At 63.0% G+C, this 56850-nt stretch carries 57 protein-coding genes and 1 pseudogene (1 of these 58 only partly in view); 44 read left to right on the top strand and 14 right to left on the bottom strand.

The window, feature by feature from the left end; all coding sequences use genetic code 11:
* Window positions 1–62 precede the first annotated feature (62 nt).
* From KR541_RS35180 to KR541_RS35170, 3 genes are all read left to right on the top strand, one after another.
* Window positions 63–869 carry an aspartyl/asparaginyl beta-hydroxylase domain-containing protein gene (locus tag KR541_RS35180; protein ID WP_050016037.1) on the top strand — a complete coding sequence of 269 codons (807 nt, stop codon included), beginning with the start codon at window positions 63–65 and terminating at the stop codon, window positions 867–869.
* A gap of 405 nt (window positions 870–1274) precedes the next feature.
* On the top strand, window positions 1275–1994 hold the full coding sequence (locus KR541_RS35175) for a response regulator transcription factor (protein ID WP_050016036.1): 720 nt from the start codon (window positions 1275–1277) through the stop codon (window positions 1992–1994).
* Window positions 1994–3526, top strand: coding sequence for a sensor histidine kinase (locus tag KR541_RS35170; RefSeq protein WP_124631913.1), 1533 nt, complete (start codon window positions 1994–1996; stop codon window positions 3524–3526). Before KR541_RS35175 ends, KR541_RS35170 begins: the two co-directional genes overlap by 1 nt.
* Before the next feature lie 16 nt (window positions 3527–3542).
* Here the strand turns inward: KR541_RS35170 and KR541_RS35165 are convergent, their stop codons facing one another.
* On the bottom strand, window positions 3543–4643 hold the full coding sequence (locus KR541_RS35165; RefSeq protein ID WP_050016032.1) for an AraC family transcriptional regulator: 1101 nt from the start codon (window positions 4641–4643) through the stop codon (window positions 3543–3545).
* Between the two features lie 312 nt (window positions 4644–4955).
* Here KR541_RS35165 and KR541_RS35160 point away from each other — a divergent pair, with 312 nt between their 5' ends.
* The 6 genes and pseudogenes from KR541_RS35160 to KR541_RS35135 all read left to right on the top strand — a co-directional run bounded on the left by KR541_RS35160 (window position 4956) and on the right by KR541_RS35135 (window position 13814).
* Window positions 4956–6590, top strand: a complete 1635-nt coding sequence (locus KR541_RS35160) for an AMP-binding protein (protein ID WP_124557485.1) — start codon at window positions 4956–4958, stop codon at window positions 6588–6590.
* A gap of 46 nt (window positions 6591–6636) precedes the next feature.
* Window positions 6637–7757, top strand: a pseudogene (locus tag KR541_RS35155) (AraC family transcriptional regulator).
* A 422-nt stretch (window positions 7758–8179) separates the two neighbouring features.
* Window positions 8180–9970: an acyl-CoA dehydrogenase gene (locus KR541_RS35150; protein ID WP_050016025.1), complete on the top strand. Its 1791-nt coding sequence runs from the start codon at window positions 8180–8182 to the stop codon at window positions 9968–9970.
* Between the two features lie 80 nt (window positions 9971–10050).
* Window positions 10051–11679 carry an electron transfer flavoprotein-ubiquinone oxidoreductase gene (locus KR541_RS35145; protein ID WP_124681709.1) on the top strand — a complete coding sequence of 543 codons (1629 nt, stop codon included), beginning with the start codon at window positions 10051–10053 and terminating at the stop codon, window positions 11677–11679.
* A gap of 48 nt (window positions 11680–11727) precedes the next feature.
* Entirely contained in the window at window positions 11728–12921 is a 1194-nt protein-coding gene (gene bktB / locus KR541_RS35140; protein ID WP_050017773.1) for a beta-ketothiolase BktB, read from the top strand.
* 38 nt (window positions 12922–12959) lie between these two features.
* Window positions 12960–13814: a 3-hydroxybutyryl-CoA dehydrogenase gene (locus tag KR541_RS35135; protein WP_050017772.1), complete on the top strand. Its 855-nt coding sequence runs from the start codon at window positions 12960–12962 to the stop codon at window positions 13812–13814.
* 115 nt (window positions 13815–13929) lie between these two features.
* On the opposite strand, the gene KR541_RS35130 is transcribed toward KR541_RS35135, so the two are convergent.
* The 12 genes from KR541_RS35130 to KR541_RS35080 all read right to left on the bottom strand — a co-directional run bounded on the left by KR541_RS35130 (window position 13930) and on the right by KR541_RS35080 (window position 24228).
* Window positions 13930–14304, bottom strand: a complete 375-nt coding sequence (locus KR541_RS35130; protein WP_235356311.1) for a hypothetical protein — start codon at window positions 14302–14304, stop codon at window positions 13930–13932.
* A gap of 141 nt (window positions 14305–14445) precedes the next feature.
* Window positions 14446–15117: a hypothetical protein gene (locus KR541_RS35125; RefSeq protein ID WP_143328930.1), complete on the bottom strand. Its 672-nt coding sequence runs from the start codon at window positions 15115–15117 to the stop codon at window positions 14446–14448.
* A 783-nt stretch (window positions 15118–15900) separates the two neighbouring features.
* Window positions 15901–16482 carry a disulfide bond formation protein B gene (locus KR541_RS35120; RefSeq protein WP_050017771.1) on the bottom strand — a complete coding sequence of 194 codons (582 nt, stop codon included), beginning with the start codon at window positions 16480–16482 and terminating at the stop codon, window positions 15901–15903.
* Between the two features lie 20 nt (window positions 16483–16502).
* Window positions 16503–16658, bottom strand: coding sequence for a DUF5993 family protein (locus tag KR541_RS37095; RefSeq protein WP_226233305.1), 156 nt, complete (start codon window positions 16656–16658; stop codon window positions 16503–16505).
* 274 nt (window positions 16659–16932) lie between these two features.
* Window positions 16933–19023, bottom strand: coding sequence for a flagellar biosynthesis protein FlhA (locus KR541_RS35115; protein ID WP_216090193.1), 2091 nt, complete (start codon window positions 19021–19023; stop codon window positions 16933–16935).
* Window positions 19020–20159, bottom strand: coding sequence for a flagellar type III secretion system protein FlhB (flhB, locus tag KR541_RS35110; RefSeq protein WP_050017769.1), 1140 nt, complete (start codon window positions 20157–20159; stop codon window positions 19020–19022). Before flhB ends, KR541_RS35115 begins: the two co-directional genes overlap by 4 nt.
* Entirely contained in the window at window positions 20159–20953 is a 795-nt protein-coding gene (gene fliR / locus KR541_RS35105) for a flagellar biosynthetic protein FliR (protein ID WP_050017768.1), read from the bottom strand. Before fliR ends, flhB begins: the two co-directional genes overlap by 1 nt.
* 7 nt (window positions 20954–20960) lie before the next feature.
* Window positions 20961–21233 carry a flagellar biosynthetic protein FliQ gene (locus tag KR541_RS35100; protein ID WP_050017767.1) on the bottom strand — a complete coding sequence of 91 codons (273 nt, stop codon included), beginning with the start codon at window positions 21231–21233 and terminating at the stop codon, window positions 20961–20963.
* Window positions 21233–21979, bottom strand: a complete 747-nt coding sequence (gene fliP, locus KR541_RS35095; protein ID WP_050017766.1) for a flagellar type III secretion system pore protein FliP — start codon at window positions 21977–21979, stop codon at window positions 21233–21235. The genes KR541_RS35100 and fliP overlap by 1 nt, the downstream gene beginning before the upstream one ends.
* Window positions 21976–22317 carry a flagellar motor switch protein FliN gene (fliN, locus tag KR541_RS35090; protein WP_050017765.1) on the bottom strand — a complete coding sequence of 114 codons (342 nt, stop codon included), beginning with the start codon at window positions 22315–22317 and terminating at the stop codon, window positions 21976–21978. Before fliN ends, fliP begins: the two co-directional genes overlap by 4 nt.
* 8 nt (window positions 22318–22325) lie before the next feature.
* The gene (locus KR541_RS35085) at window positions 22326–23120 is read right to left on the bottom strand and encodes a FliM/FliN family flagellar motor switch protein (RefSeq protein WP_060733589.1); all 795 of its coding nucleotides are present in this window, start codon (window positions 23118–23120) and stop codon (window positions 22326–22328) included.
* Window positions 23121–23319: 199 nt separating this feature from the next.
* A complete protein-coding gene (locus tag KR541_RS35080; protein ID WP_050017763.1) occupies window positions 23320–24228 on the bottom strand; it encodes a flagellin N-terminal helical domain-containing protein in 909 nt (302 codons plus the stop codon).
* Window positions 24229–25069: 841 nt separating this feature from the next.
* Between KR541_RS35080 and KR541_RS35075 the strand changes: the two genes are divergently transcribed.
* The 18 genes from KR541_RS35075 to KR541_RS34990 all read left to right on the top strand — a co-directional run bounded on the left by KR541_RS35075 (window position 25070) and on the right by KR541_RS34990 (window position 41658).
* The gene (locus tag KR541_RS35075) at window positions 25070–25813 is read left to right on the top strand and encodes a response regulator transcription factor (protein WP_216090192.1); all 744 of its coding nucleotides are present in this window, start codon (window positions 25070–25072) and stop codon (window positions 25811–25813) included.
* A gap of 23 nt (window positions 25814–25836) precedes the next feature.
* Entirely contained in the window at window positions 25837–28236 is a 2400-nt protein-coding gene (locus KR541_RS35070; protein ID WP_216090191.1) for a sensor histidine kinase, read from the top strand.
* Between the two features lie 213 nt (window positions 28237–28449).
* Window positions 28450–28770: a flagellar hook-basal body complex protein FliE gene (gene fliE / locus KR541_RS35065; protein ID WP_050017761.1), complete on the top strand. Its 321-nt coding sequence runs from the start codon at window positions 28450–28452 to the stop codon at window positions 28768–28770.
* A complete protein-coding gene (gene fliF / locus KR541_RS35060) occupies window positions 28770–30416 on the top strand; it encodes a flagellar basal-body MS-ring/collar protein FliF (protein ID WP_080334393.1) in 1647 nt (548 codons plus the stop codon). Before fliE ends, fliF begins: the two co-directional genes overlap by 1 nt.
* Window positions 30400–31452, top strand: a complete 1053-nt coding sequence (locus KR541_RS35055) for a flagellar motor switch protein FliG (RefSeq protein ID WP_050017760.1) — start codon at window positions 30400–30402, stop codon at window positions 31450–31452. The genes fliF and KR541_RS35055 overlap by 17 nt, the downstream gene beginning before the upstream one ends.
* Window positions 31449–32126 (top strand): FliH/SctL family protein, encoded by a 678-nt coding sequence (locus tag KR541_RS35050; protein WP_050017759.1) that lies wholly within the window; start codon window positions 31449–31451, stop codon window positions 32124–32126. Before KR541_RS35055 ends, KR541_RS35050 begins: the two co-directional genes overlap by 4 nt.
* A complete protein-coding gene (locus KR541_RS35045) occupies window positions 32123–33430 on the top strand; it encodes a FliI/YscN family ATPase (protein ID WP_050017758.1) in 1308 nt (435 codons plus the stop codon). The genes KR541_RS35050 and KR541_RS35045 overlap by 4 nt, the downstream gene beginning before the upstream one ends.
* Complete coding sequence (locus KR541_RS35040) at window positions 33427–33891, top strand: flagellar export protein FliJ (RefSeq protein ID WP_050017757.1); 465 nt, start codon at window positions 33427–33429, stop codon at window positions 33889–33891. The genes KR541_RS35045 and KR541_RS35040 overlap by 4 nt, the downstream gene beginning before the upstream one ends.
* Window positions 33892–33930: 39 nt before the next feature.
* A complete protein-coding gene (gene fliD / locus KR541_RS35035; RefSeq protein WP_060733590.1) occupies window positions 33931–35268 on the top strand; it encodes a flagellar filament capping protein FliD in 1338 nt (445 codons plus the stop codon).
* Window positions 35265–35654: a flagellar export chaperone FliS gene (gene fliS / locus KR541_RS35030; RefSeq protein ID WP_050017755.1), complete on the top strand. Its 390-nt coding sequence runs from the start codon at window positions 35265–35267 to the stop codon at window positions 35652–35654. Before fliD ends, fliS begins: the two co-directional genes overlap by 4 nt.
* A 6-nt stretch (window positions 35655–35660) precedes the next feature.
* Window positions 35661–35960 carry a hypothetical protein gene (locus tag KR541_RS35025; protein ID WP_216090190.1) on the top strand — a complete coding sequence of 100 codons (300 nt, stop codon included), beginning with the start codon at window positions 35661–35663 and terminating at the stop codon, window positions 35958–35960.
* A complete protein-coding gene (locus tag KR541_RS35020; RefSeq protein WP_050017753.1) occupies window positions 35957–37168 on the top strand; it encodes a flagellar hook-length control protein FliK in 1212 nt (403 codons plus the stop codon). The genes KR541_RS35025 and KR541_RS35020 overlap by 4 nt, the downstream gene beginning before the upstream one ends.
* 274 nt (window positions 37169–37442) lie before the next feature.
* The gene (locus KR541_RS35015; protein ID WP_050017752.1) at window positions 37443–38171 is read left to right on the top strand and encodes a FliA/WhiG family RNA polymerase sigma factor; all 729 of its coding nucleotides are present in this window, start codon (window positions 37443–37445) and stop codon (window positions 38169–38171) included.
* 55 nt (window positions 38172–38226) lie between these two features.
* Window positions 38227–39099, top strand: coding sequence for a flagellar motor stator protein MotA (gene motA, locus KR541_RS35010; protein ID WP_050017751.1), 873 nt, complete (start codon window positions 38227–38229; stop codon window positions 39097–39099).
* Entirely contained in the window at window positions 39096–40121 is a 1026-nt protein-coding gene (locus tag KR541_RS35005) for a flagellar motor protein MotB (RefSeq protein ID WP_216090189.1), read from the top strand. Before motA ends, KR541_RS35005 begins: the two co-directional genes overlap by 4 nt.
* 79 nt (window positions 40122–40200) lie before the next feature.
* Window positions 40201–40488, top strand: a complete 288-nt coding sequence (locus KR541_RS35000) for a flagellar biosynthesis anti-sigma factor FlgM (protein WP_216090188.1) — start codon at window positions 40201–40203, stop codon at window positions 40486–40488.
* Window positions 40485–40910, top strand: coding sequence for a hypothetical protein (locus tag KR541_RS34995; RefSeq protein WP_216090187.1), 426 nt, complete (start codon window positions 40485–40487; stop codon window positions 40908–40910). The genes KR541_RS35000 and KR541_RS34995 overlap by 4 nt, the downstream gene beginning before the upstream one ends.
* Before the next feature lie 76 nt (window positions 40911–40986).
* On the top strand, window positions 40987–41658 hold the full coding sequence (locus KR541_RS34990) for a glucosaminidase domain-containing protein (RefSeq protein ID WP_050017747.1): 672 nt from the start codon (window positions 40987–40989) through the stop codon (window positions 41656–41658).
* Window positions 41659–41695: 37 nt separating this feature from the next.
* On the opposite strand, the gene flgA is transcribed toward KR541_RS34990, so the two are convergent.
* A complete protein-coding gene (flgA, locus tag KR541_RS34985) occupies window positions 41696–42454 on the bottom strand; it encodes a flagellar basal body P-ring formation chaperone FlgA (protein ID WP_216090186.1) in 759 nt (252 codons plus the stop codon).
* A gap of 196 nt (window positions 42455–42650) precedes the next feature.
* On the opposite strand from flgA, the gene flgB reads away from it, so the two are divergent.
* The 17 genes from flgB to KR541_RS34900 form a co-directional block, all read left to right on the top strand.
* The gene (gene flgB / locus KR541_RS34980; protein ID WP_050017745.1) at window positions 42651–43019 is read left to right on the top strand and encodes a flagellar basal body rod protein FlgB; all 369 of its coding nucleotides are present in this window, start codon (window positions 42651–42653) and stop codon (window positions 43017–43019) included.
* A complete protein-coding gene (flgC, locus tag KR541_RS34975; RefSeq protein WP_050017744.1) occupies window positions 43019–43417 on the top strand; it encodes a flagellar basal body rod protein FlgC in 399 nt (132 codons plus the stop codon). The genes flgB and flgC overlap by 1 nt, the downstream gene beginning before the upstream one ends.
* Window positions 43418–43422: 5 nt before the next feature.
* Complete coding sequence (locus KR541_RS34970; RefSeq protein WP_050017743.1) at window positions 43423–44148, top strand: flagellar hook capping FlgD N-terminal domain-containing protein; 726 nt, start codon at window positions 43423–43425, stop codon at window positions 44146–44148.
* On the top strand, window positions 44145–45314 hold the full coding sequence (locus KR541_RS34965; RefSeq protein ID WP_089490249.1) for a flagellar hook protein FlgE: 1170 nt from the start codon (window positions 44145–44147) through the stop codon (window positions 45312–45314). The genes KR541_RS34970 and KR541_RS34965 overlap by 4 nt, the downstream gene beginning before the upstream one ends.
* A gap of 4 nt (window positions 45315–45318) precedes the next feature.
* Entirely contained in the window at window positions 45319–46044 is a 726-nt protein-coding gene (locus KR541_RS34960; RefSeq protein ID WP_089490250.1) for a flagellar basal body rod protein FlgF, read from the top strand.
* Window positions 46045–46095: 51 nt separating this feature from the next.
* On the top strand, window positions 46096–46881 hold the full coding sequence (flgG, locus tag KR541_RS34955) for a flagellar basal-body rod protein FlgG (protein ID WP_200891644.1): 786 nt from the start codon (window positions 46096–46098) through the stop codon (window positions 46879–46881).
* The gene (gene flgH, locus KR541_RS34950) at window positions 46881–47546 is read left to right on the top strand and encodes a flagellar basal body L-ring protein FlgH (protein ID WP_050017739.1); all 666 of its coding nucleotides are present in this window, start codon (window positions 46881–46883) and stop codon (window positions 47544–47546) included. The genes flgG and flgH overlap by 1 nt, the downstream gene beginning before the upstream one ends.
* Before the next feature lie 56 nt (window positions 47547–47602).
* Entirely contained in the window at window positions 47603–48727 is a 1125-nt protein-coding gene (locus KR541_RS34945; RefSeq protein ID WP_050017738.1) for a flagellar basal body P-ring protein FlgI, read from the top strand.
* Between the two features lie 14 nt (window positions 48728–48741).
* Window positions 48742–49074, top strand: a complete 333-nt coding sequence (locus KR541_RS34940; RefSeq protein WP_143328931.1) for a hypothetical protein — start codon at window positions 48742–48744, stop codon at window positions 49072–49074.
* 46 nt (window positions 49075–49120) lie between these two features.
* A complete protein-coding gene (gene flgK, locus KR541_RS34935) occupies window positions 49121–50461 on the top strand; it encodes a flagellar hook-associated protein FlgK (RefSeq protein ID WP_063772919.1) in 1341 nt (446 codons plus the stop codon).
* 249 nt (window positions 50462–50710) lie between these two features.
* Window positions 50711–51625 (top strand): flagellar hook-associated protein FlgL, encoded by a 915-nt coding sequence (gene flgL, locus KR541_RS34930; RefSeq protein WP_050017735.1) that lies wholly within the window; start codon window positions 50711–50713, stop codon window positions 51623–51625.
* 10 nt (window positions 51626–51635) lie between these two features.
* On the top strand, window positions 51636–52715 hold the full coding sequence (locus tag KR541_RS34925; RefSeq protein ID WP_150123376.1) for a hypothetical protein: 1080 nt from the start codon (window positions 51636–51638) through the stop codon (window positions 52713–52715).
* A gap of 780 nt (window positions 52716–53495) precedes the next feature.
* Window positions 53496–54008 carry a CS1 type fimbrial major subunit gene (locus KR541_RS34920; RefSeq protein WP_050017733.1) on the top strand — a complete coding sequence of 171 codons (513 nt, stop codon included), beginning with the start codon at window positions 53496–53498 and terminating at the stop codon, window positions 54006–54008.
* A gap of 11 nt (window positions 54009–54019) precedes the next feature.
* Complete coding sequence (locus tag KR541_RS34915; RefSeq protein ID WP_216090185.1) at window positions 54020–54565, top strand: hypothetical protein; 546 nt, start codon at window positions 54020–54022, stop codon at window positions 54563–54565.
* A 363-nt stretch (window positions 54566–54928) separates the two neighbouring features.
* The gene (locus KR541_RS34910) at window positions 54929–55441 is read left to right on the top strand and encodes a CS1 type fimbrial major subunit (RefSeq protein WP_060733593.1); all 513 of its coding nucleotides are present in this window, start codon (window positions 54929–54931) and stop codon (window positions 55439–55441) included.
* A gap of 11 nt (window positions 55442–55452) precedes the next feature.
* On the top strand, window positions 55453–56010 hold the full coding sequence (locus KR541_RS34905; protein ID WP_216090184.1) for a hypothetical protein: 558 nt from the start codon (window positions 55453–55455) through the stop codon (window positions 56008–56010).
* A 512-nt stretch (window positions 56011–56522) separates the two neighbouring features.
* Window positions 56523–56850 carry the 5' portion of a CS1 type fimbrial major subunit gene (locus tag KR541_RS34900; protein ID WP_050014179.1) on the top strand. 185 nt of this gene lie beyond the right edge of the window, so the window shows 328 of its 513 coding nt (coding positions 1–328); its start codon is at window positions 56523–56525; the stop codon falls past the right edge of the window.

Raw genomic sequence — 56850 nt, 5'->3', positions numbered from 1 at the left:
AGCGGCAATCTTTTTCGTTTGTCACCCCACGATAGCCAAGGAGAGCGACTTTGAAACAGGAGATGAGCAATGCGATTCACGACACGCTGGATGCGCTCGTGTCGCAGTACGGGAGGGCGGCGCTCGAACGCGTGATCGCGTTCGTCGACATCAATACGGGGCGGGTTCCGTTGCCCGCGCTGCCGAAACATCAGCGGCCGCTGCTGTTCTATTTCCCGGGGCTCGACGGGAAGCCGTGGTACGACGCGTCCGATTATCCGGAGCTCGAGGCGTTCACGTCGACGCTCGAGGCGTCGGTCGACGTGCTGCGCGAGGAGTTCCTCGCGCAGGTCACCACGTCGATGCTGCTGCCGTACGAAGAACAGGTGGCGGGACGGTTCGAGTCGATCCGGCGCAACGACTGGGGGTCGTTCTATTTCAGGCGCAAGGGCGAGCCGGAGGTCGAGGAGAATTGCCGCCGTTGCCCGCGCACCGCGGCGCTGATGCGCGAGGTGCAGGATTTCCTCAGCCCGAGCGGCGCGTTCATCTTTTCGGTGATCCAGGGCGGCACGCGGATTCCGCCGCATTCGGACACGACCAATCTCAAGCTGACCTGCCAGCTTCCGCTGATCGTGCCGCATGGCTCGCGACTGCGCGTCGGCGACGAGACGCGCGAGTGGCCGGACCGGCGCGCGATCATTTTCGACGATACGTTCGAACATGAGAGCTGGAACGACAGCGACGAGCCGCGGGTTTGCCTGCTGGTCGATATCTGGCATCCGGGCATCACGCGGATCGAGCGGGACGCGGTCGAGCGGCTCGATGCGGCGATCAGCCAGCATCTCGGTCTGGATTTCCGGCCGCCCTGGGCCGAAGCGGCCGCGGCGTAACGCGGGGCAGGGCGGCCGGCTGACGGAGGTCGCCTTTTCGATCATCGACCGATAGCGGCTCGGTCAGGCTGGCATTCGGCGCCGCGCTCGTTCTTGCAGCGGCGGCCGCACGGATGCCGGCCGCGCGCCGCGCCGAGGGAAAGGGCGGCACGGGGCATCTCGCGCACTTTTTTCGTGTCTATTGCGGGGGGCGTGGAATCGAGTTTGAGGGGCCGGAGCGGGAAGCCTCGCGGATAGGGGCTCACATCACGCGCACGATCCAAACTTAAACGAAATGTGACCCCTCGCCGCCGCAAAATTTTGCACAATGACGGCAGCGCGGCCTCCCGCCGCGCTTCGATCCGGGCCGATCGCCCGCCGATCACCGTTATTGAGCCCCGCTCCTACGTGCCGCCGCCCACCGCCATGGACCAACCGAAACGCATCCTGATCGTCGAGGACGACGCCGACATTGCCGACGTGCTGAGCCTGCACCTGCGCGACGAGCGCTACGAGGTCGTGCACAGCGCGGACGGCGCCGAAGGGCTGCGCCTGCTCGAACAGGGCAACTGGGACGCGCTGATCCTCGACCTGATGCTGCCGGGCGTCGACGGCCTCGAGATCTGCCGGCGCGCGCGGGCGATGACGCGCTATACGCCGATCATCATCACGAGCGCGCGGTCGAGCGAGGTGCACCGGATCCTCGGCCTCGAACTCGGCGCCGACGACTACCTCGCGAAGCCGTTCTCGGTGCTCGAACTCGTCGCGCGCGTGAAGGCGCTGCTGCGGCGCGTCGATGCGCTCGCGCGCGATTCGCGGATCGACGCGGGCACGCTCGACGTCGCGGGGCTCGCGATCGACCCGATCGCGCGCGAGGCGAGCGTCGACGGCGCACGCATCGACCTCACGCCGCGCGAATTCGACCTGCTGTATTTCTTCGCGCGGCACCCGGGCAAGGTGTTCTCGCGGATGGATCTGCTGAACGCCGTGTGGGGCTACCAGCACGAAGGCTACGAACACACGGTCAACACCCACATCAACCGCCTGCGCGCGAAGATCGAGGCCGATCCGGCCGAGCCCGTGCGGATCCTCACCGTGTGGGGGCGCGGCTACAAGCTCGCCGCGCCGGGCCAGCGGGACGCATGATGAAGCTCACGCTCACCCGGCGGCTGTCGCTCGTGTTCTCGATCCTGCTGCTCGCGTGCTCGGGCGCGTCGGCGTGGCTGCAGATCCGCGCGAACGACATGCGCGAGAAGGAAGTCGTGCAGGCGCTGTCGCGCGACCTGGCCGCCAACATCGCCAATAGTGCGCCGCTGATGGACGCGAACGGGCTGCGCCCCGACGCCGTGCGCACGCTGTTCGGCCAGTTGATGGGCGTGAACCCGAGCGTCGAGGTGTACCTGCTCGACAACGCGGGGCGCATCAAGGGCGACGACGCGCCGCCCGGCCACGTGAAGCGCGACCGCGTCGATCTCGCGCCCGTGCAGCGCTTCATCGCGGGCGAGCCGCTGCCGATCCTCGGCGACGATCCGCGCAGCCCGGACGCGCGCAAGGTGTTCAGCGCCGCGCCGCTGCAGCGCGCGGGGCAGCCGCCGTCCGGCTACATCTACGTGGTGCTGCTCGGCGAGGCGCATGACCGGCTCGCCGCGCGCGTCGACGCCGGCAACGTGCTGCGCACGACGCTGTGGTCGATGGCGATCGTCGCGCTGCTCGGCCTGCTCGCGGGCCTCGTCGCATTCGGCTTCATCACGCGCCCGCTGCGCCGGCTGACGGCCGCGATGCGCGACTTCGACGCGAACGGTGCGCCCCGCGCGCCGGGTGGGGCCGACACGCTCAACACGCCCGACACGCCGCCGCCGGTGCTGCACTTGCCGCCGGGCCGCCGCGGCGACGACATCGCGGTGCTCGAATCCGCGTTCGCGCAAATGGCCGACCGGATCGGCGACCAGTGGCGCGCGCTGACGCGTCAGGACCAGCAGCGGCGCGAACTGATCACGAACATCTCGCACGACCTGCGCACGCCGCTGACGTCGCTGCACGGCTATCTGGAGACGCTGTCGCTGAAGGCCGACACGCTGCCCGAGCCCGAGCGGCGGCGCTACCTGTCGATCGCGCTCGCGCAGAGCGCGAAGGTCGGGCGGCTCGCGCAGGCGCTGTTCGAACTCGCGCGGCTCGAATCGGGCGGCGTGCAGGCCGAGCGCGAGCCGTTCTCGCTCGTCGATCTCGTGCAGGACGTGTTCCAGAAATTCGAGCTGGCCGCGCAATCGCGCGGCGTCGCGCTGCATGCGCGGATTCCGCCGCGCGTGCCGGTCGTATCGGCCGATCTCGGGATGATCGAGCGCGTGCTGACCAACCTGCTCGACAACGCGCTGCGGCACACGCCTTCGCACGGCGAGGTCGAGATCGCGCTGGAGACGCACGGCGATCGCGTGATCGTGACCGTGTCGGATACCGGGGAAGGGATTCCGGCCGCACGGCGCGAAGGGCTGTTCCAGCGGCCGCAGCGGCCGATGAGCGGCGGCACCGCGACGAGCGGCGGGCTGGGCCTGCTGATCGTGCACCGGATGCTGGCGCTCAACGGCAGCGGCATCCGGCTCGTCGACCGGGAAGGGCGCGGTGCGGTGTTCGAGTTCGCGCTGGCGGTCGCGTCGCCGGCGGCGGGCGACGGTACGCGCTGACCGCGCTCGGCAGGCGCTACTTGCCGCGCTTGCGCCGCACGTCGCTCGGCGTCGTGCCGGTCCAGCGCTTGAACGCGTGGCGGAATCCCACTGCATCGCTGAAGCCCAGCGTCAGCGCGATATCCTCGGTGCTGAGCGTGGTCGTGCCGAGATAGTCGATCGCGAGCGCCTTGCGCACGCTCGTCAGCAGTTCGCTGTACGACGTGCCTTCGGCTTCGAGCTTGCGGCGCAGCGTGCGCGACGTCATGCACAGGCGCTCGGCGATCGCGTCGATGTCCGGGAATTGTCCCGGCGTGCGGGTGAGCTCCTCGTACACGCGTCGCGTAATGCCCGACTGGCTGCGTAATGCGTCGAGCAGTTGTGCGCAGTGCGACGACACCTGCGCGGCCGTGATCGGATTCGCGAGCTGAGGCGCGCGCGCGAGCCATGCCGCCGGATAGCTGAGCACGTGATGCGGCTGGTCGAACGCGATCGGGCATTCGAGCGCGTCGGTCAGCAGCGCCCCGTGCGGCGGCCGCGGCTGCGCGAACTGCGCGCGCGCGGGCACGCACCACGCACCCATCACGTCCTTGATGATCGTCACGTGCAGCGCGAACTGCATGTCGATCAGGAAACGGTACAGCGGCTCATCGAGATCGGGCAGCGCGACTTCGTGGCGGTCCGGAAACAGCCACGATGCGGTATCGCCCTGTTCGACCCAGCGGATCGGCAGCATGCCGTTCGCGAGCCGGTGATATTTGACGGCCGAATCGAACGCACGCGCGAGCGATTCCGAGCACAGCATCGCGTAGCCGTACATGCCGTAGCTCGACGCGCGCAGCAGGCGGCCGACGCGTACGCCGAGGTCGGTGCCGTCGTACCGGCCGACCGCATTGCGCGCGGCCGTCAGGAACTGCAGCGGCGACGTGAGCGTGAACGGGTCCGCGACGTCGGCCGGCGCGAGGCCGGTGCCGGCGAGCACCGTCGCCGGGTCGAGGCCGGCTTGCGCGGCCACGTCGACGAGCACGGCCAGCTTGGCCGGCGTGAAGCGCTGCTCGCGCAACGCGTGGGCGGCGGCGGCGTCCGGCAGCCCGGTAGGCTGGGCATGGGGAGGTTTCGAGAGCGCACTGCGCGGCATGACGGGGATCCTGCGTCCGAATCGATATCGTTGACGGCACGCAATTCTGCTCGGGAACGGTCCCATTCGCCACCGGGTTCACCCTGAGGCGCCGACGGAGCTGCCCGGGCGGACAGGCGTTCGCCGTGCGATGTTGCGCAGGCACGCGCCTCGCCTGTCCGTTTCGATCATGTTTTCGGCCGCCCGGATCATTTGCAAAGCGCGTCGTGCGCGCGATAGTCGCCGATCAGGCGGCGGCCCGCGTCCTTCCGGCGTGCAGGCCGCCGTGCGAACGGCACGCAGGCTGGCGTGCCGTCCCCAGAGGAGTGAGACATGACGAACAGACACTGGACCGGGTCGTATGGCCCGATCCCCGCCGAGATCGACGCCGACCGCCATCCCTCCGTCAGCGCGCTGCTGGACGACGCGATGCGCCGCTTCGCCGACCGTCCGGCGTTCCATGCGTTCGGCCGCACGCTCACCTATGCCGATGTCGAGCGCCTGTCGAGCGCGCTGGCCGCGTATCTGCAGCAGGTCGTCGGCGTGCGCAAGGGCGATCGCGTGGCCGTGATGCTGCCCAACGTGCTCGCGTTTCCGGTCGTGTTCGTCGCCGTCGCGAAGATCGGCGCGGTCCAGGTCAACGTGAATCCGCACTACACCGCGCGCGAGCTCGAGCATCAGCTCAACGACGCGGGGGTCGAGGTGGCGATCGTCTGCGGCGGGTCGATGGGCACGTTCGCGGACGTGGTCGGCGGCACGCGCGTGCGCACCGTGCTGAGCGTGGGGCGCGACGATCTCGGCGTCGTCGATGCGCCGGCCGGCGCGTGCGACGCGCTGCCGCCCGGTTCGACCGCGCTCGCGCACGCCATCGCCGCCGGCGAATCGCTCGCGTGCGAGCCGGTTGCGCAAAGCGGCGCGGACCTGTTGCTGCTGCAATACACGGGCGGCACGACCGGCCTGTCGAAGGGCGCGGCGCTGTCGCATCGCAACCTCGTCGCGAACGTCGCGCAGTTCGCGGCGATCGTGCCGGATGCGCGCCAGCCGGGCGAAGAGGTCATCGTCACGGCGATCCCGCTCTATCACATCTTCGCGCTGACGGTGAACTTCCTGTCCTACTTCGCGATCGGCGCGCAGAACTGGCTCGTCGCGAACCCGCGCGACATGGACCGGTTCGTCGACGTGCTGAAGGCCGCGCGGCCGACCGTGTTCGTCGGCGTGAACACGCTGTACGCGGGGCTTGCCGGCCATCCGCGGCTGAAGGAGGTCGACTGGTCGCGGCTGAAGCTGTCGGCCGGCGGCGGCGCGGCGGTGATCGACGTGATCTCGTCGCGCTGGAAGGCGGTGACGGGTAATTTCATCCGCGAAGGCTACGGGCTGTCGGAAACGTCGCCGGTCGTGTCGTTCAACCCGCAGTCGATCGACCGGTTCACGGGCACCACGGGCCTGCCGCTGCCGTCAACCGACGTGAAGTTGCTCGACGACCAGGATCGCGAGGTGGCGATCGGCGAAGCGGGCGAGATCTGCGTGAAGGGGCCGCAGGTGATGAGCGGCTACTGGCAGAAGCCGGACGCGAATGCGGCCGCGTTCACCGCGGACGGCTATTTCCGCACCGGCGATGTCGGCGTGTTCGACGCGGCCGGCTTCCTGCGGATCGTCGACCGCAAGAAGGACATGATCATCGTGTCCGGCTTCAACGTGTATCCGAACGAGGTGGAGGCGGTCGCGACCGCGCTGCCGGGCGTCGCCGAATGCGCGTGCATCGGCGTGCCGGACCCGCGTACGGGCGAGGCCGTCAAGCTGTTCGTGGTGCTGGCGCCGGACGCCGACGTGACCGAAGCGCATCTCGTCGCGCATTGCCGCGCGAGCCTGGCCGCGTACAAGGTGCCGAAGCTCGTGCGCTTCGTCGACCGGCTGCCGAAGTCGACGGTCGGCAAGATCCTGCGCCGGGAACTCAGCCGCACCGACTGATGACGGCGCCGCGACCCGCCGCGCGGCCGCGGCTGCGCGGCGCGGTGTGCGTGGAAAGCCCCGAAGGTGGCGCGCGGGCCGCTCAAGTACAATGCGGTCGGTTCGATCGACGGGGACGCGATGACCGGCTCAGATTCACTTTCCGCCCAGCCCGGGCGTGCGCTGCCGTCGCCGAGCGCGACGGTGCCGATCTCGCTCGTCAACGGTTTTCTCGCGAGCGCGGGCGTGCAGCGCGACGTGGTCGAGCGCTACCTGCGCGGCGCCGGCATTCCGATCGAGCTGCTCGGCGAGCCGCACGCGCGGGTGACGGAGGAGCAGTTCTCGACGCTGTACCGCACGCTCGCGATCGACCTCGACGACGAGATGCCCGGCATCTTCTCGCGCCCGTTGCGCGGCGGCACGCTGAAGTACCTGTGCCTGAGCCTGCTCGATGCGCGCAACCTCGAAACGGCGCTGCATCGTTTCGGGCAATTCTTCCATATCCTGCTCGACGATTTCTTCGTCGAATCGAAGCGCGACGAGCTCGTCGCGCAGGTGCTGCTGCGTCCGAACGACGCCATCGGACCGATCGGCGCGCTCGGCCAGGAGCTGATGCTCAAGCTCGTGCACGGCGTGTGCTCCTGGCTGATCGGGCAGAAAATTCCGCTGCTGCAGATCGAGTTCGCGTGCCCGCGGCCGCGCCATGCGGTCGATCACCTGTACTTCTTCACCGGGGCCGTGCAGTTCGACTGCGCGCGCACGCTGATGCGCTTCAGCGCCGATTACCTCGACGCGCCGATCCGGCAGAGCAAGCGCAACCTGCGCAAGTTCCTCGCGCGCGCGCCCGGCGACTGGATCTTCGAATCGTTCAGCGAACAGCTCGTGTGCCATCGCGTGCGGCAATACCTGTCGGCGGCGCTGCCGGATCTGCCCGTGATCGATCAGGCGGCCGAGCACCTGCATTGCTCGGTGCGCACGCTGAGCCGCCATCTGGCCGCCGAAGGGACGACGTTCCAGGTGCTGAAGGACGAGCTGCGGCGCGATGTCGCGATCCAGCGGCTGACCGATACGCCCGACACGATCGCAGCGATCGGCGCCGATATCGGCTTCGACGATCCGAGCGCGTTTCATCGCGCGTTCCGGCACTGGACGGGCAGTACGCCGGGGACGTATCGGCGCCGCGCGTGACGCCGGAGTGGGGCCGGGTGTCGCTGATTCGCGGTTTCACGGGTTCACGGATCGCATCCCATAACCGGCTCCTTGGCGGTATTCATGGCCGGTTTTTCAGAGGACACTCCCATAACGGGCTCCCTTTGCCGCTTCGAGCCGGGGAGACGCGCGTGCACCCGGCCGTTTTTTGGCGCGCGTTGCCGCCATTGTCGAGACGGACGGATCGGGCGCCGACGCCCGCCCGGCGGGCTTCACCGCCGCGCGCAAGGATCGCGTGCGGCGTGCGCCGTGGCCGGTTTTGTCACCATGTGGGCCGGATATGACAATGGAGATTGGGATCCCCGGCGTTAGGATGGCCCATTGCGTCGCCCGGCACTGGCCGGTTCTGCCGTACCGGCCCCTGTGGCGCCCCTATTCACCGCCTGAATGGAACATCGACCATGAGCTATAACGCCCCCGTCAAGGACATGCTGTTCGTGCTGAAGGAACTCGCAGGCATCGACGCCGTTGCGCAGTTGCCGGGCTTCGAGGATGCGGGTGTCGACACGGCGCAGGCCGTGCTCGACGAATCCGCGAAATTCTGCGGCGAGGTGCTGGCGCCGCTGAACGTCGAAGGCGACCGCAACCCGAGCAGCTGGAAGGATGGCGTCGTGACCGCGACGCCGGGCTTCGGCGCAGCGTTCCGTCAGTTCGTCGAGGGCGGCTGGCAGGGGCTGCAGCATCCGGCCGAATACGACGGCCAGGGCCTGCCGAAGCTGATCGCGACGCCGTGCATCGAGATGCTGAACGCATCGAACCTGTCGTTCGCGTTGTGTCCGCTGCTCACCGACGGCGCGATCGAGGCGCTGCTGACGGCCGGCACCGACGAGCAGAAGCAGCGCTACGTGCCGAAGCTGATCTCCGGCGAATGGACCGGCACGATGAACCTGACCGAGCCGCAAGCCGGGTCGGATCTCGCGCTGGTGCGCTCGCGCGCGGAGCCGCAGGGCGACGGCACGTACAAGGTGTTCGGCACGAAGATCTTCATCACGTGGGGCGAGCACGACATGGCGGACAACATCGTCCACCTGGTGCTGGCGCGCACGCCGAACGCACCGGAAGGCGTGAAGGGCATTTCGCTGTTCATCGTGCCGAAGTTCATGGTCAACGAAGACGGTTCGCTCGGCGCGCGCAACGACGTGCACTGCGTGTCGATCGAGCACAAGCTCGGGATCAAGGCGAGCCCGACCGCGGTGCTGCAATACGGCGATCACGGCGGCGCGATCGGTTACCTGGTCGGCGAAGAGAATCGCGGCCTCGAATACATGTTCATCATGATGAACGCGGCGCGCTTCGGCGTCGGGATGCAGGGGATCGGCGTGGCCGACCGCGCGTACCAGAAGGCCGCCGCATTCGCGAAGGAACGCGTGCAGAGCCGCCCGGTGGACGGCTCGGCGAAGCAGTCGGTGACGATCATCCATCACCCGGACGTGCGCCGGATGCTCGGCACGATGCGTGCGCTGACCGAAGGCGCGCGCGCGCTCGCCTACGTGGCCGCCGCGCACAGCGACATTGCGCACCGCCATTCGGACGAGGCGACGCGCGCGCGTCATCAGGCGATCTACGAATATCTGGTGCCGGTCGTGAAGGGCTGGAGCACCGAGATGGTGAACGACGTGGCGAGCCTCGGCGTGCAGGTGCACGGCGGGATGGGCTTCATCGAGGAAACCGGCGCCGCGCAGTACTACCGCGACGCGCGGATCCTCGCGATCTACGAAGGCACGACCGCGATCCAGGCGAACGACCTCGTCGGCCGCAAGACGCTGCGCGACGGCGGCGCGGTCGCGAAGGCGCTGATCGCCGAGATCGGCGACACGGTCGCGGCGCTCGGCAAGCTCGACGGCGCGGCGGCCGCATCGATGAAGGCGCAACTGGAGAAGGGGGCGCGCGCGTTGTCGGCGGTGGTCGACTACGTGCTGGCGAACGCGAAACAGGACCCGAACGCGGTGTTCGCGGGCAGCGTGCCGTACCTGAAGCTCGCGGGCGTCGTGCTGTGTGGCTGGCAGATGGCGCGCGCACTGCTGGCTGCGCACGCGAACCGCGCGAGCGACGTCGCGTTCTTCGACGCGAAGATCGCGATCGCGCAATGCTATGCGGAGCACGTGCTCGTGCAGGCGAGTGCGCTCGAAGCGTCGATCGTCGGCGCGAAGGGCAACGAGAGCGTGCTCGCGTTGACGGAAGACCAGTTCTGACCGCTGACGGTCGGGACGCAGCAGGAGACAGGATTTTGACCACACAGGACTTGCTCGCGCAATACGGCCCGCGCGAATCGATGGAATACGACGTCGTGATCGTCGGCGGCGGCCCCGCCGGGCTGTCTGCCGCGATCCGGCTCAAGCAGCTGGCCGCCGAGAAAGGCACCGAGATCGGCGTGTGCGTGCTCGAGAAGGGTTCCGAAATCGGCGCGCACATCCTGTCGGGCGCGGTGATGGACCCGCGCGCGATCACCGAGCTGTTTCCCGACTGGAAGGAACGCGGCGCGCCGCTCGACGTCGAGGTGAGCGAAGACCGCTTCCTGTTCCTGTCCGAGAAGAGCGCCGTCACGACGCCGAACTGGGCGCTGCCGGACAACTTCAAGAATCACGGCAACTACGTGATTTCGCTGGGCAACGTCACGCGCTGGCTCGGCCAGCAGGCCGAGGCGCTGGGCGTCGAGATCTTCCCCGGCTTCCCGGCTGCAGAGATTCTCTATAACGACGACGGCTCGGTGAAGGGCGTCGCCACCGGCAACATGGGCGTGGGCAAGGACGGCGAGCCGACCGAGAACTTCCAGCTCGGCATGGAATTGCACGCGAAGTACACGCTGTTTGCCGAAGGCTGCCGCGGCCACCTCGGCCGTCAGCTGATCTCGACGTTCAAGCTCGACGCGAACGCCGATCCGCAGGCGTACGGGATCGGCATCAAGGAACTGTGGGAAATCGATCCCGCGAAGCACAAGCCGGGCCTCGTGATCCACACGGCCGGCTGGCCGCTGAAGTCCGACACGTACGGCGGCTCGTTCCTGTATCACATGGACAACAACCAGGTCGTGGTCGGCTTCGTGGTGGGCCTGGGCTACACGAACCCGTACCTGTCGCCGTTCGAGGAATTCCAGCGCTACAAGACGCACCCGTCGATCCGCGCGTTCCTGGAAGGTGGCAAGCGCGTGTCGTACGGCGCGCGGGCGATCACCGCGGGCGGCCTGCTGTCGCTGCCGAAGACGGTGTTCCCGGGCGGCGCGCTGATCGGCGACGACGCGGGCTTCCTGAACGCATCGCGGATCAAGGGCAGCCACGCGGCGATCAAGACCGGCATGCTCGCGGCCGACGCCGCATTCGACGCGGTGCAGGCCGGCCGTCAGTCGGACGAGCTGAACGCGTACCCCGATGCGTTCAAGCAATCGTGGCTGTACACGGAGCTGTACCGCGCGCGCAACTTCAAGCAATGGATGGCGAAGGGCCTGTACCTGGGCACGCTGATGGTCGGGCTCGAGCAGAAGGTGATGGGCGGCAACGTGCCGTGGACGCTGCATCACCAGCACGCGGACCACGAGATGCTGAAGCCGGCGTCGCAGTGCGAGCCGATCGCGTATCCGAAGCCGGACGGCAAGCTGACGTTCGACCGGCTGTCGTCGGTGTTCATCTCGAACACGAACCACGAGGAGAACCAGCCGGCGCACCTGACGCTGAAGGATGCGAGCGTGCCGGTGAACGTGAACCTGCGCACGTACGCGGGGCCGGAGGCGCGCTTCTGCCCCGCGGCCGTGTACGAGTTCGTGAAGAACGACGACGGCGGCGATCGGCTCGTGATCAACGCGCAGAACTGCGTGCACTGCAAGACGTGCGACATCAAGGATCCGACGCAGAACATCGTGTGGGTCACGCCCGAAGGCGGCGGCGGGCCGAACTACCCGAACATGTAACGCAACGCATCCCCGCGCCCGCGGGCGCGAACGAACCGGAGTGAGACGATGAGCAATGCAGCGAAGGAAGTCGTGGTGGTGAGCGGTGTCCGTACCGCGATCGGTGATTTCGGCGGCAGCCTGAAGGATTTCTCGCCGACCGACCTCGGCGCGAAGGTGGTCGCCGAAGTGCTGTCGCGCGCGAACGTGCCGGGCGATGCGGTCGGGCACGTCGTGTTCGGCCACGTCGTGAACACCGAGCCGAAGGACATGTATCTCGCACGCGTCGCGGCGATCAACGGCGGCGTCGCGCAGCACACGCCGGCGCTGACCGTGAACCGCCTGTGCGGCTCGGGTCTGCAGGCGATCGTGTCGGCCGCGCAGACGATCATGCTCGGCGATGCCGACATCGCGATCGGCGGCGGCTCGGAGAGCATGAGCCGCGCGCCGTACACGGTGCCGGCCGCGCGCTTCGGCCAGCGCATGGGTGACGCGAAGCTCGTCGACATGATGCTCGGCGCGCTGCACGACCCGTTCCAGACGATCCACATGGGCGTGACGGCCGAGAACGTCGCCAAAAAATACGACATCTCGCGTGACGCGCAGGATGCGCTGGCGCTCGAATCGCATCGTCGCGCGGCGCGCGCGATCGCCGAAGGCCGCTTCAAGGACCAGATCCTGCCGATCTCGATCCGCACGAAGAAGGGCGAAGTCGCGTTCGACACCGACGAGCACGTGCGGCACGACGCGGGCCCGGACGACTTCTCGAAGCTGAAGCCGGTGTTCGCGAAGGAGAACGGCACCGTGACGGCCGGCAACGCATCGGGCATCAACGATGCGGCCGCCGCCGTGCTGATGATGAGCGCGGACACCGCACGCGCGCAGGGCGTGAAGCCGCTCGCGCGCCTCGTCGCGTATGCGCATGCGGGCGTCGATCCGGCGTACATGGGCATCGGCCCGGTGCCGGCCACGCAGAAGGCGCTCGAACGCGCGGGCCTGAAGATCACCGATCTCGACGTGATCGAAGCGAACGAAGCGTTCGCCGCGCAGGCGTGCGCGGTCACGCAGGAGCTCGGCCTCGATCCGGCCAAGGTCAACCCGAACGGCTCCGGCATCTCGCTCGGTCACCCGATCGGCGCGACCGGCGCGCTGATCACGGTGAAGGCGCTGTACGAGCTGAAGCGCATCGGCGGGCGTTACGCGCTCGTGACGATGTGTATCGGCGGCGGCCAGGGGATTGCCGCGATCTTCGAGAACATCTGATAATCGACCGCTCAGCCTCCGAATACACAGGAATCGTCATGGCCATCGAAACCGTCGGCGTCGTGGGCGCCGGAACCATGGGTAACGGCATTGCGCAAACCGCCGCCGTTGCAGGACTGAACGTCGTGATGATCGACGTCAGCGACGCCGCGCTCGACAAGGGCCTCGCGACGCTGAAGGGCAGCCTCGAGCGGCTCGTGTCGAAGGACAAGCTCGCGGCCGACGCCCGCGATGCGGCGCTCGCGCGCATCACGACGTCGACCGACTACGCGAAGCTTGCCGCGGTCGACATCGTGATCGAGGCCGCGACCGAGAACGTCGAGCTGAAGGGCCGCATCCTGAAGCAGATCGAGGCCGTCGCGCGCCCGGACGCGATCATCGCGACCAACACGTCGTCGATCTCGATCACCGCGCTCGCGGCGCCGCTCGCCGATCCGTCGCGTTTTCTCGGCATGCACTTCTTCAACCCGGTGCCGCTGATGCCGCTCGTCGAGATCATCCGCGGGCTGCAGACGAGCGACGCGACCGCGTCGGCCGTGCGCGCGCTGACCGAGCGTTTCGACAAGTCGCCGATCGGCGTGCGCAACTCGCCGGGCTTCGTCGTGAACCGGATCCTGGTGCCGATGATCAACGAGGCGTTCTTCGTGCTGGCTGAAGGCATCGCGTCGGCCGAGGAAATCGACGCGGGGATGAAGCTCGGCGCGAACCACCCGATCGGGCCGCTCGCGCTGGCCGACCTCGTGGGCCTCGACGTGTGCCTCGCGGTGATGGACGTGTTCCTGAAGGACTTCGGCGACCCGAAGTATCGCGCGTGTCCGCTGCTGCGCGAGATGGTGTCGGCAGGCAGGCTCGGGCGCAAGACCGGGCGTGGGGTGTACGACTACAGCAAGTAAGCCGGTCGTCCACGGTGTTTCGCGCGGCCGCCTTCGGGCGGCCGTGTGTTTTGTGCGGCGGGATTACGCGTCGAGTACCGACAGGTCGCGCGGCAACGCGTGCTTGAACATCGCGCTACAGCAGCCGCTCGGACAGTACGCGGAATGCGACGTCGGGCACGACGAAGCACAGCGGTTCGCCGGTCGCGCCGATGCGGGCGAGGAAGTCGCCGCCCGCGGGCCCGACCGTCTTCAGCGGCCGCACCGCATCGACGTCGATCGGCAAGTCGATCGACGCATATGCGAGGCGGTCGCAGTCCTCGACATGGGCGACGGCCGCGTGCTGCAGCGACAGCGCGGCGACGGCCGCGCGCCAGTCGTCGAAGAACGGCGCGAATGCGTCGGGCAACGTCCGGTCGTGCGACGCTTCGGCCGTGCAGCGGAAGTCGGGCGCGCTGCCGCCGCTGCCAGCCAGCCGCGTGTCATAGCGTCCGTCGTCTTTGAGTGACAAATATCGTGGATATTTTGACTGCCTACCGTGTTCACCAGGCTTGGTTGTAACGCAAGAGTGACAAAGATTTCATGTTACGGATTTTTGCGACGATAGCGTTAGAGTTGCGCTGCGACGCAAGGCTGCCCTGGCGAGTTGATTTTATGCGAGCTTGGCGGACGATTTAGGAGCAGACAATGAGGCAGATTTTTTCCCATAATGGGCCAAACCTCTCAAGGCCTGATGAGTGACGACGGTGATTGAGCCGCCGATGCGAGATAGTAACGTTCGACAAGCATTGTCGCGAAGCAATCGACCACCGGTGAATGCCATAGTCCAGATCGGTTGACGACGGTGCTGACTGTCACACTTTTGCCGGACAAGCCACGACGCATCATATCGCCGCAAATACCGATATTCTCGACCACATTGCGACGGCCGGCAGCCCGGGCGGACTCGCACTTTTTCGATCAACCGTTCGCGGATGCGCTCGACGGTCATGCGTTCGGAGAATGAGACAGGTCGAGAGTCGGGCGTTCCAGCCGTTTTGGCTACTTGCGCATGGAGCATGTCGAGGTCGAGATTGAGCGCAGCGAGCAGCGCGCAACACTCGTGCGCCAGAGCATGGCGGAACGTGTTGCGCAATTGCACGCTCGCGGCAGCGTCGATGCCGCGAAATAGACTCGAGGTTTTATCGCCCATATCCGCACCGAATGCGCGTTGGAGCGTGGACGCGTAGTCGGCCGGGTGCATTGCATCCCACAGAAATGCTCGAATGGGATCTCGATCATGGATGAACGTGCAATTTTTCAAGGCACTGACGCTGATTTCCACGAGCCGCCGCATGACTTCAGTCGGCTCGACATACTGGGCGGTTTGCGTCAGATCTTCGCCGCAGTGGCATCGAATTCGGGCGGCTTCGATAGTAGCTAGGCGCGGCAATAGAAATGCGCGTCGGCATTGCGGACACGTAGTACGTAGTCGAACGAGATGACGGTAGCAATATGCAACGTTTGGCAATTGATGTGCGCGATGCCAAGGGAGCGCGGGCGCACGCTTGGCACCCCCGAGTTTTCCAGGAATTCACGCCATGCGATTGGACCATTATGCAGTCGGATCCGCGCGAGCCAAGATCCAAATAGTTCGTCCGGGTAAGAGGCTGGCACGAACAGCAAGGGTGTCATGCGAGTCGGCCCTCGGGGGCCGCTATGATCTGGCAAAACAGTGCGCCATCGGCAGGGGTGCTATCGTCTGCTTCGGCGAGCACGGCAAGTACCGTCGAGCGGATTCTATCGGCAGAGACGGCAGCAGGCCAAGACATAGGAATTCTCCAACTCTCGATGGTCGAGGTTCGCGAGATCGTTCGTCCAGTATAGCCGACACACGAGTGCCCTGCCGGCTTCCCGCAACGCGCCGCACGGCCGGTATGTGTGGCATCGATGTCGATGCCACTTTACATACTTTGAGCGGGTCACTGACCGCAATTTCAAATGCGTGGGATCGAATTGATGGATGCGCCGGAGTTCCTCAGGTGCTTGGCCGTGCGTATCGCATGCACGACTATTTTTTTTAAAAACTATCATTTCACATAAAAACACTTCCCGCTTTTCGGAATGCTCAATTATTTCGGAAATGTTCGAGCAGTTCGTACACGACTGGATCGCTCGCGCACTGACCGCCACCGCATTCGAGTAACGTCGATACGAGATTGGCGATGATCGTCAGCCCGAAGACTGCCATCGCGATTCGTCCGCTGGTACTCATCGACACGGGTTGCACAGTATGGCTTGTGCGGCGGACAGCAAGCAGCAAGGAAACATACAAAATGATCAACACCGACGCGATAAAGCACCATGTGTAGAAATGCAGGCCCAACAGAGCTGAACCATACGCTCCTGAATCAGGTGAGATGTGTAGCAGTACCTGACGACCTGCGATGACGCCGGTTGCGACAGCGCTGACGAGCACGCAGCAATAATGTGTGCCACGTACACCGTATCTGACGTTCATTGCGAATCCGATCCCGGCGAGGATCAATCCGACGCGCTGCAGTAAGCAAAGTGGACAGGGTAACTCATTGAATGCAAGTTGATAATAGAATGCGATGAGCAGAGCTGCACTAATCGCAATTAATGCAAGAACATCTAGCGTATTCTTCGTCGTCGCGTTTTCGTTGCTATCGTTTCGGAGAATCTTCATTTCCATTATCGCGATGTCATTTAGAGGAATAAGTTGAGCGAATCTGTCGCGTGATGAGCGAATGTAAAAAGTGTCGAGATCAGCGCGACGACGAACAAATAGGTCGTAGTGCGTGGACGTGTGCCGTATATCATTGAGACAAAGGATGCTAGCGACAACAGGAACGGAAGAAACATGAAAATTTCGAATCCTTCAGGTGGTGGTTAACATGAACTGCGTGACGAGGTTGGGTCAAACGAATGAAACTCGATTGCCCATCACAGGCTGGGATAGAAGAGCCGGAAAGGTCACCTTAGCGGTCATGGCAGATGCCGCATTTGTCCTCCCCGTTCTCTTGGGATGCGGTTATGATCGGAGCTTGTCATAAGTTGTTTTCCATTCCCCCTATCAGCGTCTGTATCGTCGATTTGGCGATTACACAGGTTCTTAGCCGGGCTCTCGCCGAGGGCGTCATCCAAGCGTGCCGACAATGCTGACTTCCTTGTTGTCGGGAACTTCGTTGTACGACAGGACGGTGAGATCAGGTGAGAACAGTCTGGCGTACCGCGCGAGCATCGGGCGAATGCGTGGCACCACGATCAGCACCGGGGCGGCGCCCATTTGTTTCAATTGTTCGACCACCGCCGGCATATGGGTCTGCAACTGCGAGAGTACGTTCGGTTCGACCGGGAAGTTGTCCAGCGGCACACGCGTGCCCGATTGCTCCGCGAGACTTAGCGCATTCAGCAGAATGTTCTCGAGTTCCACCGTCAGGCTGAAGCCTTTGAGCGCCTCGTGTTGGGCGCCAAGTCCGGCCACGATCTGGCGGCGCAGTGCGCAGCGAACTTCAGCTGCGAGCAGTAGCGGGTCCTTGGTGGTTTCTGCGGCCTCCACCAGGGTGGCGGACACAGTTTCTATGTCCATGATTGACACGTTCTCGGCCAACAACGTACGGAATACCTTGCGCAACTGACTGTGCGTGAGGCATTTTCCCAGCGCATCGGCCAGTACTGGTGCAATGGCGGTCAGGCGTTCGATGATGGCGGTCACATTGTCGTAGCTGAACAGCTCGGGGATCGTTTCGCGAATTAGCTTGGCCGCATGCGTCGCGATCACCGTCGCGCAATCGACAACCTGGTAGCCGAGGCCGAGTGCTTGGGCCTTCTGGTCGGGCTCGATCCACGTGACCGGCATGCCGTAGGCAGGGTCGATGTCGGGTGTGCCATCCAATTCCCCGTAGACGGTAGGTGACGGAATGGCCATCAGCTTTCCCGGTTGCACTTGGGCCTGAGCCAGTGTGGTGCCATTGAGCATGATGGTGTAACTGGAGGGGGGCAGGCTCATGTCGTCGCGCGCGCCGATGGGTGGTAGCAGGAAGCCGAGCTGTTCGGATAGGGTTTGTCGCGTGCCGTGCAGGCGGCGCATCAGCGGCGCGCCTTGAGTGCGATCCAACATCTCCACCAGCTTGTAGCCGAGAGATACCGAAAGCGCGTCCACATACGGCAGGCTGCTCCAGTCGAACGATTCGTTGCCGGGCGCCGCTAGCGTGGCTTGCATGACGCGGGCGGTTTCTTCCGTCTCGGCCGCTGCGGAGGGCGAAGTACGCTGCGTCATCCGATAGCCGACGTAACCGAGTACTGCTGCAAAGCACAGAAACACCAATGTCGGCATGCCCGGGATCAGGCCCAGCGCGGCCATCAGTGCGGCGGCGCTGAACAGCACCAACGGCGAAGCCAGCAACTGCTGGCCGACCTGTTCCTCGAAGTCGCGTGCATCGTCGATGCGCGTGACAATAACCGCGGCGGCGGCGGACAGCAGGAGGGCGGGTATTTGCGCGACCAGGCCGTCCCCGATGGCCAGCAGCGCATACTTATGGAATGCCTCGCCTGCAGGCAAGCCGTGCATGATTACGCCGATGATCACGCCACCGATCATGTTCGTGATGAGAATCAGAATGCCGGCGATGGCGTCGCCGCGCACGAACTTCGAGGCGCCATCCATGGCGCCGTAAAAGTCGGCTTCGGTCGTAACGTCCTTGCGGCGTTGCTGGGCTTGTGCCTGTGTGATGACACCGGCGTTCAGGTCGGCGTCGATGGCCATCTGCTTGCCGGGCAGCGCATCGAGGGTGAAACGCGCCGACACTTCCGAGATGCGCTCCGCACCCTTGGTGACCACGACGAAGTTGATGATCATCAGGATCACGAACACGACCAGCCCGACCACGAAGTTGCTGCCGATCACTACATTGGCGAACGATTCGATCACTTGGCCGGCTGCGCTCGGGCCCGTGTAGCCATTGAGCAAAACAACGCGTGTGGATGCGACGTTCAATGTCAGGCGCATCAGCGTGGCAGCCAGGATAATGGTCGGGAAGGCCGAGAAGTCCAGCGGTCGCTTCACGGTCACGGCCACCATGACCACCACGATGGACAGCACGATGTTGAACGTGAACATGATGTCCAACGCGGCTGGCGGAAGCGGCAGGATTACCATCGCCAGGATGGTGAACAGGGCGAGAGGCGCAGCAAACTTCAGGCGCTTGAGCAGGTCGATCACGTTCATCGGGATTGGGACTTTTGCAAGTGTTCGGGAATGGTGATGCCAGTGGGCAGCGATGGTGAAACGTCGCGTCCGCCGCTGCGGAATGCCTTGATCTGTAAAACGTAGGACAACACCTGCGCTACCGCGCGATACAGCTCTGCCGGAATTTGCTGATTGACCTGGCTGGTGTGGTAGATCGCACGCGCCAGCGGCGGCAGCTCGATCACCTCGACGTTGTGCCCTCGGGCGACGTCGCGAATGAACAGCGCAACCTCATCGACTCCCTTGGCTACGACGTACGGCGCTTGTGCGCGCGTTACGTCGTACTTGAGTGCGATTGCGTAGTGGGTCGGGTTCATCACCACCACGTCGGCGGTTGGCACGGTCTTGCGGATTCCCTGGCGCGCGAGCTGGCGCTGGATTTGGCGGATGCGGCTCTTGATTTCGGGTTTTCCTTCGGACTGCTTCATTTCATCCTTGATGTCACGCTTGCTCATGCGCTGGCCGCGCTTGAAGATGATTTGTTGTACCGGTATGTCGACGAGTGCGAACACGATGATGATGCACGTCAGCGTGAGCGCGGAGGTCAGGAACAGGTTTGCCCCACCGGTCAGTGCATCGGCGAGCGGCGCGCCTTGCAAGCGGACGAAGCCGCTCAAGTTGGAGCGGCAGACGATGAAGAGCGTGGCCATCAATACGAGGGCCTTGAGCACGGTCGTGCCGAACTGCACGTAATGCTTGCCGGACACCAGGCGCTTGAGCCCGGAAAGCGGATTCAAGCGGTTCAGCTTCGGCATGACGTTCTTGTGGCTTAGGGTCCAGCCGCCCGGTACCAACGACGCGATGATGATGCCGGCGGGCACCGCGGCCAGCGGGGCAAGCATCTTGCACAGTAGCAGCACCGCTGCGGGAAATAGCATCGACGCCGCATTGCCGATCCTGTCGTCGCCGGAAAGGTCTGCAAACGACAGCGCGAAAATGTGCTTGAGTTCGACCAGCCACGCCGGGGTTAGTACGACGATGAGCTTGAGAGCAATCAGAATTCCCACACACGTACCGATATCTCGCGAACGTGCGACCTGGCCTTCCATTCTGGCTTTGCGCAGTTTCTGCGGGGTGGCCTTTTCGGTCTTGTCGCCGGTTTGTTGCTCGCTCATTACATTCCCCCGTTGCCGATGGGCCGCGTCGCGAGTCGATCGTAGAGTTCCAGAACGTGTTCCACCATGCGACCGTAGTGATCCGGCAGTGACGGCAATAGCAGCGTCAGCAGTAACAGCCCGAACATGGTAGTGATCGAAAAGCCCAACGCGAAAAGATTCAGTGCGGGTGCTACGCGATTGAGGAGGCCCAGGCCGACTTGTACGACCAGCGTAGCGAACATCACCGGAAGCGCCAATGCCACGGCGGCGGAGAACACCCAGCCTACTGCGAATGCGAGATGCTTGAGCGCGTCGAGGTCGAAGGCAAAACGACCGACCGGCCAGACTGCAAAGCTGCGCGCGATGACAGCCGTCAGGATCAGGTGGCCGTCAACGGCGAAGAACAGCAGGATGAACACCACGTACATGACGTTGGTGAGTACGTCGGCCATCTGACCATTCATCGGGTCGTTGATCTGCGCCATGGACAGGCCCAATTGCGACGACGCGACGGTACCGAAAATCTGCAGCGCGCCCAGCACGAGATGGAACACGAAGCCGAGCAGGCCGCCTATCAGGACCTGTTCGGCCACGGCAGCCACACCTTCGAGCTGCAGCAGGTCGATCACGGGCATCGCCGGAATACCGGGCTGTATGGCTAATGCGAGGATGAGGGCGATCAGCAGGCGAATGCGCACAGGGACCATCGCGTCACCCAGGATCGGCGACGCGGCCAACGCGGCAGCGATTCGGCAGAAAGGCCAGAAGATCGTGTTCGCGAGCGGCAGGAGCTGGGCAAGGACAATTTCCATTGCCGAGTCACCCGGTCAGTTGCGCGGCGCGGCTGAAGATCTCAACCGTGTAATGCATGACGCGGCCGGTCATCCACGGGCCAGCCAGCGCGAGTGCGATCAGCGTCGTGATCAGGCGCGGAAGAAAGCTCATCGTCTGCTCATTGATTTGTGTCGCGGCCTGGAATATGGCCACCAGCACACCCGTGATCAGGCCTGGTGTAATCAGCACGAGGATGATGCCGAGCACCAGGCGCAACGCGTCGACGGCGAAGCTGGCAGCCAGATCGGGAGTCAGCATCAGTAGGCCTTCACGCTGGTAATGAGGGTGTTGACGGTAAGTGACCATCCGTCCACCAGTACGAACAAGAGCAGCTTCAGCGGCAGCGAGATGACGAGTGGCGACAGCATCATCATGCCCATTGCCATCAGCACGGACGCGACAATGATGTCGACGATCAGGAACGGGATGAACAGCATGGCGCCCATCTGGAACGCAGTCTTCAGTTCGCTCAGCACGAACGCCGACAATTTAACCAGGAACGGCTGCTTCCCCGGGTCCGTGATTTTTTCGGTGCCGGAGAGTTTGGCCATCTGCGCAAGCGTGGCCTTGTTCGTCTGCGCAAGCATATAGCGCCCCAGCGGTTGTTCCGATGTCGCGAGCGCGGCCTGCATGCTGATCTTGCCCTGGTCGTATGGCACGAAGGCCTTTTGCCAGATTTCCTCGCCGACCGGGCGCATCGTAAGCATGGTGAGCACCAGCGCGACACCCGTCACGATGCGTCCCGGCAATCCTTGCTGCAGGCCTAGCGCCTGCTTGATCAGCGACAGCACGATCACATAGCGCAGGAAGCTCGTCATCGTCATCAGCAGCGCGGGCAGTAGCCCGAGCAGCGTCATCAGAACGAGGATCTGAGTTTTGACCGTGAAGCCTTGGCCGCCGACGGCATCGGATGCGAGCGTCAGCGTGTCGGCTTGCACGAGTGCGGGCACTGCGAAAACGGCTAACGCCAGACCCAGGTGGGGCAGGAGGTCGCGATTCTTCATGTCGCCAGCGAGTTGAGGTCGTCGAGTTCGATGATGCGTAGCCCGTAGTGTTCTCCCGAGACGACGACTTCGCCAAAGCCCACCGGCGTACCATTTACCTTGATGATGAGGGGTTCGCCGGCAAGGCGATTGAGCTCCACCGTGGAGCCGGTTTCGTACGACAGCAGATCGGCTAGCGGTACGGTGGCCTCCCCCACCTCCAGCGTCAAGCGCACGGGAATGCGGCGCAGCATACGCATCGAGTCGCGCGGCGAAGCTGGTTCGGCGATGGATTGGGGATCGTCGCCCAGATCCAGATCGCCCAACGCGGAGAGATCGAGGTCGGTGGTCGAGGTCATGTTGGGGGTTACTCCACGGGTTCGAAAGAAGTAATCCACAGCGCGCCTTGGTGTTCGGCCAAGGCCGCGCGGTAGAGGCGGACGTTGTCGACGAGCACGTCGACGGTATCGGGCAAGCGAACGGGCAGGACGTCGCCTGGCCTCATGCGAAGCAGTTCGTCGAGGCGCATGTCCTTGGACAGCACGTGCACCGACATCGTGACGGGGATGCACACGTTGGCCGGAGCACTATCGGGTGCAGGACGCACGTGCTGAGCATCGAGGCGTGCAAACAAGTGGTCGACCCACCTGTCGTCCAATGCGAATTCGACGTCGCCACCGACGTTGCGCAAGGGGTCCGAGATGGTCATGCGCAGGACGCGGACGCCCGGGCCGGGCAGGACGTCCCCGCTTGGCAAAAAGGGCTCTGCCTGGTCGCCGAGCATCGCCGAAGCAAACGCGGCTAGCAGCGCGGTGTGTTGTTGTGCCGCGAAACGCCGTTCCGCCCCGGTTTCCGGCACGGGCGCTGGGGCGTTCGGCACGGCTTCGTCCAGCGAAGTGCCGTAATGACAGGCCAGCAGCGCCAGCAGTAGCGTGCGGTCGCAGCGCACTGAAATCTGTCCATGGTTGCATGCGTAGGTGCGCCAGACGGCTGCATTGCGCGACCGCATCGCGGCGACAGAGAGCTCGGTGGCGACGAAGCGCGTGCCACGGCGCAGATTGAACCGTTCATGAAGGGAGTGGTCGATTCTGCGCTTGATATCTTGCAGCACATCCTCGAGCAAATGGTATGGACGCCCCAGCGTGCACGGATCAAGCACCACCGGAGATGCGACTCGACTGCTGCGGGAGTGGGAGGGAGATGCTGACACGGTCAAGGGGTCGTTTTGAAGAAGAGTGGGCGCCATTGTCGGCAGCGTGCTGCATGGAGCGGAGAATGTTGAACAGAGTTTGAACACCCCAAAAAAAACGACCCGCTCGTGGCGGGCCGGTTTTGGACTCCAGTGAATCGCGAGGCAATGCTTACTGGAGCAGCGACAAGACCATCTGGTTCATGCTGCTGGTTTGCTTGAGCATGGACATGCTGGCTTGCAGCAGTACTTGCTGCGAGCTCATCTTGGCGGATTCCGATGCCATGTCGGCGTCCATGATGCGGCCTTCGGCGTCAGCCGTGTTCGTCGACATGTTGGCCAGGTTGTTGTGGGTGTGCTCGAGGCGGTTTTCTGCCGCACCGATGGCCGAGCGCAGCGCGCCCACGTCGTCGAGTACGTTGTTGATCAGATCGATCGTCGCGTTGGCGCTTTTAGTCAGCTCCTCGCCGGCCACTTCAGGCGTGCCTTCTGCCGGGCCCTTGTAAGTTGCCGACAGGCCCTCGAACTTGGTGTCCGCGTTTGTGACGTGCTTGGAGAAATCGACGGTCATCGTTTCGTCCTTGGTGGCGCCGATCTGGAAAGTGATTTCCTTGGTCAGGCGACCGCCCTCGCTCGCTACCGTGTCGTCTGCATTTTTGACTTCCTTCTGCATCAGCTTGGCGCCGCCGTACGACGTGTTCTTCATGATGTTCGACAGTTCCTTGCCCAGCGCATCGTACTCGGCCTGCATGGCAGACTTTTCGTTTGCCGAGGACGATCCGTCCGCGGCCTGCGTGGCCAGATCCTTCATGCGGTACAGAATGTTGGTGACTTCCTTCATCGCGCCGTCCGCAGTTTGGAGCAGCGACGATGCATTTTGCGTGTTCTGCATGGCCATGCCCATGCCGCGGGTTTGCGCTTGCAGGCGCACGGCGATCTGCAGGCCGGCGGCGTCGTCCTTGGCGGAGTTGATGCGCAAGCCGGTGCCCAAGCGGGTCATCGTGGTGTTCAGGCAGCTGCTCGTGTTGCCGATGGCCTTCTTGATGTTCATGGCGGCGGCGTTGGTGTGCAGGCTCAGCATGGTATGTAATCCTTAAGTCTAGACTAGGTTTTGGGGTATTTGTTTGTCGCTGCCCACTTGTCAGGAGGCGACGCCTGTTCAAGACGGCAGGCGATCCACAGACGTTAAATCGAATCGAGTCGGCCAAGCGGGAGATGCGGCGCGGCGGACGTGCGAACGTCGAGATTGCTTCTCCGCTGGCGGAGGAAGGCTTGCCATTTGAGCGGTGCCGAGCGGTGGCGCTATGAGTCGCTGCAATAGCGCCAGTGAATACTGCTGTGCTGGCGTTTCCGCGCGTGGCGACATGCTATTGATCCAGCCCGTGTAATGGGGCGACTCCGGAAAATAAGAGTTGTCTGATATTGGGCACGGCGGATTTCGCTCACACTTTAGCTCTACATTGGGATCTGTATCGCAGGTCCAAACGGAGCTGTTTGAGATTCAGGTCTCGCCGTGCAAACTTCAGGCTTGGCATTTCTCTTGACGCCGGTTCGAACTTGGGTTGCCCGTCCGTTAGGTTGCTGGCGATTCGCCGGCAGTGACGAGCGTTGCGCATGACGCGTGTTGAGAAACGTACGAGTTCGGTTTGACTGACGCCTGATCTTCAATCTCAGGGCCTTTCTCGCACCCTGTGCATCTGCGGGTTACTGACGCAGTGCCGAGCGATTTCGGCTCCGCCGAAATGTTTGCGGCCTCGCGATATTTTTTCGCATCAAGGACGCCGCAATTCGTATGTGCATTCTGTCTATCCTTGCGGAGGGAACTCCGCTGCTTAACCGTGGGCTCCACGAATTCCGGTCGATCGCGTATTGACGGGATAAGTCAGTGGGTGCCTCCCAAAATCCTCATCAGTCTCGCAATCATGTCGACAGTCACACCCGCCGATGCAAAAAAGCCGCGCATTGCGCTCCTGGAAGACAACGTCGCACATGCGAGAACCGTTCGGCACTGGCTCGAGGCCGCGGGCTACGACGCTATTGTCGAGCACGACGGCAGTCGCTTTATCGACCGCATCGGCCAAGAGAAGGTCGATATGCTTCTACTCGATTGGGATGTGCCCGGCATGACCGGCATCGACGTGCTGATAGACATGCGCAAGCGGGTCGACTATCTGATTCCCATCGTGTTGCTCACTCAGCATGACGACGAGCGCGATATCCTGCACGGCTTGAGCTGCGGGGCGGATGACTATCTGGTCAAGCCTATCAGCGAGCGAATGTTGATTGCGCGCGTTATCGCCCAGTTGCGCAAATGGTACCCGGGGGTCCAGCGCAATCAGCAAATCAGATTTTCCGGATTCGTACTCGACGAGACCATGCGCACGGCGACGTTGCCCGACGGCGAGCAAGTCTCGCTGCCTGAGCGCGAGTTTTCCATTGCGCTGTACCTATTCGCGCACGCCGGACGCGTGGTGAGTCGCGATGTGCTGCTCAAGCAAGTTTGGGGTGCGGCGGATTCGTCGAATGTCGGCACGTTGGCGACCTATATCACGCGGGTGCGAAACGGTCTTCGCCTGCGTTCGAACGGGCTCAGGATTTCGAGCGTGTATCGCTACGGGTATCGCCTCGAGCGGTTGGCGGATGGCGCCGACAACGACCTGGATTGAGCTTGCAGCAAGCTGGTGGATCTATGCGCGCACTCATTTCCCGCTTGATGGCGATTGGCCCCTTGCGCGGCCTTGTCGTCCTTGCGATGCTGGCGCTGGCTACGTTGAGCGGCAACCCCGGCAGCGGCGTGGTGTCGGGCGCGCTTGATCGTGTGCTGTTCGATATGATGGCGCAGGTGGTTGCGCATCGGTCGACGCGACAGGTGGTGGTGGTCAACATCGACGAAGGGGCGGTCGCGCAACTGGACCCGCATGGCATGGACGCGTATTTGGCGCAATTGCTCGGCGCCCTTGGGAAGGCGCGCAGCGTCACGCTCGATTTGCCGCTGTGGCCCGGGTTCGATTATTCGAGTCTGCGCGCCGGCATGCGATCATGTTCGCATACCGTGTTGGTCGAGCCAGGCCTCGCCGGGCACGCAGGAGGCTGTTCAAGCCTGCTGCCGCCGGCACTCAGTTCGCTTGCTGCCGCGCGCAGCCAGCGCATCGTTACGATGGGCCACTACGGTGTGGTGAGTGGTTTCGTACCTTACCGTCTGTCCGCGGGCGTCCGTTATGCACACGTTGCACTCGATGCGCTGCGGGTGGCGGGCATCGAGCCGCCGTTGCCGGTCGTCGATTTCGTCAGGCCATACGCGCAGTCGATCGGGGCCGCACGCACGCCGGCGGTGATGACAATGCTGCCGGCATCGATGCACCTCACGCAGTATTCGGATATTGATGTGCTGCAGCAACGCGTACCTGCGGATGCGTTCGATGGGAAGGTGGTATTCGTCGGTAGTCACGCGTGGGGCGCCGGAGGGATGTTCCAGATCTCGTCGCTCAACTCGCACGAGGTTACGCGCTCACAACTCGACGCGCTCATCGCCGACGCCGTGGCCTCAGGCAATCTCGCGCGTGAAGCGCCCGCCGCCGTCGGGGTGTCGATCTATCTGATCCTCGCGTTCGGCGTCGTGCTGATCTGCGTGTTTGTGCCCGGTCGGGCGGTGCATCTGGCGGCGCTCGGCTGGGGCGCGCTGATCTTCGCCGTTCCACTGGGAATGCTGGTATTCCATATCTGGTTGCCGCTGGGGCTGCTTCCGGTTGTTTGCCTGCTGATCTACGGCTTTTTTGCGTGGGAGCGACATGCTCGCATGCTCTCGATGTTGCGGGGCGAATTGCGCGAATGGGGAGCGATCGCCGCCGCGATCCATCCGCGAGAGGGTGCTGCCGCGGTCGCTGCACCGTCCGGGCGGTCCGACGAACTGGTCGGCATCAAGGCAGCGTTGCTGCAGGTACGCGGCTGGCAAAAGCTCTACGTCGACATGGTCAACCGGTTTCCGTATCCAGTCTTTCTCACGATGGGCGGCCACGTTGCCGTGTGGAACGCGAAGGCTGCCACTTTAATGCGCGAGGACTCCGCAGGTGAGCTGACCGACGCTCGATTGCCATTCATGCAAGTCGAGCGGCTCGTGGCCGAGAGCGTATGCAAGGGCGGAGACGCCAGTCGTGAAATCGAATGGGGCGGTCGCACCTACATGCTGATGTGCGAACGGCTGTCGAGTGGGCTGAGCGGGGATACTTCTTCCGACGGCGACACGCAGATGTCCCACCTGGTTTGTCTGATCGACCTTTGCGATCTGAAGGGATTTGTCTCGCACGACAAGTGGATGTTGCGTCATATCGCCCATGATCTGCGCAGCCCACTGACGGCCATCCTGTCGTTGATCGATCGCCGGGGCGCGTCCGTTGGCGGCAATCCGGACGGGGAGTCGGATCGCGCCTTCCTGAGCGATCTACGGCAGCAGGCTTCATACTCGTTACGTATTGCGAAGGACTTCATGCAGTTGAGCCGTGCCGAACGACTCGATCGGACCGAATTCGAACCGGTGGCGTTGAGCGAGGTGGCCGAAGAGGCGATCGACCAGAACTGGCTCGCCGCCGAGCAAAAGGGCGTCGTGTTGCGCGAACCGGCATTCCTGGTCGAAGACACCCTCGTCAGCGGAAATGGAGACATGCTCATGCGTGCGGTCGTCAACGTGCTGGACAACGCGATCAAGTATTCGCCGCCTGGTGCCGTAGTGTCGCTCACCATCGGCTCGGCTGGCGACGGCGCACTGGTACTGACGGTGGCTGACAGCGGCGTCGGCATGACCGACGACACGGTCCGTCGCCTGTTCGAGCCGTTCTTCCAGGCCGAGCGCAAGGCCGATGGCAGCGCCAGCGTCGGATTGGGGTTGCCTTTCGTCAAGGCCGTGATCGAAAGACACGGCGGCACGGTTGCCGTGCACAGTGCGCCAGGGAGCGGCACCGTGTTCGAGCTGATCCTGCCACGCGTCTCGTCGAAGGCGCGAGGTGTTGGATCGCTGGAAACGGTCGGCGTAACCCGACCTGCGACGGTGGCGATGACTGCCGCGCCCGCGCGTGGCTGCCGGTTCGCGATGTAGCGCGACGCCAGGGGCGCTCGGGAGCGGGGCCGCCCCGAACCATGCTCCTCCATTTTTTACCGGCTCATTTGCCGTATGGTCGTTCTCTGCCCGACCGAGCACGAGCAGCAGTGACAGGCCGCCGTTAGCGGGCCAATCAATGTTTCGTTGAACATTCTCGTTCTACGACGGATGACGTCCCAGAATCCGTGCCATAGCCAATCTGGAGCCGCCATGACTGTCGACCTCTCGAGCGCGATGCTCGATTCGATTCGCCAATCCGTCATCCAAAAAAACGATGACCCGAAAACCGAAGCCGCCTCCGCCGACATCGCGGGTGGCTTCGCCGATTTACTCAAACAGGCCGTGCGTGGCACGGATGCGCAACAACATCACGCCGACGATCTCGTCACCGCCGTGGAAACAGGCGCCAGCGATGACCTCGTGGGCGCCATGCTTGCCAGCCAGCAGGCAAGCCTGTCGTTCTCCACAATGGTCCAGGTGCGTAACAAGGTCATGAGTGCTTTTGACGACATCATCAAGATGCAGGTTTGATGAGGACCGCAAACGTGCTTGCTCAAGTCAAGGCTCAGATTGCGCGCTTCGCGCCTCCCGGCCATTTCCGATTGCCGTCCCCCGCGGCGCTGTCCAAACTGGCGCCCATCGTCATCCTGGCGATTAGCCTAGCGGCGCTGACCATGATGCTGATGCATCGTCAGGACTCGCGCTACAAACCGCTTTTTGGCTCCCAGGAAGCCGTGGTCGCCGCCGACATGATGGCCGCGCTGGACGCCGACGGCATTCCGTACCGTATCCACCCGGACAGTGGCCAGGTGCTGGTGCCGGAGCAGAAGCTCGGCGCCGCGCGCATGATGCTGGCCGCCAAGGGTGTGGTAGCCAAATTGCCGGAGGGGCTGGAGCAGGTGGACAAGAGCGATCCGCTGGGCGTCAGTCAGTTCGTGCAGGACGTCCGGTTTCGGCGTGGCCTCGAAGGCGAACTGACGCAGAGCGTGATGGCGCTCGAGCCGGTGTCGTCGGCTCGTGTGCATCTGTCGATCGCCAAATCGGCGTCGTTCATTCTGGCCGATGGCGACAAGAGTTCGGCGTCGGTGGTGCTCACGCTCAAGCCCAACCGCAAGCTGAGCAAGGAGCAGATTGCCGCGATCGTCGCGCTGGTTGCGGGCAGCGTGGCGAACCTCGACCCGGCCCGCGTGACGGTGATAGACCAGGCCGGCAATCACCTGTCCGCGCAGATCGATCCGGTACTGGGAAATTCCACACTCGACAGCGAGTTGGGCGCGCAAATGCGTGAACAGGTATTGCGCAATATTCGCGAGTTGCTCACGCCTGCGTTGGGTGACGGCAACTTTCGCGCGAGCGTTGCCGTCGAGCTGGACCACGATCGCGTGGAAGAGACCCGCGAACAATACGGCGAGGCCCCGAAGATTACACAGGAAGCGATTCGCGACGAGAAGGACATCGGTCAGGCAGCGTTGGGTGTACCGGGTTCGTTGTCGAACCGGCCGGCACCGCCGTCGACCGCCAGCATGCCCGAAGCGCCGCACTCGGCCAAGAACGCGCAGACACGCCAATACGCTTACGACCGCAATGTCGTACAGATCAAGCGCAGTCCCGTGCGCGTGAAGCGCCTGAACGTGGCGGTGGTTCTGAACAACGCCGCCGCGCCCGGCGGTGGAAAGGCATGGGTGCCAGCGCAACTTGCGCAGGTGGACACAATCCTGCGCAACGGCTTGGGCATCGATGCCGACCGTGCAGATGCACTGACGGTGTCGTCGCTGGACTTCCGCGGCACGCCGGTGACCGTATCGCAGCCGTGGTGGAAACAGCCCGACAACATCGTGACGATCGGTACTTGGGCAGCGTGGGCATTGGGTACGCTACTCGGGTTCGTATTCATCTTCCGCCCGCTGCTTAAGGTGCTTCGCATTTGGGCCAACGGCGGGCGCGATCCGCAGTCGCAGGGCGCCCACGCCGTATCCGGCGGTTCGGAAACCCCGGCGCTTGCGGCAGCCGCCGAAGCCGACACGCAGCCGCTGCTGCTGGCCGACGCGAATCTCCCGCCGATTGGCTCCGGTGCCGACGTGCTGATCGCACACCTGAAGCATCTGGCCGCTCAGGACCCTGAGCGCGTCGCCGAAGTCATCAAACCCTGGATTCGAGACGATGAGCACACCAACTGACGTACCTGCGACCGCGGACACCGCCGTAACGGCAGGCCTGCCAACCCAGAATCTTGCCGCGGTGGAGCGTGCTGCCATCATCCTGCTCAGCATCGGTGAGGAAGCTGCGGCGGGCGTGCTGCGATGCCTTTCGCGCGAGGAGTTGCTGGACGTGACACTCGCCATGTCACGCATGCAGGGCGTCAAGGTGGAGGCTGTGCAGAACACCATCGAGCACTTCTTCACGAATTTTCGCGAGCAGAGTGGCGTACGGGGTGCTTCGCGCTCGTTCTTGCAACGCTCGCTGGAGATGGCGCTCGGCGGTGTGGTGGCCAACAGCGTGCTCAACAAGATTTACGGCGACGCGATCGGCCCGAAAATGGCGCGCCTGCAGTGGGCGCAGCCGCAATGGCTTGCCGATCGCCTGCGCGACGAGCACGTGCGCATGCAAGCCATGTTCCTCGTCTTCTTGCCGCCGGAGCAGGCGAGCCGCGTGATTCAGGCGCTGCCCGAAGCGCGGCGCGAGCAGGTGCTGCTCGATATCGCGCGTCTGACCGAGATCGATCATGACCTGCTGCGGGACCTGGAAGACGTGGTCGACTGTTGCATCGCCAACCTTGGCACACAAAGCACGGCCGTCGAAGGTGTGCGGCAGGCCGCCGACATCATCAACCGTATGCCGGGCGACCGCACCCACATGGTGGAAATTCTGCGTGCTCGGGATCCGGAGTTGGTCGCGGCGGTGGAAGAGCTCATCTACGATTTCGCGGTGATCGCGAACCAGGATGATGAGGTGATCTCCGTCATTCTCGAACATGTCGACACGGCGCTGTGGGGCGTGGCGCTTAAGGGCGCCGACCCAGCCGTGCGCGACGCATTGTTGCGCTCGATGCCGCGGCGCGCGGTGCAGGCCTTCGAGGAGATGTTGCGCCGGGCGGAGCCCGCACTCCCCAGCAAAGTCGAGTCGGCGCGCCGCGAAATCATGGACATCATACGAAGACTGGCCGACGACGGCGACATCGAACTTCGGCTCGTGGCGGAGGAAGCACTTCGATGAGGACGTACCGACGCTATGCATTTCCCTCGCTGGCGCGCATTCGCGCGGCAAGCGAGCAGCCTGGCGGATTCACGGCGCCCGACGAGGTGGATCTGATCTCCGAGCAACTGCATGTCCCTCCGGCCGCGGAATTGCTTGAAGAAGCTCGGCAAGCGGGTTACGAGGAGGGCTTTGTCGCCGGCGAACGAGTCGGCGCCGAAGGCGCACGCCGCGACGTGCGTTCCAGGTTCGATGCGCTGGTAGCACCGGTCGACGCGCTGGTTCGTGGCTTCCAGTGCGTGCAGCAAGCTTATCGAGCCAAGGTGCGCAGCGAAGTGGCTGAGCTCGTTGGCGACGTTGCCCGACAGGTCGTGCGTGCGGAGCTCGAAACCCGTCCCGAGCGGATTCTCGCGTTTGTGGATGAAGCCGTCGGCACGCTGACCAAACCGCCCGAATCCGTCAGCGTGCGGCTGAACCCGGCCGATTACGCGCGCCTGGCCGAAGCGGCACCCGATCGAGTGCAGGGCTGGCAACTGGTGCCGGACGACCGTCTCGAGCCTGGCGAATGCCGCGTGCGGGCCGATGACATCGAAATGGACGCGGGCTGTGGTCAGCGCCTTGTCGCCTGCATCGAACGGATTACCTCACAGCTCGCGCATGCCCATGCCGAGGAGGCGGACGGAGTGCCGGCATGAACCATTCCGTACTCGGCAAGCTCGACCTTGGCGATGTGCCCGTCGCAAGGCCGGTAGGACGCTTGTCCGCCGTCTCGGGCCTCCTGCTTGAAGTGACCGGCTATGCATTCGAAACCGGTCAGCTCGCACGGATCGAAACCGCATCGAACGACTGGCTCGATGCGCGCGTGGTCGGCTTTCGGGAAGGCGTGTCGTATTTGATGCCCTTCAGGCCCGCAGAGGGTTTGGCCGCGGGCGCGCGCGTGTTTGGCGATGAAGGTGCGCGCACGCTGTCGATCGGCCCGGCATGGCGTGGCCGTATCGTCGATGGTCTCGGTGAACCGATCGACGACCGTGGTCCGCTCATCGGCGACGCCGTACTCGATCTGGCTCCCCCGCGCGTGAACCCGCTGCGCAAGCAGCCGGTGGAGGGTGTGATGGACGTAGGCGTGCGCGCGATCGACGGCATGCTGACGTTGGGCCGCGGGCAGCGCGTTGGCCTTTTTGCGGGCAGTGGCGTTGGCAAGAGCGTGCTACTCGGCATGATCGCGCGCCAGGCCGCGGCCGATGTGGTGGTGGTTGGCATGATCGGCGAGCGTGGCCGCGAGGTGCGAGAGTTTATCGAGCACTCGCTTGGCCCCGAAGGCTTGTCCAAAGCCATCGTCGTGGTCGCGCCGGCGGATGAATCCCCGCTGATGCGTTTGATGGCGACCGAGCTGTGCCACGCCATTGCCACACACTTTCGCGATGCCGGCAACGATGTGCTGCTGATGATCGATTCCCTCACCCGTTACGCGATGGCGCAGCGGGAAATCGCGCTGGCGCTGGGCGAGCCGCCGGCCACGCGCGGCTATCCGCCCTCGGTGTTCGGCATGTTGCCACGCCTGGTGGAGCGCGCGGGCAACGGCGAAGGTGTTGGCAGCATGAGTGCCATCTACACCGTGTTGGCTGAAGGCGACGACGAACAGGACCCGGTGGTCGACACGGCGCGTGCGATTCTCGATGGCCACATCATGCTGTCGCGCGATCTCGCCTCCCAGGGGCATTACCCGGCGATCGACGTGCTGCGCTCGGTCAGCCGCTGCATGTCACTCGTGGCGCCGCGCGAGCAGATCGACGCGGTACGCAAGGTGAAGCAAATGATGTCGCGCTACGCCAATGTTCGCGATCTGATCCCGCTGGGCGGCTACGTGGCCGGCGCGGATCTCGTTACCGATCACGCGGTGAAGATGCACGACCGGATCGAAGCCTTCCTGTGTCAGGCACAGGACGAGGTCGCGCCGCGCCAGGCGACGCTGGATATTCTGGCGGAGATTGCCGCATGAACGCCCGACATGTCGTTGCGGGACTCACGCAACTCGTCGCGATGCGCGCGAAGGAAGTGGATCGGCTGGAAATCGATGTCGCCGCGCGCGACGCGGAAGGCGCTCGCTATCGCCATCATATTTCGCAAATGACTTTGCTGATGCAAAGCGTCGACACCGGTACGCACGTACATCCCGAGCACGCAATGAACGGCGCGCGCTATCGCTCCGCGCTCGCCAATCTGATTCATCTGCACCAGCATCAATTGGCAAAGCACGAGGCATTGGTCGCGGGCCTGCGCGCGGATTTGTGCCGCGCACGCCTGCGGTACGAGCAGATCGATCGGGTTCGCAGCAGGAAGCTTGGCGCGCTCGAACTCGAGAAGCGCGCACGCGATCGCAAACTCGAAGACCAACAGGCTTCCCAGGCATGGCTGCGCAGGCGGCTGTCGCAGCAACGTTCGATATCCAACCCATTCTGATCAAGCGAGGACGCCATGTTCGGTAGTATTGGAGACCCAGTGGCAAGCGCCAAGGCGCTTACCGAAAAGTACATGCTGAATGCTGTTCAGCGCCTGAAAACCCAGCAAGCGGGCAACGCGATCGCCCAGGCCGGGCTCACCCGGTTACAAGGCGCGTTGAGTTCGTTTCAGAGCGCGTTGAAGGGCTTGTCCGGTGTGGGCGGCATCGTCAAACAAAAGGCCGCGCTGTCGAACCCGGCGCTGGGCGAAGCCACCGCGGCGGCCAATGCGCAGCCTGGTCGTTACACGTTCTTCGTCAAGCAACTCGCGTCGACGCATCAGGTGGCCTTCAAGGGCCTCTCGTCATACGGTGCCAAGGACGCGGGCACACTCGGGATCGCACTCGCGAACGGAGAATCGTTCAAGGTGGACCTATCGGCAGCCAACGCCGACGCGAGCGGCAACGTGTCGTCGGCCGAACTGGCTCGCGCGATCAACCAGGCCGCCGGCAACAACGGCAAGGTATCTGCATCGATCGTCACGATCGAAGGCGAGCAGCGTCTCGTGCTGACCTCGGGCGAGACCGGCGAGGCCGGTGCCATTTCGCTCGACGCCAGCGGCATCGGCGATACAGTGCTGTCTGCTGCCCTGTCGGGTACGCCGGACGAACTGTCGGTGGCACGAGACGCCATATTCAAGCTTGGCGGGGAGAGCGGCGTCGAAATCAAGCAGGGCAGCAATACTTTCACCGGCATTCAGGGCGTGTCCGTCACGTTCAAGCAGTCGATGGTCGAAAGCGACGCGCCATTGTTGCTCGATATCAAGCTTGACCACGGCGGCACGGCCGACGCCGTGCAGGCGTTTGTCGATGCATATAACAAAGCAATGGGCGTGCTGGCCGAGCTGACCAAGGTCAACCCTGACAATCCATCCAACGCAGGGCCGTTCGTCGGCGATGCCGGTGTGCGCAATCTCCAACAGCGAATGAACGCGCTGTTGCGCGCCACAGTGGGCGAAAGGCGGATGTTGGACTACGGCATCTCAGCGGACCGTACCGGCAAGCTGTCGCTCGATACGGACAAGATGAAAGCCTCGCTGGACAAGAATCCAAATGGTCTCGCTGCCTTGTTTGCCGATCCTGAGAAGGGCATCGTCGCGCGCATGGACGCCTACCTGAAGACATGGACCTCCTCCGTCGACGGTCAGGTCAAGCGTCGTCAGGATTCCGCCGAGCTTATTCAGCAATCGTTAAAGAAAAAGGAGCGTTCGCTCGAAGTGCAATACCGTCAGGTCTATGACCGATATCTGACCCAGTTCACGCGCGTGGCGGAACTGCAGAAGCGGATGGAATACACGAAGCAGTTGCTCGACGACCTCCTTAGCGGAAACAAGAAATGATGACCGGACATGGTTACGGCAATTACCAGACGACGAACCTGGCGAGTCAGGCGGCAAGCGCGTCGCCGGTACGGTTGGTGATTGTGCTGATGGATGGCCTGCTCGACGAGATGGCGCGCGCGCGTGCCCATATCGAAGCTGGACGCTACGAAGAGAAGGGCAACAGCCTGAACAAGTGCATCGGCATGCTGCATGGTCTGACCAGTGCACTCGATTTCGACGTCGGCAACGAGGTCGTCGTCAATCTTGCCCGGCTGTACGAGTACTGCACGGTACGCCTGAATGAAGCCGGACTCGCTCTGGATCCGGTCCTCATCGATGAAGTCTCGATGCTGATTCGCACGCTGCGCGCGGCGTGGGAAGGCGTCGATCAACGATTCGGATGATAGACCATGGACCAGAGCGACTATGTGCTACGACTTGCAATGCGCGTACGACAAGCGATTGCGAAGTGCGATTTCGACGCGCTGGTGTGCTTGAGCGTCGAAGTACACGATATCGTGAGCAACATGGCAACCGGAACGGCGTTGACCGCTGCCGAGCTGGAAGCACTGAGACTTCTGACGATCGCGCACCGCGTCGCTATTTCGTTATTGGAAATTGAATCCGAACGGCTGATCGAGGCGATGAGCGATCTCAATGATCGCCGCGAAGTCTGGCATGCCTATGCAGTTCAAGGGAGCCAGCAATGATGAGCGGTCTTTCGGCAACGGCCGACCTTGTGCCGGCAACGGCAGCCGACGGTAGCGCCGTGCTGGCTGCAGTGCTCGGCGGGCAGCCATCCGTGTTAACCGATGATTTCGAGGCCTTGCTGGTGGAGGGCTCCGGATTGGACGACGGCACGGACGCCACGGCGGATCCGGTGTCGGTGCCGGATCCGTGGTTGGCACTGGCGCGAGCGCCTGAAACCGAACCCCCGGCTGGCGACATGCCATTGTTGCAGGACGGCGCGGTGGCCGCACCGGGCCTTATGCAGGCGCTGGAAGCACGTGCAGTCGACACTGTCGCACCGGACCGGACGACAAGCGACGCACCGGTCGATACCGTCGCAATGCAACGCCTTTCCACCATCGTTTCGTTGCCGGCACACACACATGGGACAGCGCAACCAGCGGACTTGTACCGGCGCGGCGCGATCGAGCAAGCGGTTTTGCCGCAAGTTGGTGCGAAGGAACCGGTCGCGCCCATGCTGGCCGCGCGCCTGTTCGACCATCGATCGAGTGCGGTACCTGGGGCGCTGTTGAACCAAAGCATGAATTTCGCGACGACGCACGTGTCGCCGATCTTCGGCCCGCTCGCGTTCGGTGACGCAATCGCTCCGACAGGGCCATCGGCCGTCACGCCCGACTGCGAGGTAGGCACCCGCGCAACACAAGCCGAACTGTTGACGGAAGCGGCAAGGGTACCGGAAGTGGCAAAGGCACCGGAAGCGGCAATGGTGCCGACAACGGCTACGAGTGCGCCGACCGCGCGTCAGCAGAAGCTGATCGACGCGTTGGGAGAGCGCCTGAGCGTGCAGATGGCTCAGGGCATGCGTCAAGCCGTGATCCGACTCGAACCGGGTTCGAACGGATCGATACGCATCGAACTACGCCAGAACGTCAACGGCATGGCAGTTCACTTGTCGGCCACCCATCCCGAGGTCGTTCTCCAGTTGCAGGCGATCGGAGAAAGCTTGCGCCAGGATCTGGGCGCGCGACATGGTGGCGACGTGACCGTGCAGGTCTCGGCAGGTCGGCAAAGCCATGGCGAGGCGGGCGGCTCGGGCGGCCGCGAGCACCATCCACGCGATGAGCCGCCCACGCGAGGGCCTGGTGGCGGTTTGGCCTCCGCAGGCGGCGATTCGATATTCGAATTGGCGCCTCGCGAATTCGCGTACGTGAAGAGGGCGACGACATGATCCGGAACGCACGGCAACAAGGGCAACACGCGGCCGTGCAATCTGATGCCGGATCTGCTGCTTTCGGCTAACGAAACGAATTGCGCGAAGGGCTGCCGGCGCTGAGCGAGAGGGTCGGAAGCATACCGGCCACGCGCACGCTGGTCGGTGTGCAGTGCATGGAATAGCTCGAATCAGCAGCATTGCTCAATTTGGAATACGAACATTGTGCTGCGGCACCAATCGCACGCTCTCGTAACGTGACGGTAACGAAGGTCATGATGGACCGAATACGATGACTGCAACGATCTACACCGAATACCAAAGTGTACAGCGCGAGAACCAGGCGTTGTCCCCCGCCGATGAGGCGCGCTGGATGGCGCGGTATGCGCCGCTGGTGAAGCGCATCGTGCGCAAGCTCGCGTCGCAGGCGGGTGGGGCCATGGAGGCCTGCGACCTCGAGCAACTCGGGTTGATGGGTCTGCTCGAAGCGCTGCGTCGCTACGGTGAGCCCGATGACGAATTCGAGCATTTTGCGCAATTTCGCGTGCGGGGCGCGATTCTGGACGAACTGCGCCGCCAGGACTGGCGGCCGCGCTCGGCACGCCAAGGTGCTCACCGTCTGCGCAGCACTGAGCGAGCACTGCGCCGGGAACTGCGCCGCGATCCTACGAAAGAAGAAGTGTGCAACGCGCTGGAAATCGGCGACGACGAATACGAGCAGTTGCAACTGGACGACTGCGCACAAGAGTTCGTCAGTTTTGACGCCTTGCTGGAAGAGGACGCGGAACGGTACGAGTGCGGCGGCAGCGACGGCATCGAACACCGCGCCATGCTGCGCCACTCGCTTGAACAGGCGCTGGGCGTGCTCGACGCGCGCGAGCAGCAGATCATCCAGCTCTATTACGAATTCGATCTGAGTCAAGCGGAGATCGGGGCGGTGCTGGGCCTGACGCGGGCTCGAGTCTGTCAGATCAACAAGAGCGCGCTGGTCAAGATGCGCAAGCGCCTCGCTCAGCATTGACAGTGAAGAATATTGCGCCGCTCCCATCGGACGGCGCCCAGGTCGGGAAGGAATCATGCAACAGATATTTGGAATTTTGATCGTGCTTGGCTGCGTCTTCGGCGGCTTCGTATTCATGGGGGGCGATTTCCGCAAGCTCTGGCAGCCTGTCGAATTGTTGATTGTCGTCGGCTCGGCCGTTGGTGCGCTGGTGCTGGGCAATTCGCGCCACGTGCTCGTCGACATGGGCAAGCAATTGCGTAAGGTGATGGGCAGGCGCAAGCGCACGGCCAACAAGGAACTCCAGCGCCAGCAATTGCTGCTGATGTATGAGCTATTGAACATCGGCAGAGACCTCAAGGCGCTCGACAACCACGTTGAGAACCCGCACGAAAGCCGGCTGTTCCAGCGCTACCCGCTGGTGCTGCAGGGTCCCGAGCTGCTTACCTTCATTGTCGACAACCTCCGCTTGATGGCGATGGGCAAGATCAGTTCCCACGAGTTGGAAAGCGTGCTCGAGCAGGAGCTGGTTGCCGTTCAAGAGAACATTGAGTTGCCATCGCGCTCGATCAAGAAGATTTCGGAAGCCATGCCCGGCTTTGGCATTGTGGCTGCGGTATTGGGCGTGGTGATTGCCATGGGCAGACTTGGAGACGGCGCCAGTGCGGCCGAGCTGGCCGAGAACGTCGCGGCCGCCATGATTGGCACGCTTATCGGCATTTTCTTCTGTTATGGCGTTTTGGATCCGGTGTCGAATCTGATCAAGCAGGCGATGAAGGCCGAGATGTCGGAAATGGAATGCATGAAAGTGATACTGGTGGCCTTTGCTGGCGGCAAGCCACCGCTGCTGGCGATCGATGCAGGCCGTCGCATGATGCAACCGGCCTGCAAGCCGAGCTTCGCGCAGCTCGAGGGCTGGATCGGCCAATTGGACGCGGGGCGTGAATGAGCTTGGATAGCACCCACGAAAGCGTCGCAACCGAAGATGCGCCCGGCGCGCCCGCGACGGCCACTCCTGCCAAGCGAGGTGAACGCCGGGCGGCCCCCGTCGACTTGATCGTCAAACGCCCGGTTCGGCGCGATTACGACGACGATCATGGCGGTGGCTGGAAAGTCGCGTTCGCCGATTTCTGCCTCGCGCTGCTGTGTGTGTTCATGTTGTTGTGGGCGCTCAGTGCACGCGACGAGGAGACGCGCCGCAAAATGGACGCAATGGTCGACAGTGCACTGTACGACGACGACTGGGACATGCCGGCCAGTGCGCCGTTGGGGCCGAATACTCACGCGTTGCAGGACACGTCGGCGTCGCACGTGGCTGACGAGGGGGCTGGCGACGTGAAGCGCAGCGAGCCGATGGCGGACAGCCGCGAGGCGATGGACGCGCTTGCCGAACGGGTGCGCAAGCTCGGCAAGGACGCGGGGGTGCTCGACAACGTTCAAGCGATCGTCACGCCAATGGGCCTGCGGGTCATGCTGCACGATACCGAAGAGCGCGGCGTGTTCGTCAGTGGTGGTGCGGTACCTTCCGAGCCGTTTCGACCGATGCTGATCAAGCTGGGCGCGCTCATGGGCTCGATCGGCAATCCACTGTTCGTACTGGGGCACACCGATTCGGTGCCGTATCGCAACTCGGACGCCGGCTCGCGTTCGAACTGGGATCTGTCGGTGGATCGCGCGATGTCCGCCCGGTCGTGGCTGTTGCGAGGCGGCGTGAACGCCGAGCAAGTGATGCAAGTGATCGGCATGGCCGACCGGGCGCCGCTGGTGAACAATCCTCGCGCTGCAATCAATCGACGCATTGAATTTCTGGTGCTGACGCCGGAACGCGCCCGCGCTATCTGCTCCATGTTCGGCCCAGTCGACCAAGTCGTGCCGCTGACGCCCGGCATTAACGCCACGTCGGCCGGCGATCCTGACGCGGGCCGAGTCGGTGCGGAGGTCGGTGTGAAGCTCGACAAAAAAAGGACTTAACAGATCGATCCGCTTGCTCGTTCTGAAGGAGTGTGGACGGGTAACAATTTTGAGGGCCGCGGGGCCTTAGGGTGACATCATGCGAATTGCTAATCTGGCGGTACACGCCGCAGTCAATGGAGCGGAAGGCGTACAGCGTTCCGAGGGCGTGCGCCACAAGCGTACTGTGGCGTCAACCGAAGTGGTGCACGAAAAGACCCGTGATCGCCTGGTGCTGGATGCAGCACGCGCCGTGCTGGACGAGACGCCGGAAATCGACATGGTTCGGGTGGCTCGCGTTCAGGCCGCGCTGGCCGCCGGCAAGATCCGGTTCGATGCCTGCAAGCTTGCGGGCACGATTCAACGTTATCACGGAGGTAGCGAATGACGGGCACGGGTACCCCGCACCAACTGCTCGTGGACGTTATCGCCGACTGCGTCGGCTACCGCAAGCTTGTGCAACTGCTGGAAGATCAGTTTGCTGCGGCGCAGCAACTCGATACCGTGAGGCTTGGCGTGCTCGCTGGCGTGATCGCAGCTGAGGCCGATGCGATTGACATGCGGCGCCGCTACCGCATTGAGCGGCTCGGTCAGGTGCCGGGTGCGGTGCTGGAACTGGGTCGGCGTCTGTTGGCCGACGACAGGCACGCAATGCAACGCGCATCGTTCGTCGAGCGGTGTGAGGAAGTGAAGCTGCTTGCAGCGCGATGCCAAGCCCTCACTCGGCGCAACAGCGGCCTCTTGGTCGCGCAGTACGAGGTGATGCAGCGCCTGGTGTACGGAGAAAGCCACACCTATGTTCCGGCCTGACGTCGCATTCGTGCCCGCCGCGCCGGGTCCGACTTCCCGCACTCCCCCTCCCGTTGCGTCCGCAAGCGAGACGGCGATGGGCTTTGGTTCGTTGTACGCGTCGCTGAATCGCGATATCCGCGGCACGATCCGCAACGGCTTCGGCCACTCGATCGAGCCGCAGCTTTCGTCGCAGGCGGCAACATGGACCGATATGATGCGAGCCCGCGCGGAAGCACTCGCGAAGCCGCAGCAGGGTGTCCTGGGAAACGGCGCTCCCGCGACAGGGCCGAACTTCACCGATTCAGATCAGCAGGCCTTTCTGGCCGAGATCATGCCGCACGCTCGTCGTGCGGGCGCGATGATTGGCGCGGCACCGGAACTAATCGCCGCGCACGCGGCGCTTGAATCCGGCTGGGGCAGCAAACCGCTGAAGAACGTACGCGGCGAGACCACGCATAACCTGTTCGGCATCAAATCGACGGGCGGATGGGCGGGGGAGTCGGCTGCTGCCGTCACCACCGAGTATGTGGACGGCTCGGCCGTGAAGATGGTCGACCGCTTCCGCGCGTACCCGAGCTATGGCAGCGCGTTTCACGATTACGCCAAGCTGCTGCGCGATTCGCCCCGCTATGCCGGCGTGCGCAACGTAGGCGACGACGCCCGCGCATTCGCCAGCGCACTCAAGCGCGGTGGTTACGCGACCGATCCTGCCTACGCGACCAAGCTTGTGGACATGGTAGGGCTGGTCAAGCGGATGATTCGCTGACGTTCGTCGCGGCCCGGTGCCGGCGGCCGCTTTACCTCTACTTCGTAACGCCAACCGGCTCGACGGTGTCGGCACCGGTCACCCGCGCGAAGATCACTTTGCCAGTACTCGCGTTTTTCACGCGGATAACCTCGTCGATCGCGCCATTCTGCATGGCCGTGCCTGGCACGGACACGCGTATCGGCCCGGTATTCGCCTCTATTTGGACCGCCTGGCCGCGGCGGATGGCTTCCGCGCGGTCGAGTAGCCGGGCTTGGATCACCTGGCCGGCCTTTACCGTGCGGCGGAGCATGCGCCCAACAGCGAGGGCGGGATCGGTCAGCGCATCGGGGGTGAGCGCAAAGTCGCGGACATCCTGCTTGAAATCCGCTTCGTTGAGCGTGTGGCCGGAGCGCAACGCGGTTGCCGCTACCAGCACTGGCGTGTCGATGCGAGCCTTCACCAGATATGTCGTGGCGCGCGGTTCCCCGTTGCAGCGCACTGAAAAACGCATGCGGGTCAGCGTCTTGGTGTCAGTCGCGGCGATTTCGTAGGGCTTGCTGCACGTCGGGGCAGGCCGGCGCGAGGCCGACACCGCGACTGAAGCATCCGGTTTGGCCAGCGCGCGATCGGCAACATAGCGCGCAAGCCAGGTCTGAGCCGCTTTCTCGACCTGTGGGATGGCCGGATCGCCTGGATGCGCCGTGGCGGGTGCGGGCGCCTGCGCAAAGGCTGCAAGCGGCATCGCCAACGCTGCGATTACTGCTGCCAGCACCACATGCTCGTGCGGTTGCTTGCGGGAGTGTGTCGGAGCCATCGCATCCTTTTTCTTGAACTGAATGTTGCTCGATTATAGGGCGCCGCGCGGCTGTAGCGAACGCTCGAGCGCCGTGTTCAAGTTCTGTAAAACCTCTTCGCGGCCACGTTCGCCAGCCCGTAACCTCCACCCGGTCTATGACTCAACCGCTGCCCGGTAACAACCGCGCGGCACTTTCCGGAGGCAAGCCGCCACTATGGGATTGAATCTCGAACAAGCACTTGGCGTACATGCGGCCGCACTCAAAGTGCGTGCCGAGCGCACCAAGCTCCTTGCATCGAACTTGGCCAACGAATCGACGCCGGGCTACCAGGCGCGCGATCTGGACTTCCGTGCGAGCCTCGGCTATGTGCTCGCCAACGATGCCTTCGATGCCGCGCTGCGATTCGGTGGCGATGAACCGATGTACCGCGTGCCCAGCAGTCCCTCGCAAGATGGCAACACCGTCGAACTCGGTGTCGAGCAGGCGGCGTTTTCGCAAAACGCGGCGGATTTCCAGGCCAGCCTGACATTCGTCAACATGAAAATCAAGGGGCTGAAATCCGCCATCACGGGGAACATCTGATGAGCTTCAAGGACATTTCGCAGATCGCGGGTTCGGCGTTGTCCGCACAAGCCGTGCGACTCAACACCATTGCCAGCAACCTTGCCAATGCAGGTACGTCCGGCACCGAGGAAACCGCGTACCGCGCGCGCAAACCGGTATTCGCATCGGTGTTCCAGAACGGTGGTGCGCGCGTGCAGGTGCTGGACGTGATTGCCACCGACGATGCGCTCGCTGCTCGACATGAGCCGGGCCATCCGCTGGCAGATGATAACGGCATGGTGTTTTACTCGAACGTCAGCGCCGTCGAAGAAATGGCCGACATGATGGCCGCATCGCGCGCTTTTTCCACCAACGTCGAGGTGCTCACGCGCATCAAGGGAATGCAGCAGGACCTGCTGCGCATGGGTGAGGGCTGAACACGGTGGACATCCAGAACAATGTCAATAACGTCACTGGCACAGGTGGCTCGGTCGCCACGCCGACAGCAGGCAATGGCGAAGGCGATGTGTCTGCCATGTTCACCCGGCTGTTGGTCGCGCAGGTCAAGAATCAAGATCCGTTGGCGCCGATGGAAGCCAACCAGTTCGTGACGCAGTTCGCGCAGATGAGCCAGGTGGAAGCCATGCGGACGCTTGCCAACCTTAGCGCCGCCACCGCCAGGACGCAGGAAAGCATGCTGGTCGTGACGCTCGGGTCACAAGTCGGATCACAAGTGCGCGTGCGATCGGAAAAGGTCGAGTTGGGCGATGCGGGGGTCAAAGGGGGCTTCAAGCTCGAATCGTCGGCGTCGGAGGTCGGCGTGATCCTGACCGATGGGGGCGGCACCGAGTACAAGGTCTCGCTCGGCGCAAAACAGGCGGGCGACGTCGACTTCAACATCGACCCCGCAGAGCACGGTCTGCCGCCGGGCAATTACACGCTCCGTGTGGTTGCCGACTCCGGCGAGAAGCCCCCCGTCGAGCTCGATGGCAATCTGCAAAGCGTGCGTCTCGGAACGGACGGTCGCGTGATCTTGACGATCGCGGGCATTGGTGATGCGGCGGCCGCTGATATCACTCGCTTTCTCGGCCGATCAAACCAGCAGCGTACGTATTCGGAAACCGCGTCTCCCCAGAGTCTCCCCATTTCAAAGAGGTTCCAGTCATGAGTTTCAACATCGCGCTCGCCGGCATCAACGCTATCAACGGGCAGCTCAACCAGATCAGCAACAACATCGCCAACAGTGGCACGCTCGGCTTTAAATCGGGCCGCGCCAACTTCGCGTCGAGTTACATCAATGCGATGCCGTCGGGAGTATCGATCGGTTCGACCTCGCAGTCGATGGACGTCGCCGGAAATTTCTCCGCGACGGGGCGCGGCCTGGACGCCGCGATCGCGGGCAAGGGATTCTTCATCTCTCGCGACACCGACGGCTCGATGGTGTATTCGCGCGCCGGTGTGTTCAACATCGACAAGAACGGCAACGTGATCGATTTCATGAGCCGCATCGTGCAGGGGTATGGCGCGGACGGGGCACTGGGCAGCCTGACGATTCCTACGGGCGCGATTCCCGCACAGGCGAGCAGTTCGCTGGAATACGTCGGCAATATGTCTGCCGACTGGACCACGCCCACGGTTTCGCCATTCGACAAGGACGATCCGAAGTCGTACAACGGCATCTCGGCCGCCACTGTGACGGATTCTCTCGGTCGCGAGCACACCGTCACCCAGTATTTCGTGAAGGATGCGGGCAACAAGATGCAAGTCTATTACGCGATGGACGGTCAGAATGTCGGCAACCCCGTGGAGCTGAGCTTCGACAACACGGGCAAGCTGGTAACGCCGACCGCCACCGTTCAACTTGACCTCGGCACGCCGACCGACGCCGCACCGATGTCGATTGCAATCGGCTACGCCGGCACGACGATGTTTGGCGGCAAACAGACGACCGACAAGAATCGTGTGGACGGCTACAAGGCAGGCACCGTGACCGGCGTGTCGCTGGCCGAGGACGGCTCGATCGAGGTGCAGTACAGCAACGGCAAGAAGCTGTCGGCCGGCCAATTGGCGATCGCGACGTTCCAGAACGAAAACGGCTTGGTGCCGGTGGAGGGGTCCGGCTGGCAGGCCAGTTCTGCTACCGGTGAACCGCTGGTCGGCAAGCCTGGTACCGGCATGGCCGGCAAGCTCGCCGTGCGCGCGGTCGAGCAGTCGAACGTAGACATGACCGCGGAGCTCGTGAGCCTGATGGGCGCGCAGCAGAACTACCAGGCCAACTCGAAGGTGCTGTCGACCGAAAACGAAATGATGCGCGCGTTGATGCAGGCGCTGTAACGCGATGGACAATTTCCTGTACACGGCCATGACCGGCGCCGAGCATTCGCTGCGCGCGCTCAACGTGCGAGCCAACAACCTTGCCAACGCGCATACCAGCGGCTTTCGCGCCGATTTGGCCAGTGTGACGAGTCAGGCAGCTCGGGGTTATGGCTACGACTCGCGTTACCACGCAACGCTCACGTCGACGCATGTGAATCACGAGCCCGGCAAGATCAGCGAAACGGGTCGCACGCTCGACGTGGCCATCGACGGACCCGGCTATCTTGCGGTGGAGACTGCTCAGGGCGTGGCGTACACGCGAGCCGGCGCGCTCACGCTCGACGGCGATGGCGCACTTACCCTGAACGGCAATGCCGTATTGGGGGAAGGCGGTCCGATCGTACTGCCCGAGCACGACGCGTTGACGATCGGCGCGGACGGCACGATTTCCGTCGTGACGGCGGGCGAGAAGGAGGTGCAGGACGCGGGTCGCCTGCTGCTGGTGAACCCGGAGCCGACCGACTTGGTGAAGAACGCACAGGGCCTCATCGTTTCGCGCACCGGTACCGACTATGCGGCCGACGACAGCGTGACCGTCAAGGGCGGCCATTTGGAAGCCAGCAACGTGTCGGCCGTCGAGGAAATGATGCAAACGATGTCGCTCACGCGCTCATTCGAGATGCAGATGAAGCTATACAAGGTGGCCGATGAAATGGCCGATGCCGGCAACCGGCTCATCCGCGGGTAAGCGGTCGGGTGGACCGGTGCCAAACGAATCAACCAACACTGAAGGGCAACGATGAATCACGCAATGTGGATCAGCAAGACGGGCATCCAGGCCCAGGACGCGAAGCTGCAGGCGATTGCCAACAACCTTGCGAACGTCAACACGGTCGGCTTCAAACGCGATCGTGCCGTTTTCGAAGACATGTTCTACCGTGCGGAGCGTCAGCCCGGCGCCCAGGTATCGGACAACGCAACGGGGCCGGGTGTGCAACTCGGCAACGGCACGCGGATTGCCGGCACGCAAAAGGTGTTCACCACTGGCGCGCTCCAGGAGACCGGCCAGCCGCTGGACGTGGCTATTGTCGGCAATGGCTTTTTGCAGGTGGAAATGCCGAACGGCGAAGTGGGCTACACGCGCGCCGGCCAGTTACGCCTGAACGACCAGGGCCGTCTGACCAATGCACAGGGCCTGCCGCTCGTGCCGGGTATCGACATTCCACCTGAGGCGGTGGGTATCACCATCAGCGAGAACGGGATGGTGTCGGTTTCGACGGGCGCTGGCAAGACGCTGGCCGAAGTCGGTCAACTTCAGCTTGCTCAATTCGTGAATCCGGCTGGCCTGCTCGCATTGGGTGGCAACCTGTATGCGGAAACCGTTGCCAGCGGCGCGCCCACCGAAAGTGAGCCCGGTCAGAACGGCATCGGAACGATCAAGCAAGGTGCGCTCGAGGGTTCCAACGTATTGGCCGTGGAAGAAATGGTCGAGATGATCGCTGCCCAACGCACCTACGAGATGAACACCAAGGTGCTGTCGGCTGCCGACAACATGATGCAGTACCTGTCGCAGGCTGCGCGCTGATGACGGTCACCCGCTTCGTTGCCATGGGCGGTGCGCTGGCCTTACTGGGCGGTTGTGCGACCGGGCCGTTCGATCGTTCGCTGCCGGACTTCGACGACAACATGCCCGATACCGTTTTCGATATCCGTCGGGGCACGGCGGGCGGCGTGCTGGTTCCCGATCAGGCGTGGTCGCTCACGTCGGACGTGCGCGCTTTCCGCGCCGGCGACGTGTTGACGGTGGATCTCGAAGAGTCGACCCAGGCGAGCAAGAAAAGCGGCACGCAGGTCGGCAAGGACAGCAGTCTCAGCGCCAAGAAGCCGTCACTGTTCGGCAAGGCGCTGCCAGTCGAGGCCGAACTCGGCGCGAAGAGCGGGTTCAACGGTGCGGGTTCCAGCTCGCAGCAAAACACATTGCGCGGCTCGGTGACGGTGGTGGTGCTGCGCGTGATGCCCAACGGCCTGCTGCAAGTGCGGGGCGAGAAGCGCCTCGTGCTCAACCAGGGCGAAGAGAACGTGCGTTTGGCGGGTTACGTGCGTGCTGCCGATATCGATTCGAACAATCGTGTGTCGTCTCAACGTGTGGCGAATGCGCGTATTACCTACGCGGGCCGCGGGTCGCTGGCGGACGCAAACCAGCCCGGCTTGTTGACCCGATTCTTCAACAGCCCATGGATGCCGTTCTGAGTTGACGACGAACGGATTGAACCAGGTCGACGCCCAATCGACCGCAGGATGAAGCGATGAAACCAACCCGACTCACAACCCGTGTCGCCGCCCTGGCTATCGTAATCGGCATCGCGCTAAGCAGCGCAATTGAAGCGCACGCTCAGACCGTCGGTAGCCTGGTCGACGTAGAGGGCGTGCGTGAGAATGCGCTCGTCGGCTACGGCATCGTGGTTGGCTTGGCCGGATCGGGTGACGGCACGCAAGCCAAGTACACCACCCAATCGCTGACGAATATGCTCAAGCAATTCGGCACGCGACTGCCGGAAAATTCCAACTTGCGTTCGCGCAACGCGGCCGCGGTGATAGTGAGCGCGACTTTCCCGCCGGGCTATCGCCGCGGCCAGAAAGTGGACGTGACTGTTTCGTCGCTCGGTGATGCGAAGAGCCTGCGCGGCGGAACACTGCTGATGACCCCCTTGCGTGCGGCGGACGGCGACGTCTATGCGCTGGCGCAGGGCAACCTGGTGATTCCAGGTCTGAATGTGCAAGGACGCAGCGGCACCAGCGTCACGATCAATACGCCCACCACGGGCCGGATTCCCAAGGGTGCAACGATCGAGCGGGAGATTGCCACCGACTTCGCCGATACGCCGACCGTACGCTTGAACCTCAAACGTCCGGATTTCCAGACCGCCTCCAGTATCGCGGACGTTATCAACAACGCTCTCGGCAGCGAAGTCGCCAGCACGGTGGACGCTACCTCGGTGGATGTGGTTGCCCCCCAGGTGGCGAGCCAGCGTGTGGCGTTCGTTGCCCGCCTGAACGCGCTGAAGGTGAGCAAGGGCGCAGAGGCGCCGCGCGTTGTCTTTAACTCGCGCACCGGTACGGTCGTTATCAGTCAGGGGGTGACGGTCAAACCGGCGGTCGTCTCGCACGGCTCGCTGAAGGTGACGATCGCCGAAGGCACGATGGTCAGCCAGCCGAATGCATTCGCCAACGGCAGCACCGTGACGGCGCCCGTGAGTGAGATCGGGGTGACGCAGGCGGGCGGCAATGCGTTTCAGTGGACATCGGGCGCTAGCCTGCAAGCGATCGTCGACACGATCACCCGCACCGGTGCCACGCCGGATGACCTGATGGCGATCCTGCAAGCCCTTTCCGAAGCCGGTGCGCTGACGGGGGACCTGGTGGTGATCTGACGAGGAATTCGATTATGACGCTTGAACCCAGATACCAGCCACACGCACAGTACGCTGCGATTGAGACCGCGGCCGTCAAGGCGTCGGATCCAGCTTACCGCGCGCGCGTGGAAGATGCGGCCGTGAAATTCGAAGGCCTTTTCATCGCACAGATGTTGAGCGAAATGAAGAAGGCGACCGACCAGCTCAAGGGAGACGATGGCTTTGCCGACCGTTCCAGCGAAGCGATGCTTGACTACGCGAACCGGGCGGTGGCCGATGCTATCGCGAAGCAACGTGGCTTTGGCATCGCGGACACGCTGGTTGCGCAGATGCTGCCGCCTGACGCGACGCCGTCGAAAGACTGACGCATTGACACGTTCACCGCCACATTTTTTGCACTTGAACCTCACTATGAACATTACCCAAATTGGTTTGTCAGGCGCGCTCGGGGCGCGAGCAGCGATGGATAGGTCGGCACGCAACACGGCAAACCAGCAGACCGTCGGCTACACGCGCCAGGGTGTGCTGCGAACCTCGCGCGTGAGTGGCGGTGTCGATGCGAGTTCGGTGATCCGTTTCGGCGATCACACCAATACGCAGCAGAAGTGGGCGTCCCACGGATCGGTTGGCGAGCATCGGGCGGCGGAATCGTACTTCCGTCAGCTCGAGGAAGTGATGGGGCTCAAGGACGGCAGCATCAAAGTCTCGATGGGCAAGTTTTTTGGTGCGCTGGATGCGGCCAGCGCCGATGTGGCCAACTCCGCGCTGCGGCAGCAGGTGCTGCTGGCTGCCGGTGGCATGGCGAAGAGTTTCAACAGTGTGCAGCAGATGATGCGTGGCCAGCTCGATACGCTGCGCCAACAGAGCGCGGCCACCGTGGAGCAGATCAACGGTCTATCCCGAACTGCCGCCGAGTTGAACCGGCTCGTCGCCGATGCGGAAGCCAATGGTGGCGCACCCTCCGAGCTCATCGATCAGCGCGACCAGGCCATCGACCAGTTGTCGGCGCTGGTCGATATCCGTACCGTTCGTCAACCCGACGGCGCCGTCGACGTGAGTCTTGCGGGCGGTACGCCGCTCATTGCGGGCCGTCAGGTCGCAAAGATGAAGGTGGAAACATTATCCGCCGGCACGTTCGAACTCAAGCTGGAACTAGCCGGCACGCAGTATTCGGTGGACGGCGCCAAGGTCGGCGGTGAGCTGGGCGGCTTGTCGTCTTTTGCGAAGGACACGCTGCTGCCGCAGATGGAGGCGCTCCGCTCGCTGGCGGCCGAACTCGCGGGCAGCTTCAACGACCAGCTCACTGCAGGCTTCGGCATGGGAGGTTCGCCGGGCAAGGCGCTGTTCACGTTCAATCCGGTAACGGGCCACCTGACGGCTAACGAGATGAAGCCCGAGGAACTCGGCTTTTCGGGCGATCCCAAGACCCCTGGCAACAGCGACAATCTTCTCAAGCTGATCGACCTGCGCTCCCGACGTATCGATTTGCCGGGTTTCGGCGAGGCGTCGTTGGGCGACGCGTACGTGCAGCTCGTCGGGAAGCTCGGCACACAGAGTGAGCAGAACCAGTCGAGCTTGGCAATTGCCGTTAATGTTCGCCAGCGAGCGGAAGAAGCTTGGCAGTCGCTGTCCGGGGTCAGCATGGACGAGGAAGCCGTCAATATTTCCGAGGCCCTTCAGATTTACTCGGCCAACATGAAAGTGATTTCCGTCGCAAAGGAATTGTTCGACGCGACGATGCGCGCTTTCTAAGAGGAATGGATGGCTCGCACCTGCGAGCGTCGAAGACTAACGTTTAACACAGGGAGAACGTCGAAAGATTGCAAAGTAATCGCATGTGGTTGAAGGCCAGGTAGCGAATCAGGCGCGAGTCGGCGCTTTCTATCGGGAAGCCGTGGCGCGTGGGCCGTTTGAAAAAGAGGCCGAATATCGACAGGGAGCCGAACCTCGGTACGACCACAGGAAAGCTATTGCAGTCGGGATGCGTTCAGTAAAGAGCACATGCGTATCGCCAGTCAACACTTCGGCAACACCATGCTCGCGACGCTACGCGCGTCGAACAGCATGGCCGCCGATCTCACGTCCAAGATATCCACGGGCCAGCGAGTGCAGCGGGCATCGGACGACCCGATTGCGGCCGCGCGGTTGCTGCTGATTGACCGCGACACCTCGCTGCTTCAGCGTTATCGGAACAACATCGATACCCTCTCGGTGCGCTTGCAAAAGAATGAAGTGCATCTTGACGGCATGCTCGACACGGTGATGTCCGTGCACGATTCGTTGCTGTCTGCCGCCGACGGTAGTCGTAGCGCGGCCGATCTGAATGCGCTCGCCGCGCCGCTGCGCATGCGGCTCGACAATCTGAAGCAGGCCGCCAACGCCAAGGATGGCGATGGCAACTTTCTTTTCTCCGGCTCGCAAACGAATACGGCGCCGATTGCATATGACGCGACCGCGCCTGTCGGCAGTCGCTACTCGTACGCCGGCAATGGTGAACTGCAGCAAGTGGTGATCGGCCACGGCGTCACGCAGAATGCCAACGTCACGGTCGAGCCTCTGGCCGATGTGATGAACAAGCTGGAGGCGGCGATTGCGGCCATGGAGAATCCTGAAGTCGATCCGAGCGCACCGGCGGTGCGAGGCGTCTTGAGTGCGGCATTGGATTCGGTCAAGCGCAACGGTATCGATGCCCTGAGCGTGAAGATTACCGATCTGGGCGGTGCCCAGAACACGCTGGATCTGATGAGCGAGAATCATTCGGCGCAGCTCGTCGCCAACGGGCAAGCCGTTAGTCTGGTGGGGGAACTGGACTTTGCCGAGGCGATCGACCAGTTGAACAACTACATCGCAGCCGTGAAAGGTTCGTACGCGATCTATACGCGCATGACGCAGTTGTCGCTGTTCGACGCAATCTGAGGCCCCGCTGATGAAGATGGGATCTACCCCACCCGTTCGCGGTCGGCTGGTTTCCCGGCGTGATGATGCGCACGTGGCCAGCCGCACGCAGCGTGGTGCTCGTACGAAGCAGGCCGCCGCACTTACCTCGGCGTCGATTGCCCACCTACCGGAATCGGGAATTACCGCCGTGGCGCCGCGCTTCCCGGACGTGTCGGTCGCCTTCACCGCACGCCACGCACAACTGAATGCCGACGTGACTGTCGCGCAGCGCGCGCTGGTGTTTGTCGAGACGGCCGCCGGGCAGTTGCGCGGGTTGAAGAGGACGATCGGCATGGCCTTGAGCGGCGCGGAACGCAGCGGCGACGGTGCTGCCGCGCTTATTGCGAAATTCGGCGCGCTCTGGCGCGACCGCGCGGCGCTGGCGGGCGGTGTGCTGGATGCGCAGTTGGTGGTGCATCCGGCTGCCGATGCAGTATGCACGTTCCGCATGCGCGCGCTCGATGTCGAGCAATGGCGAAGCGGCGGTGCGGAAACGCTCGTTTTCCACCCGGCCGGCTTGGGCAAGCAGCCGGTATCGGTCAGCTTTGGAGATGCGCCGCTCGACGCAGCCGCCTTTACGCGCGAGCTGGACCGTGCGCTGGCCTGCACGGGCGTTCGCGCGGCGCTGGCCGCGGACGGCCAGATTGATTTCACGGTGGCGGAGTCGCGCTGGCCCATCGTGCGCGATCATCTGATGGTGCAGGGCGGGGGCAGGCGGTTCCCTGGAGGCCGTCCCAGCCGCGCGCAAGTCGACGCGGTGCCGGAAGCCATCGATCCATCGCGCTGGCAAGTTACCGACCGCGTGTCGCGGCGCGCGGCATTGCGCGAGGTGGTGCACGCGCTCGACGGGTTGACGCAAGCGGACCGCACGCTGCGCGCCCACCTCGATACCGCGGGACACGCCCTGCAAGGCGACAAGCACGGGCCCGCAGTCGTGCGGGCGACGACGGACATTCAGTCGGTATCGGACGCGCTTGCCGACTCGGCGGACTTCAAAGTGCTGTCCGTCGTCACGTCGACGTTGTTTGGTCTGAGCCGCGGGAGAGTCGAAGCACTACTTAAGCATTGACGGTGTGGGGGCGAGGAAAAGCCGGATGGGTCCAATGCGGGCCGGCACGTACGTCCGCGAAGTACGCCCCGGAACCGAGGCCGCTCAATGGCGCCGTGCCGATCAGACTATCTATCGATGCCCCGTTCGACGCAAGGTCGGAATTCTGTAACGCCGCTGACTCGAAGCCTGCGCCGAGGCGAACCCGAGACTCTTTTGAGACATTTCTGATCGATGTGGCTTGCCACTGTCGGTACCATCAGCTTCAATTGGACTCCGCCGACAGGGTTCAAAATCTTGGCCACGGGAAACGAAAGGAGAGAGCTTCGGTGAATAACAATCGATGCGAAAACAAGGTAGTCGTTTTGGAGGTCCATCCCGGCGATTATCACCATGTAGAACGGGCCGCAGAGAGGTTGGGCTACGGAACCTCGGAGTTCGTGATGTTGAGCGCCTCTCTCGTGGCGTCTGCCATCGCGAACGGCGACGATGCACTAAAGACGCCGGCGGCATTGCGCGATAGCACTGATCTTTTGTCTCGATGACACAAGGCTGCAGGCCAACCTCCGGGCAGTAACCTTCACTCGACGTCCTGGTCGTCTATTGCAATGCATAGCCGTTAGTCGGCGGAAACCGGGGTTTCGCTGGGAGTGGCTTCGTTGGGATCTGTTAGCAATCCTATCCTGCCGGCAGTGCACAAATAAGAGTTGTCTGATTTAGTCGGAGCGGCTCGGAACCGAAAATGTGGCTGGCAGAGTGCACGCTATTGCGCTGCCCCTATTAATCACTCTTGGAGTATGTATGCATCAATCTATCATTCGTGCGTGTCTGCTGGGCGCGGTCGCAATCACCGGTGCCGCGCACGCAGAGGTCAAGGAGAAGACCTTTGAAATCAAGCTGAGCGCGGAGGTGCCGGTTGTGGGCGGCTTCGAGATCAAGGAAGAGGGTTGGAACCGTGCCGAGCAGCAGAAGCTCGCGTGGAGCGACGACGAGAAAAAGTTCAACCCGCTGACGCTGAAGGTGAGTGCGAAAAGCGGGGTGGGCAAGGTGCGAGTCAAGTTCTCGAGCGCCGATGTGCCGCGCCTCGTTCACCAACAGGACGAGGAAGCCTACTTCGAGGTGGGTGCCAAGGTCGGCGATAAGGATGTTGGCACCGAACCCGTCGACGTTGTGACGAAGGACGAGGCGAAGAACGGCAAGTCGATCGATCTGGTGATCACACCCGGAGTTGCGAGCGACAAGATCAAGAAGGAAGTGCTGGCGGGCAACTATGCGGGCACGGTGCCGTTGATGTTTGAGACTGAGGTCGAGTAAGGAGGAGTTCGATGAAAAAGCTGATTTTGGCAATTGCTGCGAGTGCATGTGCAATGTCGGCGTATGCGGCAAATCCGGAGCCAATCGATCTCAAGGTCCAGCTCGCCGGTGAAGTCCCGCCGCAGGGCGTCTTTGAAGTAACGCCAGTTGGCTGGGCAAGTGGTGAGGAGGCCAAGATTGACATTCCGCAGGAGTGGGATGGCACGGTGCGGTATAGAGAATTTCCATTTCAAGTTAAAAGTAGCTATGGCGCTATTCATATGACGCTGTCAGCGACTTCGGGTGGAGAGTCAATGGCTGCTGGTAGCTGGCGTTTCCAGGGTGAAGATGGAATCTCGAAGATCGGTGTAAAGCGAAGGCTGGTTGCTGCCGGTGGGACGAGTGAGAAATGGGTAGATCAGGCGAAAATGGAGGTCGCAAGTAAAGAAATCGCGGCAAATGGCGGCGAAATGAAATTGCGGCTAGGGGTCTATTTTGACGATACCATTCCCGTGAAACGCGGCATCGCCTATACAGGGCTTGTGTCTGTGGTCTTTGAGACGGATATCGATGGGTAAGGGTGTTGTATTTGTGGTGCGCCTTGGTGTTTAGTGTGAATCTTGCACGTTGGCGAGGTTACGTTCTGACGGCTTCGCAGTTCGTGCGGGCGCACGACGCGAAGCATCGATGTTAGCCTCGGCTCAAACCGCAGTTCGGGCTAAAACAGGGGGCAGGCCAGTCAATCGATGCCTGGCCATTAGTCGACGACCATCGCGAGCTCCACGAGAAGCGGCCCTGACGATATCTGTTAGTAGTCCGGTCTTAATTGGTTGTGCGCAAATAAGAGTTATCTGATTGGGTCAGGCTGATCAGATGCTGAAAATGTGGCTGGCAGAGTGCACGCTATTGCACTACCCCTATTAACCATTCTTGGAGTATGTATGCATCAATCTATCATTCGTGCGTGTCTGCTGGGCGCGGTCGCAATCGCCGGTGCCGCGCACGCAGAGGTCAAGGAGAAGACCTTTGAAATCAAGCTGAGCGCGGAGGTGCCGGTTGTGGGCGGCTTCGAGATCAAGGAAGAGGGTTGGAACCGTGCCGAGCAGCAGAAGCTCGCGTGGAGCGACGACGAGAAAAAATTCAACCCGCTGACGCTGAAGGTGAGTGCGAAAAGCGGGGTGGGCAAGGTGCGAGTCAAGTTCTCGAGCGCCGATGTGCCGCGCCTCGTTCACCAACAGGACGAGGAAGCCTACTTCGAGGTGGGTGCCAAGGTCGGCGATAAGGATGTCGGCACTGAACCCGTCGACGTTGTGACGAAGGACGAGGCGAAGAACGGCAAGTCGATCGATCTGGTGATCACGCCCGGAGTTGCGAGCGACAAGATCAAGAAGGAAGTGCTGGCGGGCAACTATGCGGGCACGGTGCCGTTGATGTTTGAGACTGAGGTCGAGTAAGGAGGAGTTCGATGAAAAAGCTGATTTTCGCAATTGCTGCCAGTGCATGTGCAATGTCGGCGCATGCGGCAAATCCGGAGCCAATCGATCTCAAGGTCCAAATCGCCGGTGAAGTTCCGACGCAGGATGTCTTTGAAGTAAAGCACAGGGGCAACTGGGATGGCGCCAACGTAAAGTTGACCGTGCCAGACGACTGGGGTGGCAAGGCGACGGATACACTGGCGGAAGTCCAATGGGACGTAAAGAGCACCTATGGACCTGTCCATATTAAGCTGCGATCTCCTCTGCAGGAGAAAACCCCGTCGACGGACGCTCGCGGAGTGCTCTTACACGATAATGGCGACGACTTTATCGAGGTCGATGCGAATGTAACCAAGTCGACTGGGGGATGGTCGTCGTGGGATTTCGTGAATCGCGACAAGGGATACCTTGCTTTGTCGGCCGAGTCGGCCGCCAGGGGCGACTGGGTTGGTGTCCGATTGAGGCTGGCGGCTCCGCATGGCATTCCGCCTAGCGGTACCTACACTGGCACGATGACTGCGATCTTCGAGACTGAGGTCGCGTCTTAAGGTGGTGTTTTCGCACGTGCGTGTGCGGCCCTCCCCGCCAGCACACGACGACGGATTCGTCCCTGTAAACAGGGGCGAATCCGTCTTTCCGCAGGCGCCGGTTCAATGGCCATTGCGTGTCCGAGTGGCGCTGGCCTGTCCAAAAGGGTGTTGTATTTGCGGTGCGCCTTGGCGTTTAGTGTAAAGCTTGCTCGTTGGCGAGGCTGCTTTCTGACGCCTTCGCAGTTCGTACGGGCGTACGACGCGAAGCATCGATCTTAGCCTCGGCTCTAATCGCAGTTCGGGCTAAAACTGGGCGCAGCCCAGTCAATCGATATGCCTGGCCGTTAGCCGATAGCCATCGCGAGCTCCGCGAGAAGCGGCCCAGATGATGAAATATATTAGTAATCCTATCGTGGCAGCAGAGAACAAATAAGAGTTGTCTGATTTAGTCGGAGCGGCTCGGAACCGAAAATGTGGCTGGCAGAGCGCACTCTATTGCGCAGCCCCTATTAATCATTCTTGGAGTATGTATGCATCAATCTATCATTCGTGCGTGTCTGCTGGGCGCGGTCGCAATCGCCGGTACCGCGCACGCAGAGGTCAAGGAGAAGAGCTTTGAGATCAAGCTGAGCGCCGAGGTGCCGGCAGTGGGTGGCTTCGAGATCAAGGAGGACGGTTGGAGCCGTGCTGAGCAGCAGAAGCTCGTGTGGAGCGACGACGAGAAAAAGTTCAACCCGCTGACGCTGAAGGTGAGTGCGAAAAGCGGGGTGGGCAAGGTGCAGGTCAAGTTCTCGAGCGCCGATGTGCCGCGCCTCGTCCACACAGGCGACGAGGAAGCGTACTTCGAGGTGGGTGCCA

Origin of the sequence: Burkholderia sola (genome assembly GCF_905400185.1) — a bacterium.
Taxonomy (GTDB): domain Bacteria; phylum Pseudomonadota; class Gammaproteobacteria; order Burkholderiales; family Burkholderiaceae; genus Burkholderia; species Burkholderia sola.
The sequence above is the reverse complement of the archived record's forward strand: the minus strand, read 5'-3'. Positions and strand labels throughout refer to the sequence as shown.

Coding starts and splice junctions, on each gene's coding strand:
- KR541_RS35180 (WP_050016037.1), top strand. CDS start 63: ATGAGCAATGCGATTCACGACACGCTGGATGCGCTCGTGTCGCAGTAC.
- KR541_RS35175 (WP_050016036.1), top strand. CDS start 1,275: ATGGACCAACCGAAACGCATCCTGATCGTCGAGGACGACGCCGACATT.
- KR541_RS35170 (WP_124631913.1), top strand. CDS start 1,994: ATGAAGCTCACGCTCACCCGGCGGCTGTCGCTCGTGTTCTCGATCCTG.
- KR541_RS35165 (WP_050016032.1), bottom strand. CDS start 4,643: ATGCCGCGCAGTGCGCTCTCGAAACCTCCCCATGCCCAGCCTACCGGG.
- KR541_RS35160 (WP_124557485.1), top strand. CDS start 4,956: ATGACGAACAGACACTGGACCGGGTCGTATGGCCCGATCCCCGCCGAG.
- KR541_RS35150 (WP_050016025.1), top strand. CDS start 8,180: ATGAGCTATAACGCCCCCGTCAAGGACATGCTGTTCGTGCTGAAGGAA.
- KR541_RS35145 (WP_124681709.1), top strand. CDS start 10,051: ATGGAATACGACGTCGTGATCGTCGGCGGCGGCCCCGCCGGGCTGTCT.
- bktB (WP_050017773.1), top strand. CDS start 11,728: ATGAGCAATGCAGCGAAGGAAGTCGTGGTGGTGAGCGGTGTCCGTACC.
- KR541_RS35135 (WP_050017772.1), top strand. CDS start 12,960: ATGGCCATCGAAACCGTCGGCGTCGTGGGCGCCGGAACCATGGGTAAC.
- KR541_RS35120 (WP_050017771.1), bottom strand. CDS start 16,482: ATGAAGATTCTCCGAAACGATAGCAACGAAAACGCGACGACGAAGAAT.
- KR541_RS37095 (WP_226233305.1), bottom strand. CDS start 16,658: ATGTTTCTTCCGTTCCTGTTGTCGCTAGCATCCTTTGTCTCAATGATA.
- KR541_RS35115 (WP_216090193.1), bottom strand. CDS start 19,023: ATGAACGTGATCGACCTGCTCAAGCGCCTGAAGTTTGCTGCGCCTCTC.
- flhB (WP_050017769.1), bottom strand. CDS start 20,159: ATGAGCGAGCAACAAACCGGCGACAAGACCGAAAAGGCCACCCCGCAG.
- fliR (WP_050017768.1), bottom strand. CDS start 20,953: ATGGAAATTGTCCTTGCCCAGCTCCTGCCGCTCGCGAACACGATCTTC.
- KR541_RS35100 (WP_050017767.1), bottom strand. CDS start 21,233: ATGCTGACTCCCGATCTGGCTGCCAGCTTCGCCGTCGACGCGTTGCGC.
- fliP (WP_050017766.1), bottom strand. CDS start 21,979: ATGAAGAATCGCGACCTCCTGCCCCACCTGGGTCTGGCGTTAGCCGTT.
- fliN (WP_050017765.1), bottom strand. CDS start 22,317: ATGACCTCGACCACCGACCTCGATCTCTCCGCGTTGGGCGATCTGGAT.
- KR541_RS35080 (WP_050017763.1), bottom strand. CDS start 24,228: ATGCTGAGCCTGCACACCAACGCCGCCGCCATGAACATCAAGAAGGCC.
- KR541_RS35075 (WP_216090192.1), top strand. CDS start 25,070: ATGTCGACAGTCACACCCGCCGATGCAAAAAAGCCGCGCATTGCGCTC.
- KR541_RS35070 (WP_216090191.1), top strand. CDS start 25,837: ATGCGCGCACTCATTTCCCGCTTGATGGCGATTGGCCCCTTGCGCGGC.
- fliE (WP_050017761.1), top strand. CDS start 28,450: ATGACTGTCGACCTCTCGAGCGCGATGCTCGATTCGATTCGCCAATCC.
- fliF (WP_080334393.1), top strand. CDS start 28,770: ATGAGGACCGCAAACGTGCTTGCTCAAGTCAAGGCTCAGATTGCGCGC.
- KR541_RS35055 (WP_050017760.1), top strand. CDS start 30,400: ATGAGCACACCAACTGACGTACCTGCGACCGCGGACACCGCCGTAACG.
- KR541_RS35050 (WP_050017759.1), top strand. CDS start 31,449: ATGAGGACGTACCGACGCTATGCATTTCCCTCGCTGGCGCGCATTCGC.
- KR541_RS35045 (WP_050017758.1), top strand. CDS start 32,123: ATGAACCATTCCGTACTCGGCAAGCTCGACCTTGGCGATGTGCCCGTC.
- KR541_RS35040 (WP_050017757.1), top strand. CDS start 33,427: ATGAACGCCCGACATGTCGTTGCGGGACTCACGCAACTCGTCGCGATG.
- fliS (WP_050017755.1), top strand. CDS start 35,265: ATGATGACCGGACATGGTTACGGCAATTACCAGACGACGAACCTGGCG.
- KR541_RS35025 (WP_216090190.1), top strand. CDS start 35,661: ATGGACCAGAGCGACTATGTGCTACGACTTGCAATGCGCGTACGACAA.
- KR541_RS35020 (WP_050017753.1), top strand. CDS start 35,957: ATGATGAGCGGTCTTTCGGCAACGGCCGACCTTGTGCCGGCAACGGCA.
- KR541_RS35015 (WP_050017752.1), top strand. CDS start 37,443: ATGACTGCAACGATCTACACCGAATACCAAAGTGTACAGCGCGAGAAC.
- motA (WP_050017751.1), top strand. CDS start 38,227: ATGCAACAGATATTTGGAATTTTGATCGTGCTTGGCTGCGTCTTCGGC.
- KR541_RS35005 (WP_216090189.1), top strand. CDS start 39,096: ATGAGCTTGGATAGCACCCACGAAAGCGTCGCAACCGAAGATGCGCCC.
- KR541_RS35000 (WP_216090188.1), top strand. CDS start 40,201: ATGCGAATTGCTAATCTGGCGGTACACGCCGCAGTCAATGGAGCGGAA.
- KR541_RS34995 (WP_216090187.1), top strand. CDS start 40,485: ATGACGGGCACGGGTACCCCGCACCAACTGCTCGTGGACGTTATCGCC.
- KR541_RS34990 (WP_050017747.1), top strand. CDS start 40,987: ATGGGCTTTGGTTCGTTGTACGCGTCGCTGAATCGCGATATCCGCGGC.
- flgA (WP_216090186.1), bottom strand. CDS start 42,454: ATGGCTCCGACACACTCCCGCAAGCAACCGCACGAGCATGTGGTGCTG.
- flgB (WP_050017745.1), top strand. CDS start 42,651: ATGGGATTGAATCTCGAACAAGCACTTGGCGTACATGCGGCCGCACTC.
- flgC (WP_050017744.1), top strand. CDS start 43,019: ATGAGCTTCAAGGACATTTCGCAGATCGCGGGTTCGGCGTTGTCCGCA.
- KR541_RS34965 (WP_089490249.1), top strand. CDS start 44,145: ATGAGTTTCAACATCGCGCTCGCCGGCATCAACGCTATCAACGGGCAG.
- KR541_RS34960 (WP_089490250.1), top strand. CDS start 45,319: ATGGACAATTTCCTGTACACGGCCATGACCGGCGCCGAGCATTCGCTG.
- flgG (WP_200891644.1), top strand. CDS start 46,096: ATGAATCACGCAATGTGGATCAGCAAGACGGGCATCCAGGCCCAGGAC.
- flgH (WP_050017739.1), top strand. CDS start 46,881: ATGACGGTCACCCGCTTCGTTGCCATGGGCGGTGCGCTGGCCTTACTG.
- KR541_RS34945 (WP_050017738.1), top strand. CDS start 47,603: ATGAAACCAACCCGACTCACAACCCGTGTCGCCGCCCTGGCTATCGTA.
- KR541_RS34940 (WP_143328931.1), top strand. CDS start 48,742: ATGACGCTTGAACCCAGATACCAGCCACACGCACAGTACGCTGCGATT.
- flgK (WP_063772919.1), top strand. CDS start 49,121: ATGAACATTACCCAAATTGGTTTGTCAGGCGCGCTCGGGGCGCGAGCA.
- flgL (WP_050017735.1), top strand. CDS start 50,711: ATGCGTATCGCCAGTCAACACTTCGGCAACACCATGCTCGCGACGCTA.
- KR541_RS34925 (WP_150123376.1), top strand. CDS start 51,636: ATGAAGATGGGATCTACCCCACCCGTTCGCGGTCGGCTGGTTTCCCGG.
- KR541_RS34920 (WP_050017733.1), top strand. CDS start 53,496: ATGCATCAATCTATCATTCGTGCGTGTCTGCTGGGCGCGGTCGCAATC.
- KR541_RS34915 (WP_216090185.1), top strand. CDS start 54,020: ATGAAAAAGCTGATTTTGGCAATTGCTGCGAGTGCATGTGCAATGTCG.
- KR541_RS34910 (WP_060733593.1), top strand. CDS start 54,929: ATGCATCAATCTATCATTCGTGCGTGTCTGCTGGGCGCGGTCGCAATC.
- KR541_RS34905 (WP_216090184.1), top strand. CDS start 55,453: ATGAAAAAGCTGATTTTCGCAATTGCTGCCAGTGCATGTGCAATGTCG.